Source organism: Brevundimonas sp. (assembly GCF_003248455.1).
Lineage (GTDB): Bacteria > Pseudomonadota > Alphaproteobacteria > Caulobacterales > Caulobacteraceae > Brevundimonas.
In genome coordinates, this window is the sequence record NZ_QFNM01000002.1 from 54579 (window position 1) to 110645 (window position 56067).

At 68.9% G+C, this 56067-nt stretch carries 54 protein-coding genes and 1 pseudogene (2 of these 55 running past the window's edge); 16 read left to right on the forward strand and 39 right to left on the reverse strand.

The genetic code is table 11. From position 1 onward, the window contains the following. The 8 genes from typA to DI624_RS00930 form a co-directional block, all read right to left on the reverse strand. Positions 1-517, reverse strand: the beginning of a protein-coding gene (typA, locus tag DI624_RS00895; RefSeq protein ID WP_291535483.1) for a translational GTPase TypA. The gene continues 1316 nt to the left of window position 1, outside the view; the window shows 517 of its 1833 coding nt (coding positions 1-517); its start codon is at positions 515-517; its stop codon lies off the left edge, out of view. A 144-nt stretch (positions 518-661) separates the two neighbouring features. Next, on the reverse strand, positions 662-1210 hold the full coding sequence (locus DI624_RS00900; protein WP_291535484.1) for a GNAT family N-acetyltransferase: 549 nt from the start codon (positions 1208-1210) through the stop codon (positions 662-664). After that, positions 1153-1632: a DUF6265 family protein gene (locus tag DI624_RS00905; RefSeq protein WP_291535485.1), complete on the reverse strand. Its 480-nt coding sequence runs from the start codon at positions 1630-1632 to the stop codon at positions 1153-1155. Before DI624_RS00905 ends, DI624_RS00900 begins: the two co-directional genes overlap by 58 nt. 30 nt (positions 1633-1662) lie before the next feature. Continuing rightward, positions 1663-2484, reverse strand: a complete 822-nt coding sequence (locus DI624_RS00910) for a helix-turn-helix domain-containing protein (protein WP_291535486.1) — start codon at positions 2482-2484, stop codon at positions 1663-1665. 1 nt (position 2485) lies between these two features. Beyond that, positions 2486-2926, reverse strand: coding sequence for a DUF1178 family protein (locus tag DI624_RS00915; RefSeq protein ID WP_291535487.1), 441 nt, complete (start codon positions 2924-2926; stop codon positions 2486-2488). 6 nt (positions 2927-2932) lie between these two features. Further along, positions 2933-3772, reverse strand: a complete 840-nt coding sequence (locus tag DI624_RS00920) for a carbon-nitrogen hydrolase family protein (protein ID WP_291535545.1) — start codon at positions 3770-3772, stop codon at positions 2933-2935. Positions 3773-3777: 5 nt separating this feature from the next. Continuing rightward, complete coding sequence (gene grxC, locus DI624_RS00925; protein WP_291535488.1) at positions 3778-4035, reverse strand: glutaredoxin 3; 258 nt, start codon at positions 4033-4035, stop codon at positions 3778-3780. Positions 4036-4106: 71 nt separating this feature from the next. After that, on the reverse strand, positions 4107-4913 hold the full coding sequence (locus tag DI624_RS00930; RefSeq protein ID WP_291535490.1) for a ComF family protein: 807 nt from the start codon (positions 4911-4913) through the stop codon (positions 4107-4109). Between DI624_RS00930 and DI624_RS00935 the strand changes: the two genes are divergently transcribed. After that, positions 4912-5814, forward strand: coding sequence for a methyltransferase domain-containing protein (locus DI624_RS00935; RefSeq protein ID WP_291535491.1), 903 nt, complete (start codon positions 4912-4914; stop codon positions 5812-5814). The two genes, DI624_RS00930 and DI624_RS00935, sit on opposite strands and share 2 nt — an antisense overlap. Here the strand turns inward: DI624_RS00935 and DI624_RS00940 are convergent. Genes DI624_RS00940 through DI624_RS00955 form a run of 4 tightly spaced genes read right to left on the reverse strand, consistent with a single transcriptional unit; the run spans position 5811 to position 8730 of the window. Further along, a complete protein-coding gene (locus DI624_RS00940; protein ID WP_291535493.1) occupies positions 5811-6002 on the reverse strand; it encodes a Flp family type IVb pilin in 192 nt (63 codons plus the stop codon). The genes DI624_RS00935 and DI624_RS00940 overlap by 4 nt on opposite strands. 25 nt (positions 6003-6027) lie before the next feature. After that, complete coding sequence (locus tag DI624_RS00945; protein ID WP_291535546.1) at positions 6028-6426, reverse strand: (deoxy)nucleoside triphosphate pyrophosphohydrolase; 399 nt, start codon at positions 6424-6426, stop codon at positions 6028-6030. Positions 6427-6437: 11 nt separating this feature from the next. Next, entirely contained in the window at positions 6438-7847 is a 1410-nt protein-coding gene (gene argJ, locus DI624_RS00950; protein ID WP_291535494.1) for a bifunctional glutamate N-acetyltransferase/amino-acid acetyltransferase ArgJ, read from the reverse strand. Between the two features lies 1 nt (position 7848). Next, positions 7849-8730, reverse strand: coding sequence for a peptidylprolyl isomerase (locus DI624_RS00955; protein WP_291535547.1), 882 nt, complete (start codon positions 8728-8730; stop codon positions 7849-7851). 286 nt (positions 8731-9016) lie between these two features. Here DI624_RS00955 and secA point away from each other — a divergent pair, with 286 nt between their 5' ends. Continuing rightward, positions 9017-11866, forward strand: a complete 2850-nt coding sequence (secA, locus tag DI624_RS00960) for a preprotein translocase subunit SecA (protein ID WP_291535495.1) — start codon at positions 9017-9019, stop codon at positions 11864-11866. Positions 11867-11939: 73 nt separating this feature from the next. After that, entirely contained in the window at positions 11940-13100 is a 1161-nt protein-coding gene (locus DI624_RS00965; RefSeq protein WP_291535496.1) for an aminotransferase class V-fold PLP-dependent enzyme, read from the forward strand. Here the strand turns inward: DI624_RS00965 and DI624_RS00970 are convergent, their stop codons facing one another. Next, entirely contained in the window at positions 13101-13997 is an 897-nt protein-coding gene (locus DI624_RS00970) for a hypothetical protein (protein WP_291535497.1), read from the reverse strand. It abuts the gene before it with no gap. 448 nt (positions 13998-14445) lie between these two features. On the opposite strand from DI624_RS00970, the gene DI624_RS00975 reads away from it, so the two are divergent. Both DI624_RS00975 and DI624_RS00980 read left to right on the forward strand, forming a co-directional pair. Continuing rightward, positions 14446-19305, forward strand: coding sequence for an NAD-glutamate dehydrogenase (locus tag DI624_RS00975; protein ID WP_291535498.1), 4860 nt, complete (start codon positions 14446-14448; stop codon positions 19303-19305). 82 nt (positions 19306-19387) lie between these two features. Then, positions 19388-19855 (forward strand): universal stress protein, encoded by a 468-nt coding sequence (locus DI624_RS00980; protein ID WP_291535499.1) that lies wholly within the window; start codon positions 19388-19390, stop codon positions 19853-19855. Positions 19856-19879: 24 nt separating this feature from the next. Here DI624_RS00980 and DI624_RS00985 read toward each other — a convergent pair whose 3' ends face one another. Further along, entirely contained in the window at positions 19880-21013 is a 1134-nt protein-coding gene (locus DI624_RS00985) for an MltA domain-containing protein (protein WP_291535500.1), read from the reverse strand. Then, complete coding sequence (gene timA, locus DI624_RS00990; protein WP_291535548.1) at positions 21013-21651, reverse strand: TIM44-related membrane protein TimA; 639 nt, start codon at positions 21649-21651, stop codon at positions 21013-21015. Before timA ends, DI624_RS00985 begins: the two co-directional genes overlap by 1 nt. Positions 21652-21844: 193 nt before the next feature. Between timA and secB the strand changes: the two genes are divergently transcribed. Together secB and DI624_RS01000 are read left to right on the forward strand one after the other, a co-directional pair. Further along, on the forward strand, positions 21845-22357 hold the full coding sequence (gene secB, locus DI624_RS00995; RefSeq protein WP_291535501.1) for a protein-export chaperone SecB: 513 nt from the start codon (positions 21845-21847) through the stop codon (positions 22355-22357). Positions 22358-22415: 58 nt separating this feature from the next. Continuing rightward, positions 22416-23369, forward strand: a complete 954-nt coding sequence (locus DI624_RS01000) for a DMT family transporter (RefSeq protein ID WP_291535502.1) — start codon at positions 22416-22418, stop codon at positions 23367-23369. A gap of 2 nt (positions 23370-23371) precedes the next feature. Here the strand turns inward: DI624_RS01000 and dut are convergent, their stop codons facing one another. Together dut and coaBC are read right to left on the reverse strand one after the other, a co-directional pair. Then, positions 23372-23827: a dUTP diphosphatase gene (gene dut / locus DI624_RS01005; RefSeq protein WP_291535503.1), complete on the reverse strand. Its 456-nt coding sequence runs from the start codon at positions 23825-23827 to the stop codon at positions 23372-23374. Further along, positions 23824-25053: a bifunctional phosphopantothenoylcysteine decarboxylase/phosphopantothenate--cysteine ligase CoaBC gene (gene coaBC / locus DI624_RS01010; protein WP_291535504.1), complete on the reverse strand. Its 1230-nt coding sequence runs from the start codon at positions 25051-25053 to the stop codon at positions 23824-23826. The genes dut and coaBC overlap by 4 nt, the downstream gene beginning before the upstream one ends. A gap of 122 nt (positions 25054-25175) precedes the next feature. Here coaBC and DI624_RS01015 point away from each other — a divergent pair, with 122 nt between their 5' ends. Further along, positions 25176-25682: an S-type pyocin family protein gene (locus tag DI624_RS01015; RefSeq protein WP_291535505.1), complete on the forward strand. Its 507-nt coding sequence runs from the start codon at positions 25176-25178 to the stop codon at positions 25680-25682. A gap of 38 nt (positions 25683-25720) precedes the next feature. After that, entirely contained in the window at positions 25721-26584 is an 864-nt protein-coding gene (locus DI624_RS01020; RefSeq protein ID WP_291535506.1) for a haloacid dehalogenase-like hydrolase, read from the forward strand. A 16-nt stretch (positions 26585-26600) separates the two neighbouring features. Here the strand turns inward: DI624_RS01020 and DI624_RS01025 are convergent, their stop codons facing one another. From DI624_RS01025 to sdhC, 7 genes are read right to left on the reverse strand one after another with little or no spacing between them, the layout of a single operon-like run. Further along, the gene (locus tag DI624_RS01025) at positions 26601-26948 is read right to left on the reverse strand and encodes a PilZ domain-containing protein (protein WP_291535507.1); all 348 of its coding nucleotides are present in this window, start codon (positions 26946-26948) and stop codon (positions 26601-26603) included. Then, the gene (locus DI624_RS01030) at positions 26945-27760 is read right to left on the reverse strand and encodes a kinase (RefSeq protein ID WP_291535508.1); all 816 of its coding nucleotides are present in this window, start codon (positions 27758-27760) and stop codon (positions 26945-26947) included. The genes DI624_RS01025 and DI624_RS01030 overlap by 4 nt, the downstream gene beginning before the upstream one ends. Position 27761: 1 nt before the next feature. Continuing rightward, positions 27762-28082: a 2Fe-2S iron-sulfur cluster-binding protein gene (locus DI624_RS01035; RefSeq protein WP_008259676.1), complete on the reverse strand. Its 321-nt coding sequence runs from the start codon at positions 28080-28082 to the stop codon at positions 27762-27764. Between the two features lie 54 nt (positions 28083-28136). Beyond that, complete coding sequence (locus DI624_RS01040) at positions 28137-28931, reverse strand: succinate dehydrogenase iron-sulfur subunit (RefSeq protein ID WP_291535509.1); 795 nt, start codon at positions 28929-28931, stop codon at positions 28137-28139. 1 nt (position 28932) lies between these two features. Continuing rightward, entirely contained in the window at positions 28933-30717 is a 1785-nt protein-coding gene (sdhA, locus tag DI624_RS01045; protein ID WP_291535510.1) for a succinate dehydrogenase flavoprotein subunit, read from the reverse strand. Between the two features lie 7 nt (positions 30718-30724). After that, positions 30725-31129 (reverse strand): succinate dehydrogenase, hydrophobic membrane anchor protein, encoded by a 405-nt coding sequence (gene sdhD / locus DI624_RS01050; protein WP_291535511.1) that lies wholly within the window; start codon positions 31127-31129, stop codon positions 30725-30727. Beyond that, positions 31126-31590: a succinate dehydrogenase, cytochrome b556 subunit gene (gene sdhC, locus DI624_RS01055; protein WP_291535512.1), complete on the reverse strand. Its 465-nt coding sequence runs from the start codon at positions 31588-31590 to the stop codon at positions 31126-31128. Before sdhC ends, sdhD begins: the two co-directional genes overlap by 4 nt. A gap of 206 nt (positions 31591-31796) precedes the next feature. Between sdhC and DI624_RS01060 the strand changes: the two genes are divergently transcribed. The 3 genes from DI624_RS01060 (at position 31797) to alaS (ending at position 36275) form a co-directional block, all read left to right on the forward strand. Beyond that, positions 31797-32414, forward strand: a complete 618-nt coding sequence (locus tag DI624_RS01060; protein WP_291535513.1) for a hypothetical protein — start codon at positions 31797-31799, stop codon at positions 32412-32414. A 53-nt stretch (positions 32415-32467) separates the two neighbouring features. Continuing rightward, positions 32468-33334, forward strand: coding sequence for a pirin family protein (locus DI624_RS01065; protein WP_291535514.1), 867 nt, complete (start codon positions 32468-32470; stop codon positions 33332-33334). Between the two features lie 268 nt (positions 33335-33602). Further along, entirely contained in the window at positions 33603-36275 is a 2673-nt protein-coding gene (alaS, locus tag DI624_RS01070) for an alanine--tRNA ligase (RefSeq protein WP_291535515.1), read from the forward strand. Positions 36276-36423: 148 nt separating this feature from the next. Here alaS and DI624_RS01075 read toward each other — a convergent pair whose 3' ends face one another. From DI624_RS01075 to DI624_RS01085, 3 genes are all read right to left on the reverse strand, one after another. After that, positions 36424-36978, reverse strand: a complete 555-nt coding sequence (locus DI624_RS01075; RefSeq protein ID WP_291535516.1) for a DUF2939 domain-containing protein — start codon at positions 36976-36978, stop codon at positions 36424-36426. Between the two features lie 34 nt (positions 36979-37012). Beyond that, on the reverse strand, positions 37013-37585 hold the full coding sequence (locus tag DI624_RS01080) for a DUF2939 domain-containing protein (protein ID WP_291535517.1): 573 nt from the start codon (positions 37583-37585) through the stop codon (positions 37013-37015). A gap of 170 nt (positions 37586-37755) precedes the next feature. Beyond that, on the reverse strand, positions 37756-38976 hold the full coding sequence (locus tag DI624_RS01085) for an NADP-dependent isocitrate dehydrogenase (RefSeq protein WP_291535518.1): 1221 nt from the start codon (positions 38974-38976) through the stop codon (positions 37756-37758). A gap of 178 nt (positions 38977-39154) precedes the next feature. On the opposite strand from DI624_RS01085, the gene DI624_RS01090 reads away from it, so the two are divergent. The 3 genes from DI624_RS01090 to DI624_RS01100 are packed head-to-tail and all read left to right on the forward strand — an operon-like array spanning position 39155 to position 41552. After that, on the forward strand, positions 39155-39493 hold the full coding sequence (locus DI624_RS01090) for a DUF2945 domain-containing protein (RefSeq protein ID WP_291535519.1): 339 nt from the start codon (positions 39155-39157) through the stop codon (positions 39491-39493). Continuing rightward, complete coding sequence (locus DI624_RS01095; RefSeq protein ID WP_291535520.1) at positions 39490-40647, forward strand: DUF1176 domain-containing protein; 1158 nt, start codon at positions 39490-39492, stop codon at positions 40645-40647. Before DI624_RS01090 ends, DI624_RS01095 begins: the two co-directional genes overlap by 4 nt. Next, entirely contained in the window at positions 40644-41552 is a 909-nt protein-coding gene (locus DI624_RS01100) for an NAD(P)/FAD-dependent oxidoreductase (RefSeq protein ID WP_291535521.1), read from the forward strand. Before DI624_RS01095 ends, DI624_RS01100 begins: the two co-directional genes overlap by 4 nt. Before the next feature lie 24 nt (positions 41553-41576). Here the strand turns inward: DI624_RS01100 and DI624_RS01105 are convergent, their stop codons facing one another. The 9 genes and pseudogenes from DI624_RS01105 to DI624_RS01150 form a co-directional block, all read right to left on the reverse strand. Continuing rightward, complete coding sequence (locus DI624_RS01105) at positions 41577-43400, reverse strand: DUF885 family protein (RefSeq protein WP_291535522.1); 1824 nt, start codon at positions 43398-43400, stop codon at positions 41577-41579. Between the two features lie 146 nt (positions 43401-43546). After that, complete coding sequence (gene pnp, locus DI624_RS01110; protein WP_291535523.1) at positions 43547-45781, reverse strand: polyribonucleotide nucleotidyltransferase; 2235 nt, start codon at positions 45779-45781, stop codon at positions 43547-43549. A 257-nt stretch (positions 45782-46038) separates the two neighbouring features. Then, positions 46039-46275, reverse strand: a complete 237-nt coding sequence (gene rpsO, locus DI624_RS01115; protein ID WP_291535524.1) for a 30S ribosomal protein S15 — start codon at positions 46273-46275, stop codon at positions 46039-46041. An 80-nt stretch (positions 46276-46355) separates the two neighbouring features. Continuing rightward, positions 46356-47285 (reverse strand): tRNA pseudouridine(55) synthase TruB, encoded by a 930-nt coding sequence (gene truB / locus DI624_RS01120; RefSeq protein WP_291535525.1) that lies wholly within the window; start codon positions 47283-47285, stop codon positions 46356-46358. A 145-nt stretch (positions 47286-47430) separates the two neighbouring features. Next, positions 47431-47883, reverse strand: coding sequence for a 30S ribosome-binding factor RbfA (gene rbfA, locus DI624_RS01125; protein WP_291535526.1), 453 nt, complete (start codon positions 47881-47883; stop codon positions 47431-47433). A gap of 65 nt (positions 47884-47948) precedes the next feature. Beyond that, complete coding sequence (locus DI624_RS01130; RefSeq protein WP_291535527.1) at positions 47949-48632, reverse strand: DUF2459 domain-containing protein; 684 nt, start codon at positions 48630-48632, stop codon at positions 47949-47951. Then, positions 48629-49204 carry a hypothetical protein gene (locus DI624_RS01135; RefSeq protein ID WP_291535528.1) on the reverse strand — a complete coding sequence of 192 codons (576 nt, stop codon included), beginning with the start codon at positions 49202-49204 and terminating at the stop codon, positions 48629-48631. Before DI624_RS01135 ends, DI624_RS01130 begins: the two co-directional genes overlap by 4 nt. A 56-nt stretch (positions 49205-49260) precedes the next feature. After that, the gene (locus DI624_RS01140) at positions 49261-49938 is read right to left on the reverse strand and encodes an outer membrane lipoprotein carrier protein LolA (RefSeq protein ID WP_291535529.1); all 678 of its coding nucleotides are present in this window, start codon (positions 49936-49938) and stop codon (positions 49261-49263) included. A 212-nt stretch (positions 49939-50150) separates the two neighbouring features. Beyond that, positions 50151-52539 (reverse strand): annotated as a pseudogene (locus DI624_RS01150) (DNA translocase FtsK 4TM domain-containing protein). 141 nt (positions 52540-52680) lie between these two features. Here DI624_RS01150 and DI624_RS01155 point away from each other — a divergent pair. After that, entirely contained in the window at positions 52681-53937 is a 1257-nt protein-coding gene (locus tag DI624_RS01155) for a UbiH/UbiF/VisC/COQ6 family ubiquinone biosynthesis hydroxylase (protein WP_291535530.1), read from the forward strand. A 36-nt stretch (positions 53938-53973) separates the two neighbouring features. On the opposite strand, the gene DI624_RS01160 is transcribed toward DI624_RS01155, so the two are convergent. The 3 genes in view from DI624_RS01160 to rsmI are tightly spaced (at most 9 nt apart) and all read right to left on the reverse strand, a layout consistent with a single transcriptional unit that may run on beyond the window. Next, positions 53974-54789 carry a transglutaminase family protein gene (locus tag DI624_RS01160; protein ID WP_291535531.1) on the reverse strand — a complete coding sequence of 272 codons (816 nt, stop codon included), beginning with the start codon at positions 54787-54789 and terminating at the stop codon, positions 53974-53976. Positions 54790-54798: 9 nt separating this feature from the next. Next, entirely contained in the window at positions 54799-55212 is a 414-nt protein-coding gene (locus DI624_RS01165) for a YraN family protein (protein WP_291535532.1), read from the reverse strand. Beyond that, positions 55209-56067, reverse strand: the 3' portion of a protein-coding gene (gene rsmI, locus DI624_RS01170) for a 16S rRNA (cytidine(1402)-2'-O)-methyltransferase (RefSeq protein ID WP_291535533.1). Its footprint extends 14 nt past the window's final position; the window shows 859 of its 873 coding nt (coding positions 15-873); its start codon lies beyond the right edge, outside the window; it ends in the stop codon at positions 55209-55211. Before rsmI ends, DI624_RS01165 begins: the two co-directional genes overlap by 4 nt.

A 56067-nucleotide genomic window follows, 5' to 3' on the forward strand; every position in this document is an offset into this window, starting at 1 on the left:
AGCCGTTGCGGCCCGAGGCGTAGATGTGTGGGAAGTCCAGCTGTTCGTCGGTCGCGCCGATGGCGGCGAACAGGTCGAAGGTCTCGTTGTGGACGCGGTCCGGGTCGGCGTGGGCGCGGTCGACCTTGTTGATGCACAGGATCGGACGCAGGCCCATCTTCAGGGCCTTGGTCAGCACGAACTTGGTCTGGGGCATGACGCCCTCTTCGGCGTCGACCAGGATGACGCAGCCGTCCACCATGCCCAGGATACGCTCGACCTCGCCGCCGAAGTCGGCGTGGCCGGGGGTGTCGATGATGTTGATGCGGGTCTCGCCCGCCTTTCCGTTCCAGAGCACCGAGGTGCACTTGGCCAGGATGGTGATGCCGCGCTCCTTCTCCTGGTCGTTGGAGTCCATGGCGCGCTCGGTCGTCGCCTCATTGGCTCGGAACACGCCGGACTGGGCGAGCAGTTGATCCACCAGGGTCGTCTTGCCGTGGTCGACGTGGGCGATGATGGCGACGTTGCGCAGGTTCATGAAGGGCTCGGGCGGACTGTGTTCGGTCGCGGAGAATCCGCGCCGCTGCAAGGGATGCAGGCATTGGGGGGAGAAAGTTTCGCGCGCCTCTTACAGGCAAGAGCGGCGAAACGCCAGAGCAGGCGGCCAAGACCCGTTCAGGCGTCAGCCCAGGTCGCGGGTCATGTAGCGCGCATCGGCGCCGTAGCTGGCCAGCTTGGCCGCCATGCCCGGGACCGTCTTCTCGGCGAACCCCTGGCGCGACCAGAAGCCGACGGCGTCGTTGACCGCCACCAGGGCGATGACCGGCCAGCCGTCCTTGGCCGCCTGCTCGGCCAGCCGTTCCACGATCGCGCCGGTCGCGCCTGCGCCCCGCGCTTCGGGATGCAGAGCCAGGTCGTGCAGATAGATCAGGCTGGGGTCGGCCGGCAGGCCCTCGATCACCGTGTTCAGCGGCGGCGCGCTGTCGGCCTTCCACGGATAGGCGATCAGATAGCCCCTGGCCGGGGCGTCGCCGTCGGCCAGGACGAAACAGCCGCGCGGATAAAGCGCCAGCCGGTTCTCGAAACAGGCCTGGTCCTCGAAATGATCGGGAAAGGACAGCCGCGCCACTCCGACCACCGCCGCGATGTCGCCCGGCCGCATGGGCCGCCAGCTCAACCCGCCGTCGGCGCGGGGCAGCGTGCGTTCAGTTCCGCCTTCTGGAAGCGCCATCGAATGGTCCTTTCCCGCCCGTCGACCACGCCTTCGATCCGCGCGTTCAGGGCCTCGCCATCGCGTTCATAGACGACGCGCTTGGGAAAGTCGTCGGCGGCCGCCTGTTCGAACACGACATGGCCGGGGCCGGAGGCGACGACGGCGAACACCGTGACCGGCGCTCCTCCCGGCTGGGCGAAGTAGGCGTAGGGCGCGTCAGAGGCCGGGCCGGTCGGCGCGATGCGCGACTGTTCGAAGCCTATGCGGTCGCCCCGGATCGTCACATTGACGCCCAGCATCAGCGACAGGCGCGGATCGGTCCAGATTTCCGAAACCTCGCGTCCCGGCTCGCACGAAAGCCAGGCGCCGGCCATCCAGCCCAGGTCGGGTCGCAGGTTCGGGGTTTGCAAGGCGACGGCCATGGTCAGCGCGATCAGCATGATGGGATATCCCTCTCTCCGACACCGACCCTAGTCGGCGTGAGGCGGACCCGGCTTGTAGGTTTTCGACGCTATGGCGCGGGCCAGTTCGTGCTGCTCTCGCGCCCATTCGGTGGCGGTGCAGCCTAGAAATCGACGAAAGTCGCGCGCCATCTGGGGCTGGTCGAAATATCCCGCGACCAGCCCCGCCTCCAGCCAGCTGGCGTCGGCGCTGGGCGTTGCAGCGTGATCGAACACGCGCCGGAAGCGAAAGATCGAGCGCAGCATGCGCGGCGAGACGCCGACGCGATCCGCGAACCGGCGTTGCAGGGCGCGGCGGTCGCCGGGCGAGCGGCAGGATATGGGCTTGTCTTCGGCGGCGGCCTCGATCTCGGCCCGGATGACCGGGTCGATCGCCCAGTCCCCGCGCCGTCTCAGGTCGTCAAGCCAGGCGACGAAGGCGGCGGCCTGTCCTTTGGGATCGCCGGGCGGCGGGACGAAACCGGCCAGGCGCGCCGTCATGTCCAGCCGCCGGTCCGTCGCCGTCGCCAGGGTCAGGCCCAGAAAGTCCCTGGCTCCGTCGGGTTCGAAGCGGATGGCGACCAGTTCGGTCGGGCCGGTCGGCCGCATCACCAGGGGACGGGTCATCTGGCCGGCGAACAGGGCGGACGGTTGCAGGTGGAAGGTCCCGTCCGGGCCCTGCTCCGCATAGGGCGCGCCCAGGTCGAAGATCAGTTCGGGGCAGCCGTCCGGCGCGATCCGCTGGATCGTCATGCTGGGGTCGGGGGCGGCGTAGGTCCAGATGACGCGGACGAAGGGCCGCAGCGCTGCGGGCGGCTCGAACTCCCGGTAGCGGTCCTCCCCCGAGGCCACCTCAGTTCACCTTCGACGGGTCCGGCGGCGCCTCCGGCAGGGCGGATACCGGGACGCCGTCCGCCTTCAGCTTTTTGACGTCGGCGGGCGTGGCCTCGCCATAGATCTCGCGTCTTTCGGACCGGCCCTCATGGATCGCGCGCGCCTCGCGGGCGAAGGCGTCCCCGACATAGTCGAAATTGGCCTCGACATGGGCGCGCACCTCGCGGGCGGCCTCCATCATCATGGTCTGCATCGTCTTCACGGCCTCGAGCGCGGCGGCGGGGGGCGAGCGTTTCGCGCCGCTGACGGAGGGCGACATCACCGCCTTTTCGACCTCGCTGGAGCCGCAAAACGGGCATTCCACCAGGCCGCGCGCCGCCTGGTCGTCATAGTCGGAAGACGAACCGAACCAGGCTTCGAAACCGTGGTCGTGGTCGCATTTCAGGGCGTAGCGGATCATCGGCGGTCAGGAGGCAGGCAGGAAGTCGCGGTCATGGGTCAGGGCCGGCACCGCGGCGCGGGCGCGTCGCACCGCCTCCATGTCCAGTTTCGCCGTCACGATGCAAGGCTCGTCGTGATCGGCCTTGGCGATGATCTCGCCCCAGGGCCCGACGACGGTGGAGCGGCCCCAGGTGCGCCGGCCGTCTTCGTGCAGACCGCCCTGCGCCGGCGCCAGGACGAAGGCTCCGGTCTCGATGGCGCGGGCGCGCAGCAGGGTCTCCCAGTGGGCCTCGCCAGTCGGGGCGGTGAAGGCGGCGGGAATCGCGATCATCGAGGCGCCCGCCTTGGCCAGCTGGCGATACAGGTGGGGAAAGCGGATGTCGTAGCAGACGGTCAGACCCAGGCGTCCCCAAGGCGTATCGGCCGCGACCGCCCTGTCGCCCGGCCGCACCGTGGCGCTCTCGCGATAGCGTTCTCCGTTCGGCAGGTCGACATCGAAGACATGCAGCTTATCATACCGCGCCGTGATCGCGCCCGACGAGTCGACCAGAAGCGAGCGATTGGCCGCCCGCCCCTCCCCGACGCGCCCCGACCGCACGATGGCCGAGCCGATAAGCAGCCAGACGTCTAGTTCGGCCGCCAGGCGACGCAGGCCGAGAACCGCCACATCCTGATCCTCGTCGATGACGGCGGCGTCGCGACGCTCGCCGCGCTGCTCCAGGACATTGGTCCCCTCCGGCGTCAGGATGAACCGCGCCCCGGTCGAGGCCGCCTGGCGGATCAGCGGCTCGACATGAGCCAGCGCGTCCCGCGCCGTCGCCGGCGTACGGGTCTGGATCAGGGCGATGTCGATCCCGCCGCTCATCGACATCAGGCGGCCAGCAGGGCGTCCAGCTTGCCGTCGCGGTCCAGCGCGTGGATGTCGTCGGACCCGCCGATGTGCCGGCCGTCGATGAAAATCTGCGGGAAGGTCACTCGGCCGCCGGACTTCTCGACCATTTCGGCCTTCTTGTCGGCGTCGTTGGAGGCCACGATCTCGGTATAGTCCACGCCCTTCTTCTTCAGCAGCGACATGGCGCTGAAGCAGTAGGGGCAACCGGGCTTGGTGTAGATGACGACGTCGGCCAAAGGGATTCTCCACTCAAAAATTTCACGCCCTCAAGTCGAGCATCGCCATGCAGCGGGCGGCGGGGCGCATTCTACATAGTCAGTTCACGGGCGTTTCGCACCCGTGCGATCACGGCCAGGTCCACCGCCCGCGCGCCCGCCTCGATCAGAGCGCGCGCGCAGGCCTCGCCGGTCGCGCCCGTGGTCAACACGTCGTCGATCAGAAGGATGCGCCGTCCCCGAATGCGCCGCCGCCCCGCCTCGGTGACGACGAAGGCCTTTTTCACGTTCAGCCGCCGCCCCCGTCGGCTCTTTCCGCCCTGGCTTGCGGTGTGGGACGTGCGGATCAGGGCGTCGGGCAGATAGTCGCGCGCCGCGCTGCGGGCCAGGGGGCGGGCGATCTCGGCCGCCTGGTTGAACCGGCGCGACAACAGGCGAAACGGATGCAGAGGCACCGGGACCACGGCGTCCGCCGCTTCGACCAGTTCGGCCGCGGCCCGCCCGATCCAGCGCGCGAACAGGGGGGCGAGCTGCTGCTGGTCCCCATGCTTGAACCGCAGGATCAGGCCGCGCGACGCCTCGTCGTACAGGCATGCCGCCCGCGCCCGTTCGAAGACGTAGGGCTGGGCGACGCAGGCCGCGCAACGGGCTTCGGCGAAGGCGCCGCCGTCGTATTCGAACGCGGCGCCGCAGCCGTCGCAGACCGGCGCCTCCAGAAACCGAATGCGGCTCCAGGCGTCGGGCGTCAGGCCGGCCGCTGCCGTCGCCTCGCGGCTGTCATGAGCCGTCGGGGGCAGGATCAGATCGGCCAGTCCGCGGCCCCAACCGGCGCCGCCCGACCGCAACCGCCGCGCCGCCCCTTCCCAGGCGCGCCGCCAGCCCCCATCCTGTGCGTCCATGACCGTCTCCCCCGTCCCTTCCGAAGGCCCCCCGCGCATCTTCGACGCCGCCCGCCGCCAGGCTCGCCTGGCGCGATCGGCCCGCCGCTTCCATCAGGCCGATTTCCTCCACGTCCGCGCCGCCGAAAACGCCGCCGAGAGCCTGGAGGCGATAGTGCGCGATTTTCCCGTCGTGGTCGATCTTTCCGCCCATTCCGGCGTGTTTGATCGTGCAGTACGCGCCAGCGACGCCGCGCCCCGCGTCGGCGCCGTCTCCGCGCCCCTCGGCCTGGACCGGCGGGCCGCGCCGGGCACCCAGGCCCTGCCCCTCTCCGACGCATCGACCGACCTGATCGTTTCGCTTCTGACGCTGCACTGGGCCAACGACCTGCCCGGCGCCCTGGCGCAGATCCGCCGGGCGCTGAAACCGGACGGCCTGTTCATCGGGACCCTGTTCGGCGCGCGAACCCTGAAAGAGCTGCGTGCGGTGTTGACCGAGGCCGAACTGGCCGAGCGCGGCGGCGCCCAGGCGCGGGTGTCGCCTTTCGCCGACGGCTATGACGGGGCGGCCCTTCTGCAACGGGCCGGCTTCGCCCTGCCGGTCTCGGACGTGGATCGGTTCACGGTGCGATACCCCGACCTGTTCGCCCTGATCGGCGACCTTCGGGCGATGGGCGAGACCAATGGGCTGCACGGCCCCGTGCGGCCGTTGAACCGTCGCATCGTCGCGCGCGCCGCCGCCCTTTACGCCGAACGCCACGGCCTGGAGGACGGCCGCATCCCCGCGACCTTCGAGATCATCCACCTGGCCGGCTGGAAGCCGCACGACAGCCAGCAGAAACCTCTGCCGCGCGGTTCGGCCAAGACCCGTCTGGCCGATGCGCTGGGCGTCCGGGAAATGACGGGCGAGGAACCGGACTAGCCGCTTATGGCGGCCTTCATGGCCGTAGTCAGCTTTTCGACGGTCACGGCCAGGCCGCCGTTCTGGGCGTTCGCGAAGGCGTTGATGGAGCCCACTATGGCCAGGAAGATCAGGGCGCAGATCAGGCCGTATTCGATGGCGGTCGCGCCGCCCTCGTCGTGCAGGAATCGGCCGATAAGACGTCGCATGACCGGCCTCCCTGGTCGGCGGTGGTTACAGCAGGTCGCGCAGCCAGGCGACCAGGGGTTCGTCCGCCGGCGGCATGGGATAGTCCGAAAGCTTCTCCGGCTTCACCCAGGCCAGGCCGTCGTGCTCACGCGCCGTGACCACGCCGTCCCAGCGCCGGCACAGATACAATGGCATCAACAGGTGAAATGAATCGTAAGCATGGCTGGCGAAAACGAACGGCGACAGGCAGTTTTCGCTGACGTCGATCCCTAGCTCTTCCTTCAGCTCGCGGATCAGGGCCTGTTCAGGCCGTTCGCCCGGCTCCACCTTGCCGCCGGGAAATTCCCAAAGCCCGGCCAATGTCTTGCCCTGCGGCCGTTTGGCGATCAGCACCCGCCCGTCCACATCGATCAGGGCGACGGCGACGACCAGGACGGTGGGGATCGGCGCTTCGTTCACGAGCGATAATCGCCGTTGATCTCGATGTAGCCCTTGGTCAGGTCGCAGGTCCAGACGGTGGCGGACGCCCGGCCGGAACCGACATCGACGGTGATGTCGATCTCGGGATTCTTCATATAGGCCGTCATCTTGGCCTCGTCATAGGTCGAGGCCGGGGCGCCGTCGATGGCGGCCTGGTGCGGACCGAACCGGATGGCCAGGCGGTCGCGGTCGACCGGCTCCTCGGTCTTGCCCACGGCCATGACCACCCGGCCCCAGTTGGCGTCCTGACCGGCGATGGCGGTCTTGACCAGCGGGCTGTCGGCGATGGACTTGGCCAGCTTCCGCGCCGAGGCGGGGCTGGCCGCGCCGTCCACCGTCACCTTTACGAACTTGGTCGCGCCCTCGCCGTCGCGCACCAGCTGGTGCGCCAGGTCCAGCATCACCTTGTCCAGGGCGGCGGAAAAGCTCTTCAGCCGCCGGTCGCCGACCCGGCCGATGCGCGGCGCGCCCGAGGTTCCTGTGGCGAACAGAAGCGCCGTGTCGTTGGTCGAGGTGTCGCCGTCCACCGTCACCGAGTTGAAGGTGGTGCGGACATGCAGGCCCAGCAGCGCCTGCAGCACGTTCGGATGGATGTCGGCGTCGGTGACGATGAAGGCCAGCATGGTCGCCATGTCCGGCGCGATCATGCCCGACCCCTTGGCGATCCCGGCGATGCGGACCTTGTAGCCCTCGATCTCGGCCTCGGCGTAGGAGCCCTTGGGGAAGGTGTCGGTGGTCATGATGCCGCGCCCGGCCCTGGCCCATTGATCGGATGGATGGGCGGCCTCCAGCCCGTTCTCGATCTCGGGCAGTTTGGCGACGATCTTCCTGTCGTCCAGCACCACGCCGATCACCCCGGTCGAGGCCAGCATGACGTCGCGCTGGCGGCAGCCGAACCGTTTGGCGACCTCCGAGGCGGTGCGTCTGGCGGCGTCGGCCCCGGCCTTGCCGGTGAAGGCGTTGGCGCACCCGGCGTTGACCACCAGGGCCCGCACATCCTTGCCGCCTTCCGCGCCGCCCAGATGCTTCTTGCACCAATCGACGGGCGCCGATCCGATCTTGTGGCGGGTGAAGACGCCGGCGCAGCTGGTCCCGCGGGCGAAGCGGAACACCACCAGGTCGTCGCGCTCGTGCTTGTAGAAGCCCGCCCGGGCGGTGGCGATCTCGACCCCGCCGATGGGCGGAATGGCGGGAAAGGGCGTGGCCAGGGGCGAGATCGCCAGGCCAGGCTTGCCGGCGGGGGCCGGTGCTGGCGCGGCGGCGGCGGCCGAAGGCTCCGTTCCGGCGACCCGGGTCGCGCGCTTCAAGGCCGTGGCGAAGGGGTCCAGCGCCTTTTCGAACACCTGTTCGATCTTCTGGCCGGTCGTGGAGGGGGGCTTGGTCATGTCAGGCGGCCGGTTCGGAGGGCTGGGCGGGCGCGGCGGGGGGCGTATTGGCGGGCGGCTTCGGCGGGGCGGGCAGGCGGATATCGACCTTGGCCTTGCCCCGAAGCTGCTCCAGCAACTGGCGCACGCCCTCATACGTCAGATAGCGCACGATCTGCGGCCGGGCCTGCTCCAGGGTGGGCGGCGTCTCCTTTCGCCGGTCCTCTACCCGCAGCACGGCCCAACCGCCTTCCGTCTGAAAAGGCCCGACGACGGCGCCTGCCGGCTTGTCGCGCAGGGCGTCGGCATAGGCCTGGGGCATGACGTCCAGCGTCGAATAGCCCAGGTCCCCGCCCGAGAATCGCGTCGCCTCGTCGATGGACCGCTCCATCGCCACCGCCTCGAACCCGGCGCCCTGGCCCAATATTCCGATCACCGCGTCGGCCTCGGGCCGGGTGCGCGACAGGATCAGCCGCACGCGGATTTCCTCGGCGTTCTTCGCCAGCCGCAGCTGCTCGTTATAAAGCGTCTGCACCGCTTGGTCCGACACGGCCTTGTCGACCACGCTCTCCACCAGCATGTCGCCCAAGATGCGCTCGCGCGTCGCCTCGAGGCGACGCTGGGCCAGGGCCGAGGAATCCAGGCGACGGCGCTGGGCCTCTCCGGCCAGGAGCTTCTGGTCGATCACCTCGTCCAGCACCCGGCGGAACAGGTCCGACGTCGCGTCCAGCGGCTCGCCCTCGCCGATCAACCCTTGCGCAACGGCCTCGCGCCGCACGTCGGAGGCCCAGATGGTGCGATCCTGCACCGTGGCCACGGCCTGGTCGCCCGGCTCCGGCGGCCGGTCGCCCCCGTCGCGCGAGCAGGCCGCCGTCGTCAGTCCGGCGGCCAGAAGCGCGGCCAGGACCGCCGTTTTTCGCCAGGTCGAGGGTCGCCGGAATGGGATCAAGGAGGCGCTCCGTCGAAGGCGGCCGAAAGCCCCTCGCGTTGACAGGGGTTAGGCCGGTGCTTAAGTCCGCCCTGCGCCCAAGTCGAGGGGTTTTGATCGTCTGCGCGGCCCTTCGCGCGCGCCTGGTTCCGGCGCGCCGCGGCCGCCGTCGGTTCGGGCCTCTCTCGCGGCGTCCCTATCGCCGCCCTCACGGGATTTCAGAGCCGCTCCTCGTTGACGCTCGACCTTTACCGGATCTGACATGCTCGGCTTCGCCAAGAAATTTTTCGGTTCTTCCAACGACCGCAAGGTCAAGGCTTTTCAGGACCAGGCTCAGCGGATCAATGCGCTGGAGCCCAGGTTTGCGGCCTTGTCCAACGACGAACTGCGGATGATGACCGACGCCTTCAAGGACCGACTGGCGAACGGCGAGACCCTGGACAAGATCCTGCCCGAGGCCTTCGCCGTCGTGCGCGAGGCGTCCAAGCGGGTGCTGGGCCAGCGTCAGTACGACGTCCAGCTGGCCGGGGGCATGATCCTGCACGAAGGCGGCATCGCCGAGATGCGGACCGGCGAGGGCAAGACCCTGGTGGCCGTGGCCCCCGTCTATCTGAACGCCCTGGCCGGCAAGGGCGTGCACGTCATCACCGTCAACGACTATCTGGCCCGCCGCGACGCCGAGACGATGGGCAAGGTCTATCGCTTCCTGGGTCTCGAGGTCGGGGTCATCGTCAACGGCCTGTCCCAAGGCCAGCGCCAGGCCGCCTACGCCGCCGACGTCACCTATGGCACCAACAACGAGTTCGGCTTCGACTATCTGCGCGACAACCTGGTCTATGACCGGCGCGAGATGGTGCAGCGTCCGCACAACTTCGCCATCGTCGATGAGGTCGATTCCATCCTGATCGACGAGGCGCGCACGCCCTTGATCATCTCGGGTCCGACCGAGGACCGTTCGGACCTCTACAAGGTGCTGGACGCCCTGATCAAAGACCTGATCAAGGACAAGGACACCTATGAGCTGGACGAAAAGCAGAAACAGGTCCTGCTGACCGAACTGGGTTCGGAGCGGATGGAAGAGGCGCTGGAAGCCGGCGGCCACTTCGCCGCCGACACCACGGGCCTGTACGACGCGGCCAACATCAGCCTGGTCCACCACGCCAACCAGGCCCTGCGCGCCAACACTCTGTATCAGCGCGACAAGGACTACATCATCAAGGGCGGCGAGATCGTCCTGATCGACGAATTCACCGGCCGCATGATGACCGGCCGTCGTCTGTCCGAGGGCCTGCACCAGGCCATCGAGGCCAAGGAGGACGTCAAGATCCAGCCCGAGAACCAGACCCTGGCCTCGGTGACGATCCAAAACTACTTCCGCCTCTATGAAAAGCTGTCGGGCATGACCGGCACCGCCGCGACCGAGGCCCAAGAGTTCGGCGACATCTACAAGATGGATGTCTTGGAGGTGCCGACCAACCGGCCGATCCAGCGCAAGGACTACGACGACGAGGTCTATCGGACCCACGAAGAGAAGAACCAGGCGATCGCCAGGCAGATCGCCGAATGCCACCTGGCCGGCCAGCCGATCCTTGTCGGCACCGTCTCGATCGAGCGTTCGGAGCAGCTGTCGGACCTGCTGAGCCGCTATGAGCACAAGGTGGAGGTGTCGCGCACGCTGAAGCCGGAGTATGCTGGCCGGGCCAAGGAGGCCGAGAAGATCGGCGACGCCGCCTATGACATCGTCTACGAGACCAAGCTGCGGGGCATTCCGCACAACGTCCTGAACGCGCGCCAGCACGAGCAGGAGGCCTATATCGTCGCCGACGCGGGCCTGCCCGGCGCCGTCACCATCGCCACCAACATGGCTGGCCGCGGCACCGACATCCAGCTTGGGGGCAACCTCGAGATGAAGATGCAGAAGTGGCTACTGGAACAGCGCAACATGGCTGTCGAAGTCACTCCCGAGATGGAGGCGGCCAAGGAGGCCGAGTTCAAGGCCGAGATCGCCGTCCAGCGGGAAATCGCGCTCGCCGCCGGCGGCCTGTTCGTCCTGGGCACCGAACGTCACGAAAGCCGTCGCATCGACAACCAGCTGCGCGGCCGCACCGGCCGCCAGGGCGACCCAGGCGTGTCGAAATTCTACCTGTCCTGCGAGGACGACCTGCTGCGCATCTTCGCCGGCGACCGTCTGGACTCGATCATGAAGACCTTCGGCGTGGCGCAGGGCGAGGCCATCACCCACCCCTGGCTGAACCGCGCCATCGAAACCGCCCAGAAGCGCGTCGAGACCCGCAACTACGACATCCGCAAGAACCTGCTGAAATACGACGATGTCGTGAACGACCAGCGCAAGGCCGTCTTCGAGCAGCGCCAGGAATTCATGGACTCCGAGGACCTGTCCGAACTGGTCGGCGATTTCCGCCGCGACGTGGTTTCCGACCTGGTCGAACGCTATATGCCGCCCAAGGCCTATGCCGAACAGTGGGACATCGACGGCCTGGACGAGAAGGTCCGCACGACCCTGGGCCTGGAGCTGCCGCTGCACGACTGGGCCGCCGAGGAAGGCGTCTCCAACGAGGAGATCGAGGAACGCCTGCTGGCCGCCGCCGACGCCCGCGCCGCCGAACGGCTGGAACTGATCGGCGCCGAACAGACGCGCGGTCTGGAAAAGCAGTTCATGCTGCAGATGATCGACATGCAGTGGCGCGAGCATCTGGTCCACCTGGACCATCTGCGCGGCGTCATCGGCCTGCGCGGCTATGGCCAGCGCGACCCGTTGCAAGAGTACAAGACCGAAGCCTTCTCTCTGTTCGAAAGCCTGCTCTACGATCTGCGCCACAATGTCACCCGCTGGCTGATGACCGTGGAGTTCCGTTTCCAGCCCCCGCCCGAACTGCCCGAGTTCCAGGAAATCCACCTGAACCCCGGCACCGGCGAGAACGAGATGACGAATCCGTCGGCTCAGAACCCGGAACAGGCCCTGATCGGCGACGACCGCTCCAAATTGCCGGTCGAGGCCCTGCCGCCGGGTTGGGAAATGACCGGCCGCAACGCTCCCTGCCCCTGCGGCTCCGGCCGCAAGTTCAAACACTGCCACGGCGCTCTGGCTTGAGAGGCGCGCCGTGCGCGGCGGCTTGTCGCCTGAGCGCTTGGTGAGACGTTCGTTCGACGGCTAAGGAAGAGGGATGACCTACAAGTCCCTCTTCTCCCGCGCCCTGGCGGCGGCGCCGGATCGGCTGCATTTCGCGGCGCATAGCCATCATCTGTGGCCCGACGCCGGTTTCGAGGGCCAGCAGCAGGCCTGGCTCGACGCCAATCGGCACGCCGATCACAAGTGGGACCTTGTGTTCGGCCAGGTGATCCCCGAGGCTCAGGCCCATGTCGCCGCCGAGCTGAACCTGGCGTCGCCAGACAGCCTGGTCTTTTCCTCCAACACCCATGATTTCCTGCTGCGCCTGTTCTCGGGATTGGAGCGGTCGCCGGCCCGCATCCTGTCGACCGACGGAGAGTTCCATTCTTTCCGGCGTCAGGCGGATCGGTGGGAGGAGGTCGGCGCGGCGGCGGTGACGCGCGTGCCCCTGGCGCCCTTCGACTCCTTCGCGGATCGCTTCGTCGAAGAGGCGAAGAGCGGGGGTTACGACTGGATCGTCGTCAGCCAGGTCTTCTTCCGCACGGGCGGCCTCTTCGACCGTATGGAAGACTTGGCCGCCCTGGCCCGGCCGGAAGGGCCGTGGGTCCTGATCGACGGCTATCACGGGTTCATGGCGACCCCGACCGATCTGTCGGCGGTGGCCGACCGGGTCTTCTACGTCGCCGGCGGCTATAAATACGCCATGGCGGGCGAGGGGGCCTGTTTCCTGCACGCTCCGCCCGACTTCTGCGCCCGACCCGTCGTCACCGGCTGGTTCGCAGAGTTCGGCGACCTGTCCGGGCCGCCCGGCGGGGTCCGGTATCGCAGCGACGGCGGCCGCTTCTGGGGCGCGACCTTCGACTGTTCGGCGCTTTATCGGTTCAATGCGGCGCGGCGGATGCTGGCCGAGCAGGGCCTGGACACCGCAGCCGTCGCCGCCCATGCCCGCGGCTTGGCGGCCCGGTTCCAGGCGGCGCTCGCGTCTGGCGAAGCGGGCGCGCCGGCCCGGGCGGAGGTGCTCAATCCGGTGCAGGGCGAGGCGCCCCGGGCGCGCTTTCTGGCGCTGCGCCATCCCGACGCCCCCGCCTGGCGCGCCGCGCTGAGGCAGGCGGGCGTCGTCGCCGACGTTCGCGACGATGTCATCCGCTTCGGCTTCGGCCTTTATCAGGACGCCGAGGACGTGGAACGTCTGATCGCCGCCTCGGCCGCCCTCTGATCAATAGAAGGTCGTGTCTTCCTGCTGGCTGGCGGCCGGTGCGGCCCGGCGAGGGGGCTGCGGACGCGCGGACGACGCGGCGGGCCGCGCGTCTCCCTGGTCCTGGCCCTGCGGACCCAGCGGGGCGGGGCCGGACGGGGAGTCGATCGGCGGTATCGCCGACAGATCGGGATAGGGCATGGCCGCCGTCCCGTCCGGCGCGCTCGGCTCCTCTTCGGACGGCGACAGAGCCTGGTCGGGGTCCCCCAGCCTGTCCGGCGCCCCGACGTCGTCGCGGATGAAGGCCCAGGCGCGGCTGTCGGCGCAGCCGCAAGCCTTCAGGAAGCCGTCCCGGTCGCGCCACAGGATCAGGGGATAGCTGATCCGCACCCCGGAATCGCGCAGCAGCCGGCCCAGCTGGTCGTCGAACCGCCGCCCGGCCTCCACCACGGCGGTCCGCGCCAGATCGTTGTCCGCCTGGGGCAGGCCGGCCGCCGTCCAGCTGTTCGCGGGCGTCGCCATCCAGCGTTGGTAGAGCGGCCAGTCGCGGCTCAGCCACAGCTCCGCGACCGTGGCCCGCTCTGCCGCCGTCGATCGCGGCGTTCCCTCCGCATCGGCGCGTGCGAACACGATGAAGCGGGTCTCGACCCCCGCCGCCTTCAGCTTGGCGACCTCGTCGCGCAGATAGCGATGGCTGGCGGCGCTGTCGCGATAGGTGACGATATAGAGCGGCTGGCCCCCGCCGCCGTCCGAGACCCACGACGCCTCGTTCAGCAATCGCTGCACCTCGCCTGCATTGCGGCTGATCGTGACCGGCTGGAACCGGGAATAGAAGTTCCAATAGGCCCAGTAACCCCCGCCCGCGAGCAGCAGGCCGATCACGGCCGCGACGACCGAACCCATGAAAAAGCGACGCATGTCGACCCTGGCGCTCCAGCTTCACCTTTGGAAGTCCTCAACGCTTAGCATCGAAATCCGTTGTCCGCGCCCCGGTCCCCGGCGATGCCGGTGCGGCGGCCTGACAAAATGTCGCGAAAATTCGTTTGCGCGGGTTCTTGAACCCGGCGACGCCATCCCCATCTCCCGTTCCGACGCTGCGGAACACCCCCTCCGAACCGCAGCGAAGCGAGACCGGCGCCCTCCCCTCCCCCTCCAGGCGCCGCTCGCGCAGGCCGCCGGACTCCCCCAGTCCGGCGGCTTTCTGCTTTGTGGCGCTGCACAATAATTCCAAGCTTATCGTCGATCACCAGAATGATCGGTCGCGGGGGGCTTCCCGCGCGACCGGACCTGGCCTAGTCAGCAGGCGTGGCGCCACGTCGCGCCGCGCATCTAGCGGCCGCGCCGCGTTGTTCGAGACTGCTCGTCCATGACCGCCCCCGATCTGCGCCACCCCGTCCAGCCTATAACGGAAGCCGCGCTGGAGGCGGCCTTCGCCCGGCTCGTGGGAACCGAGCCCGGCGCGGCGGAAAAGGTCTATCTGACCCAGGCGTACGAGGACTACGCCGCCGACGAGACCCCGGAACTGGACGGCGAGGACCTGGCCGCCCTTCTGGCCGCCTCCTGGACGGCGGCGAAGACCTATCCGCACGACGCCGCGCCGCCGGCTATCACCGTCGGCCCCTTGCAGGGCGCGGACGGCAAGGCGTTGGATTACGACCTTGTCCGCATCGTCCAGGCCGACGCCCCCTTCCTGGTCGACAGCGTCATGGGCGCCCTGGCCGAGGCCGGCGTCTCCGTGCGCGCCCTGTTCCACCCGGTGGTGGATCTGGACGGCCGTCGCCTGTCGATCATCATGCTGGTCATCGACGGCGTGCCCCAGGAGCGGCGCGACGCCTTGGGCGAGGGCCTGGCGCAGAGCCTGGCTGATGTCCACGCCGCCGTCGCCGACCACGAGGCCATGACCGCCCTGATGCGCCAGGCGGTCCAGCGGCTGGAGGCGACCCCGCCCGCAGTCGATCCGGCGGTCCTGGCCGAGAACATCGCCTTCCTGAAATGGCTCAAGAGCGATCATTTCGTCTTCTTGGGCGCGCGCGACTACGACTATCCGCTGAACGCCGCCGGAGAATACGAGGCCGAGGCGCCGCTGGGTCAGTCGGGCCACGGCCTGGGCATACTGGCCGACCCCGAACGCGCCGTGCTGCGCCGCGCCTCCGAACCCGCGGTCCTGACGGCCCAGATGCGCCGCCAGCTGGACCTGTCCGAGCCAGTCACGGTGGCCAAGGCCAACGCCCGATCTCGGGTTCATCGCCGCGCCTACATGGACTACGTCGGGGTCAAGCGTTACGGCGCGGACGGCAAGGCGACGGGCGAGACCCGCTTCGTCGGCCTGTTCACCTTCGAAGCCTATGATCAGCTGGCGACCGAGGTTCCGCTGGTGCGCCGCAAGGTGGCCAACGCCCTGGCCCGCGCCGACAAGGCGCCGGGCAGCCACAACGAGAAACGCCTGAAGAACATCCTGGAGAACTACCCCCGGGACGAGCTTTTCCAGATCAGCGAGGACGAACTCCTGTCCATCGCCCTGGGCATTCTGCACCTGTACGATCGGCCGCGCATCCGCCTGTTCTCGCGCCAGGACCCGTTCGACCGCTTCGTCTCGGTCCTGTGCTTCATCCCGCGCGAGAAGTTCGACGCGGCGGTGCGCGAACGCATCGGCCAGATCGTGGCGCGCGCCTGGGGCGGTCGCATCTCCGCCTGGTATCCGCAACTGTCCGACGCGCCCCTGGTGCGCGTCCACTACATCATCGGCGTCAAGCCGGGCGACCATCCGATCCCCGATCCGGTCCAGTTGGAGGCCGATGTCGCCGAGGCCGGTCGCGGCTGGGTCGACCGCTTCGAGGCGGGGCTGCGACGTTCGGGCGTGGAGGAGGTCTCGGTCGGACCGCTCAGCGCCAAATGGGCGCGGGCCTTCGGCGCCGGCTATCGCGACCGCTACGACGCGGACGAGGCTGCGGTCGATCTGCAGTTCATGACCCGGCTGAACGACAGCGGCGCGCCGGGGGAGGGGGAGCCGGTCGCCGTACGCGCCTTCCGCACCCCGGACGACAGCCGCCTGCAGTTCCGCTTCAAACTGTATCGCCGCGGCTCGGCCGTGCCCCTGTCCGACGTCCTGCCGATCCTGGCGGCCATGGGCCTGAAGACGCTGGAGGAATACGGCAACGCCATCCGTCCGCTGGGCGACGCCGAAATCCACATCCACGAATTCCTGATGGAGGATCCGCGCGGCGAGGCGCTGATCTTCAACGACGTGAAGGGGCCGTTCGAGGAGGCCTTCGCCGCCGTCTGGACCGGCCGCAACGAAAGCGACGGCTTCAACCGCCTGGTGATCGAACTGGGCGTCGACTGGCGCGAGGCGGCCCTGATCCGCACCCTGGCCCATTACCGCCAGCAGACCGGCCTCGATCCGTCCCAGACCGTCCAGGAAGAAGCGCTGCGCGAATACCCCGACGTGGCCCGCGCCCTTCTGTCGCTGTTCAAAGCCAAGTTCGAACCGGCGGCCGGCGGGTCGGCCGACGACCGCGGCGCCGCCGTGGCCGAGCTTGAGGGCAGGATCACCGCCCTGCTCCAAGACGTGAAGAGCCTGGATCACGACCGGGCGCTGCGCCGCATCGCCGCCCTGATCGGCGCCATCAAGCGCACCAACTATTTCCAGCGCGACGCCGAGGGCGCCCCCAAGCCGCACATCTCCATCAAGATCGCCTCGCGCGAGCTGGACGACCTGCCGCTGCCCAAACCCTATCGCGAAATCTTCGTCTGGGCGCCGCATGTGGAGGGGGTGCATCTGCGCTTTGGTCCCGTCGCGCGCGGCGGCCTGCGCTGGTCGGATCGCCGTGACGATTTCCGCACCGAGGTTCTGGGTCTTGTCAAGGCGCAGCAGGTCAAGAACGCCGTCATCGTGCCGGTCGGCTCCAAGGGCGGCTTCTATCCCAAGCAGCTGCCCCGCACCTCGGATCGCGAGGCCATTCAAGGCGAGGCCATCCGCGCCTATCGCACCTTCCTGTCGGGCCTTCTGGACATCACCGACAACATCGCCGCCGACGGTTCGGTGGTCCATCCGGCGGACGTGATCGCCTGGGAAGGGGACGACCCCTATCTGGTCGTCGCGGCCGACAAGGGCACGGCGACCTTCTCCGACATCGCCAACGGCGTCTCGGCCTCCTACGGCTTCTGGCTGGGCGACGCCTTCGCCTCGGGCGGCTCGGTCGGTTACGACCACAAGGCCATGGGCATCACCGCGCGCGGCGCCTGGGAGGCGGTCAAGCGCCACTTCCGCGAGATGGGCAAGGATATCCAGACCGAGCCCTTCACCATGGTCGGCGTGGGCGACATGTCCGGCGACGTGTTCGGCAACGGCGCCCTGTTGTCCAAGGCCACGCGCCTGGTCGCCGCCTTCGATCATCGCGACATCTTCATCGATCCGAACCCGGATCATGTCGCCGGCTGGACCGAAAGGAAGCGTCTGTTCGACCTGCCGCGCTCGTCCTGGCAGGACTATGACAAGCGTTTGATCTCCGAGGGCGGCGGCGTTTTCTCGCGCTCGGCCAAGGCGATCCAGCTGACGCCCCAGATCAAGGCGGCGCTGGACGTCGCCGACGACGTGCTGGACCCCGTCGGGCTGATCCGCGCCATCCTGAAAGCGCCGGTCGAACTGCTCTATCTGGGCGGGATCGGGACCTATGTGAAATCGGCCGCCGAGACCGACGCCCAGGTCGGCGACAAGGGCACCGACGCCCTGCGCATCAATGGCGACGAACTGCGCGTCAAGGTCGTGGGCGAGGGCGCCAACCTGGGCTTCACCCAGGCGGGCCGCATCGCCTTCGCCCATAACGGCGGCCGCATCAACACCGACGCCATCGACAACTCCGCCGGGGTCGACACCTCCGACCACGAGGTCAACATCAAGATTCTGGTCGGCTCGGCCGTGACCAACGGCGTCCTGCCGACGGACCAGCGCGCCCCGCTTCTGGCCTCCATGACCGACGAGGTGGGCCAGAAGGTTCTGGCCCACAACTACGACCAGACCCTGGCCCTGACGCTGCAACAGGCCGAAGGCGTCGGCGCCCTGGACGCCCAGCAGCGGTTCATGCAGAGCCTGTCGGCGCGTGGAAAGCTGGACCGCAAGGTCGAGGGCCTGCCCAACGACGCCCGCGTCAAGGAACTGATGACAGCGGGCATCCCGCTGGCCCGGCCGGAGCTGGCCGTCCTGATGGCCTACGCCAAGCTGGAGCTGTCGGACGACATCGTCGCCTCGCAGGCGCCCGAGGATCCCTTCTTCGAACAGATCCTGGTCCGCTACTTCCCCGAGGCCCTGGCCCGGTTCGAACCGGAGATGAAGAGCCACCGTCTGCGGCGCGAGATCATCGCCACCGTCATGGCCAACGAAGTCGTCAACATGTGCGGCCCGACCTTCCCCGACCGCCTGCGCGGCTCGGCGGAATGCGACACCACCGCACTGATCATCGCCTTCGAGGCCGCGCGCCGCGTCTTCCGCCTGGACGAAGCCTGGGACGCCGTGTCGGCTCTGGACCTGAAGATCTCGGCCGAGGCGCAGATCGCCCTGTATCAGGAGATCGCCGTCGTCCTGCGTCGTCAGACCTTCTGGCTGGCCCGTCGCGCCAAGGGCGGTCTGTCGGTTCAGGCCCTGATCGACCGCTATCGTCCGATCGCCGACGCCTTGCAGGCCGAGGGCGCGCCGGTCCTGTCGCGCTTCGAACAGGGGCGCCTAGATGCGCGCGTCAAACGCTTCGCCGACCACGGTGCGCCCGAGGATCTGACCCGCAGCATCGCCATCATGCGCCCCCTCGTCGCCGCCTCCGATATCGGGGACCTGGCGCAGGAGGCGAACTGGCCGGTCGGGGCCATGGCGCGCCTGTATCACCAGGTCGGGGCCGCTTTCGACTTCGACCGTCTGCGTGCCGCCGCCGGCTCCATTCCGTCTGCGGATCATTTCGATCGTCTCGCCGTCCGTCGTCTGATCGAGGATCTGATGAACGAGCAGGCGGCCCTGACCCGCGCCGTCGCCCGCGCCTCCGATCCGTCTGTCGGTGTCAGCGAGGACGCGGCCGAGGCCGCCGTCGACGCCTGGATCGGCTCCAAACAGGCGACGGTTCAGGGCGTGCGCGCCTCGGTGGACGAGATCGAACAGTCCGGCTCGGGCTGGACCTTCGCCAAACTGACCATCGCCAACGCCACCATCCGCGACCTGGCTTCGGCCGCCACGCGGGGCTGAGGCGGGCTCGAGGCTCAGGCCGCTTGACGGGGCGGCCGTCTGGCGGCCTCTTCTCGTCCGACATCAGGCTGGGGAGGCCGCAATGCCGAGAAAGTTCCTCGTCGTCGTCGACGACAGCCCCGAGTTCGACGCGGCCCTGCGCTTCGCCTCGCGCCGGGCCAGATCGACGGGCGGGCGCGTGGTGATGCTGCGCGTCCTGCCGTCCGACAGCGACGCCCACTGGTCCGGCGCCCGCGAGGAGATCGCCCGCCAGCAACGCCAGGAGGCCGAGGTCCTGCTGACTCGTCTGGGCGAGGAGGCCATGGCCCGCTCGGGCGCGGCGCCGGTCTTCTTGATCGAGACCGGCGACGCCCAGGGGGCCATCAAGAAGGTCGTCGCCGCAGACCCCGACATCAAGATCCTGGTCCTGGCGGCTGGAACCGGCTCGCGCGGGCCTGGGCCGCTCGTCTCGGCGATCATCAAGCACGGCGCCCAGATCGGCGGCCGAAAACTGCCCGTCACCATCGTTCCGGGCGAGCTGACCGAGGAAGAGATCGAAGACCTGGCCTGAGGGCTTGGGCGGTGGAGCGGGCGTCTATCCCTTCGGGACCAGCCGCCACATGCGCAACGGATGACGCACGGTCCCCGCCTCGGCGCCGGCCGCATCGCCCCGGCCCATGTAGAGGTCCGCCCGCACCGGCCCGCGAATGGCCGAGCCGGTGTCCAGCGCCATCGCCAGGCCGCGATAGCTGGCGCTGGCCCCGCGCAGGTCGCCGCCGTCCGCCTCCAGCCAGACCAATTCGCCATAGCGCCAGTGCGCCGGATCGACCGCGATGGCCCGCCGCTCGGTCAGGGGCACGCCCGCGGCCCCCGCCGGATGGCCGTCATCGTCCGGGTCCAGGCGGAAGAAGATGTAGCGGGGGTTCAACGCCATCACGGCCTGCGCCTGATCGCCCCGATGGTCCGCCAGCCAGGCCCGGATCGCGTCGCCCGACGTGCCGTTCTGGGCGAGCAGCCCCTGCTGGACCATCGGTCGGGCGATGCCGACGAAGGGTCTGCCGTTGTCGGCGGCGTAGGCGGCGCGTTCCCGCGTCCCGTCCTCGAAGGTCAGATAGCCCGACCCCTGGATCTGCAGAAAGAACAGATCCTCGGCCCGCATCCACGCCAGGGCCTGGTCGGGCCTGGCGGAGTATTCGATAGAGGCCCGGTCGCCCGCCGCGCGCGGATCGGCGGGCTTGGGCAGGACGGGGGCGGAGAACTCTGCGTCCCGCCGTCGACGCGCGGGATATTCCGGCGCGAAGTACGAGGTCAGCAGTCCGGGCCGTCCGTCGGCGGTCGCGGCTGGCGCGGCGCTGAAACTGGCCTCGAAGAAGGCCCGGGCGTCCGACGGGGTGACGATCATGGTCGTCGCCATGGCCTTGGCCCGTGCGCAGACCGCGCGCGCGGCGGGGGCGCGCGCCGCGTCGCATCCGTCGACATAGGCTCGGAAAGCGGCCAGGTGGTCCTCGTCGTTCCAGCCCGGCAGGACGGCGGGGCTCAGCGCGCCTGACGGCGTCGACGGCGGGCCTCCCGGCGTCGGCGAGGGCGTATAGGGGATGGGGCCGCCCGGAACCCCGCCGGCCGGCGGGGTCTGTTCTTGGGGCCGCGTCGGACCGGACGAACAGGCGGCCAGGACCATCAGGGCGACCAGGCCCAGCGCCCCCGACGCCGGCCGGCTGACGCCCCGCATCAGGCGTTGGCCGGCTCGACGCGCGCCAGAACCCAATTGGGATCGGCCGCGCCCAGGGTTCGTTCGAAGGTCCAGTGCTCGGCCGTGCGGCGCTCCTCGACCAGCGGCTCGCCGGTTTCGGAATCCGCCGTCTCGCCCGAGGCCTTGGTCACGCGGCTGCGCAGTTCGGCCAGGAAGCGCACCTTGGCCACGGCCTTGTCGCCCTCGGCGACGGCGCCTTCTAGATCGGCGCGCGGCGGGAACAGGAACTCCACCGTTTCCGTCTCGCCGCGCGTCTCGCGCGCCGCGATCCCGGCCTCGAACGAGGCCATGACATTGGGCTTCAGCAAGGGTTTCAGCGCCGCCCGGTCGCCGGCGGCGTAGCCCCGTACGATGGTCTCATAGGCCTGGCGCGCCCCGTCCAGGAACCGAGCCGGATCGAAGGCCGGATCGCGCGCCTTCAGCGAGGCGATCGAGGCTAGGGTGGCCGGGTCGATGGCGGGCGCCGCAGGCCTGTCGTTCGCCGCAGGGCTGGGCACGGCCGCCTTGGCGTCTTCCTGCGGCTGGCGTCCCACCCGCTTGCCCAGCACATTGTAAAGCTGGAACAGGACGATGGCCGCGATCACGGCGAAGACGACGATCTGGAACTGGACCGGCAGGTTCAAGGCGGGATTCCTGTAGCGACGGGCGCGCCAAACGGCTGTCTGGCGTGATTAGGGTGTCATATAGGGCGAGGCAAGGCGAACCGCGCCCCCAATCACGCGCTCGACATTGCGGCCAAGCGTCCCGGCATGGTAGTCGCGGCGCCTCATAACGGCCTCATCGGCCTCAAATCGCTCAGAAGACCGCCTCATGACCGACGCCGCTCCTCCCGCCGAACAGCCCCAGCAGGGCGACGCTCCGCAGGGTCAGCCCGCCGGCCCCGGTTTCCGCATCCTGGCCCAGTATGTCCGCGACTTCTCGTTCGAGAACCCGCGTGCGCCGGAATCCCTGCGCATCGACGGCAAGCCGGCCATCGACCTGGGCGTCGAAATGGCAGCCCAGGGCCGGCCGGACGGCCTGTTCGAGCTGGACCTGAAGCTGTCGATCAAGGCGACCCACGAGAACCAGCCCGTGTTCCATGTGGAACTGGTCTATGGCGGTCTGTTCCAGCTGGCCAATGTGCAGGAACAGGACATCGAGCCGCTGCTGCTGATCGAATGCCCGCGTTATCTGTTCCCCTTCGCGCGCGAGATCATTTCGGGCGCCACGTCCGACGGCGGTTTCTATCCGCCGTTCCAGCTGGACCCCATCGACTTCGCCGCCATCTATATCGCCCGCCAGCAGCAGATCGCCCAGCAACCGGTCGAAATGGGGCAGGCCTAAAGGGTCGCAGGTCCTGCGGCCGGGGCCTTGGGCGTCTCGGCTGCGGCGAGAGGCGCGGATGTCCAAGGACGTGCAGGCGACGGGGGGACGCGGCGACGACATCGCCGGCGGCATCGCCCTGCGCATCGCGGCGGCGGGTTGTTTTTCGGTCATGGCGGCGGTGCTGAAACTGGCGTCGCTGGACGGCGTCGTCGCGCCCGAGATGCTGTTCTACCGCGCCTTCTTCGGCCTGCCGGTGGTGCTGGCCTGGGTTCTGACCCAGCCGGGCGGCCTTGCGGGTCTGACCACGCGCCGTCCCCTGGCCCATGTCGGCCGCAGCGCCCTGGGCATCGCTTCCATCCTGTGCGTTTTCCAGGCCCTGACCCTGCTGCCGCTGGCCGACGCCACGACCCTCAGCTTCACCGCTCCGATCTTCGCCACCCTGCTGTCCTTCTTTATCCTGAAGGAAGCGGTCGGGCCGCGCCGCTGGGCCGCCGTCGCCATGGGCTTCGTCGGCGTGGTCTTGGTGATGCGGCCTGCGCCCGGCGCCCTGGGGGCGGCCCATAACGCCTTGCCATTGGAGGGGATCGCCTTCGGCCTGGTCGCGGCCCTGCTTACGGCGGGCGTGACCATCACCCTGCGCCAGTTGCGCGACACCGAGCATGTCGCCGCAATCGTCTTCTGGTTCTTCGTCGGCTCTTCGGCCGTGGGGGCGATCCTGCTGCCTTTCGTCGGCCATTGGCGTTCGCCTCAGACCTTGGCCTTGCTGGTAGGATCGGGAATCGCCGGCGGCCTGGCCCAGTTGTTCATGACCGCCTCGCTGCAGAAGGCGCCGGTCGCCGTCGTCGCGCCCTTCGACTATCTCCAGATCGTCGGCGCCCTCGTCTTCGGCTGGTGGCTCATGTCCACGACCCCGACTCTCGGCACCCTGGCCGGCGCCGCCCTGATCGCCTCCAGCGGCCTCTACACCGCCTGGCGCGAACACGTTCGTCGCAAGGGCAGCCTGATCCAGCCGACCGCGCCGCCGGTTTAGGATCACCGCCCCGTCGAACCGAAGCCGCCGGTCCCGCGCGCCGTTTCGTCCAGCGTCTCCACCTCGATCCAGTCCGCGCGTTCGTGCCGGGCGATCACCAGCTGGGCGATGCGTTCGCCCCGGCGGATGACGAAAGGCTCGGCGCCGATATTGGCCAGGATCACGCCGCATTCGCCGCGATAGTCGCTGTCGATGGTGCCCGGCGCATTGGGGCAGACGATCCCGTGTTTCAGCGCCAGGCCCGAGCGCGCCCGCACCTGGGCCTCGTAACCCGGCGGCAGGGCGATCTTCAGGCCCGTGGGCGCCAGGACGCGCTGGCCCGGGGCCAGGACGATGGGCTGGTCCTCGGGCACCGCCGCTCGCAGGTCCATGCCCGCCGATCCCGCCGTCTCATAGGTCGGCAGGGGCAGGCCCTCGGCATGGGGCAGACGCAGGATCTGGATCTGGGTTTCGGTCATTCCGCGTCCTTGAACTGATCGGCGATGCGGGCGGCGACGGCCCGGGCGATGGCGGTCTTCGACTGGCGCGGCCAGGCTTCGGTCCGGTCGGCCGTGACCAGCAGCACGGCGTTGCCGTCCGAACCGAACACGTCGTCGGAGACGTCATTGCCGATGATCCAGTCGCAGCCCTTGCGCGACAGCTTGGCGCGGGCGTTGGCTTCCAGGTCCGCGGTCTCGGCCGCGAAGCCGATCACCAGTTTGGGCCGATTCGGCCCGGGGGCCGCGATCCCGGCCAGGATGTCGGGGTTCTCGATCAGGGCCAGGGTCGGCGGGCCGCCCGGCCCCTTCTTGATCTTGCCGCCGGCGATGGTGTCCACGCGCCAGTCGGCCACGGCGGCGGACAGAACGGCGATGTCGGCCGGCAGCGCGCCCTGCGTCGCCGCCTGCATCTCCAGCGCGCTCTCCACGTCGATCCGCGTCACTCCCGTCGGCGCCCCCAGGGCGGTAGGGCCGGACACCAGCGTCACCTCGGCGCCCAGTTCGGCCAGGGCCGCCGCGATGGCGTAGCCCTGTTTGCCGCTGGAGCGATTGGTCAGGCCCCGCACTGGGTCGATGGGTTCGAACGTCGGCCCGGCGGTGACCACGGCCTTGCGACCGGCCAGCGGCCGCCCGCCCCCAGCGGCCAGCAGTCCTTCGATGGCCTCCAGGATCGCCGCCGGTTCGGCCATCCGACCGAAGCCATATTCGCCGCAGGCCATCTCGCCCGCGTCCGGCCCGACCACGGCCGCGCCGTGGAAGCCGGGAAAGGCCTTCAACCGTTCCATATTGGCCTGGAGCGCCGGATGTTCCCACATCCGCACGTTCATCGCCGGCGCCAGCAGCACCCGCTTGTCCGTGGCGATTAGGGTGGTGGAGGCCAAGTCGTCCGCCAGACCGTTCGCCGCCTTGGCGATCAGTCCCGCCGTCGCCGGCGCCACGACCACCAGGTCGGCCCAGCGCGACAGTTCGATATGGCCCATCGAGGTCTCGTCATCGGGGTGGAACAGACCCGACCGCACCGGATGGCCGCTCAGCGCCGCCAGCGACAGCGGGGTGACGAACTCGGCCCCGGATTCCGTCAGGATCACCCGCGTTTCGCCGCCCGCCTTGGCCATCAGCCGCACCAGCTCCAGCGCCTTGTAGGCCGCGACGCCGCCGCCGACGATCAGCAGGATCTTGCGATGGGTGAGGGGGCGGCTGTCCATGGCTCATGATCTAGCGATCCCGCATGACGCCGTCGAGACGCTGCTCAGGAACATTGCGCGAACAATCAAGTTGTGCTTTCGTCGCGTCACACGGGTATTGGAGAGGGCTGGCGATGAACAGGATGAAGACGGCCGCGGCGCTGTTGGCGTTGGCGGGCTTTTTGGCCTTGGGCGGCTGCGACCGATCCTCGGCAGTCGAGACGCGCGACCGCGCGAGCGATGCCCAGCCCCTGGCTTTGGCGCAAACCGGCGATACGGCCGAGATCACGACGACCGCGCCCGAGGCCAAGCCTGTCCTGACCGCCAATAGGCGCGAGACGGTCGACGCCAAGATCACCCGTCTCTACGACCGCAACGGCGCCGACTTCGGCGCCCGCTCGCCCGAGGACTATCTGGCCAAGGTCACGGCCTTCGCCACCAAGCCGCCGCGCGACGCCGAAACGGTCAAGCGGCCGAACGGCGACACCCTGATCTATCAGGCTTCGACCAACACATTCGCCGTGGTGGCCAGAAACGGCACGCCGCGCACCATGTTCAAGCCGACCACCGGCGCAGCCTATTGGGACGAGCAGAAGACCTCGGCCCCCACCTTCGGCCAGCGGCGCCAATCGACGGGGGCGGCCGGCTGATATAGAGGGCGGGTTCGCTGACGCACCGGATCCCGCCCATGCCCGACAAGGCTCCCAAAGCCCCGCTGAAAACCGCCTTGATCTATGATTTCGACGGCACCCTGGCCCGCGGGAACATGCAGGAGGTCAGCTTCATCCCCTCGGTGGGCGTGGATATCGGCGCCTTCTGGAGCGAGGCGGAAGCCCTAACCAAGGCGGCCGACGGCGACGGAATCCTGATGTACATGCAACTGATGCTGCATCACGCGCGCCAGAACGGGGCCCCCGTCACGCGCGAGACCTTGCGCGATCATGGCCGCGCGGTCGCCCTGTTCGAGGGGCTGAAGGACCTCAGCTGGTTCGACCGCATAAACGCCTTCGGCGCCCGATACGGGCTGGAGATCGAGCACTACATCATATCCGCCGGCCTGGAGGAGATGATCGACGGCACGCCGATTCGCCCCGCCCTGACTCACGTCTTCGCCTCCCACTACGTCTATGACGACAAGGGCGAGGCGGCCTGGCCGGCCGTGGGCGTCAACTACACCACCAAGACCCAGTATCTGTTCCGTATCAACAAGGGGGTGAAGAACCACTGGGAGCACGAGCGGATCAACCACTTCATCCCCGACGACGAACGCCCGGTTCCTTTCGACCGGATGATCTTCATCGGCGACGGCGACACCGACGTGCCGACCATGAAGATGATGCACACCAAGGGCGGCTTCTCCATCGCCGTCTATGATCCGCGCTCGAACGAGAAGGACCAGAAGAAGGTCTATTCCCTGATCTCGGAGGACCGGGTCAACTTCGTCGCGGCCGCCGACTATCGCGAGGGTTCGGCCCTGGACCTGATCGTCAAGGGCCTGGTCGGGCGCATCGCCATCAACGCCGGATCCATGCCTGCCGGTCTCGGCGCCTAGGCCTTAAGGGCCAGATTCAACGCCCGCCGGCCCTCAGCCAGGCGTCGCGCGCCGGAACCAGTCGCGCCGGGGCAAGGCCGCGCAGGGACTTGGCGCCGGTCTGGCGCAGTCCCGCCTCCTGCCCCCGCTGCCAGACGACCGATGCCGGATAGGCCACCGCCTCGGCGACATCGACCACCACCACCTCGCGCGGCAGGGCGGCGGCGCGATCCAGCCGCACCCGCATCCCGGCGTCCGACAGGTCCACGATCAGACAGGCGGTCTCTACGTCGGCGCCGCAGACGACGCCCCGCGCATTGCGCGGACGCCGGGGCTGGGCGCGCCGGTCGTCGCCGGGCGCGGTTCTGGGCTTGAACAGGCTCATGCGGTCTCAACGCCTGGACGCACCGCAACGATCCGGCGATCCGCATCCAGGTCCACGGTCAGGTCCGGCGCGATCCCGCCCGCCAGCATATGGCGGGTCAATCGCTCGTAATGCTGGATGAACCGCGCCAGCCGGTCGCGCCGCTCTGACGACAGGGCGGCGCCTGTCAGCGCCGCCTCCTGTTGGCCGCGCCAGTCCAGAACCCCATCGAACCCGGGCGCCTGAAGGAAGATCAGCGCGTCCAGCCGCCGGGTCACGCCGACATAGTCCTCGGCCAGGGCGGCGTTGACCCTGCGACGCCAAACGCCTTGGGCGTCCTCCCGCCGCTCCAGCGCATTGACGGGCGCGGTCAATGCGGCCTGGGTCTGAGGCGCGGCGCCTAGGCACCAGCCTTCCAGCACGATGGCGCGGGGGCGCCCCTCGATCACCGGCCATGTCGAGACATCGGCGCGGTCGTCCGCAAGCTTGTCGAAACGGGGCAGGGGGGTCGTGTCGCCCGGTCCGGCCATCCTCAAACGATCCAGAACCCGGTGCAGCAGGTTCAGATCGTGCGTGCCCGGCGGACCGCGCGTGACGAACAGGGGGTGGACCTGGCGCACCATCGTCGCCCGTTCGGCCCTGGTCAGATAGACATCGTCCAGCGACAGGACGGCGGCCCCAAACCGTTCGGCCAGGTCGCGCGCCAAGGTCGATTTGCCCGAGCCTTGCGCGCCCGACACGCCGATGATGGGCGGCAAGTCCTCGAGGGCCGTTCCCCCGATCCTCTGGTCGACCCAGCCGCCGATCGCATCGACCAGGGCGGCCCCCGTCATCTCAGTGCTGGTTTTCCGGCAGGCGCACGACCAGGCCGTCCAGGGCGTCCGAAACCCGGATCTGGCACGACAGCCGGCTGTTCGGCTCGACCTCTTCGGCGAAGTCCAGCATGGACTCCTCCATGGCGCTGGGTTTGCCCGTCGCCTCGCGCCAGGCTTCGTCGACATAGACGTGGCAGGTGGCGCAGGCGCAGGCGCCGCCGCAGTCCGCGTCGATGCCCGGCACATTGTTGCGGATCGCGCCTTCCATGACGGAAAGCCCCGGCTTCACGTCCACGACGTGTTCGGTCCCGTCATGTTCGATATAGGTGATGCTGGCCATGGGCCGCTCCTAACCCGGGGATCGCCGGAGACAAAGCCTCCGGCGTCCGAACGATCAGGCCGCCTTCTTGCGGCTGGGGGCGACCATCAGCTTCTTGGTCTCGGCGATGGCCTTGGCCGGGTTCAGACCCTTGGGACAGACCTGGGCGCAGTTCATGATCGTGTGGCAGCGATACAGTTTGAACGGGTCTTCCAGATCGTCCAGACGCTTCTGGGTCGCGTCGTCGCGGCTGTCGGAAATCCAGCGATAGGATTGCAGCAGCGCCGCCGGGCCGAGGTACTCTTCCTGGTTCCACCAGTAGCTGGGGCAGGAGGTCGAGCAGCAGGCGCACAGGATGCACTCGTACAGGCCGTCCAGCTTCTCGCGCTCGGCCGGGGTCTGCAGACGTTCCTTCTCGGGATCCGGCTCGTCGGACTGCAGATACGGCTGGATCGAGTCGTACTGGGCGTAAAACAGGCTCAGGTCCGTCACCAGATCTTTGACCACCGGCTGGTGGGGCAGGGGGGCGATGGTGATGTTGGACGACTGGCACTCGTCCCAGCCCTTGGTGCAGGCCAGGGTGTTGCGCCCGTCGATGTTCATCGAGCAGGAGCCGCAAATGCCCTCGCGGCACGACCGTCGGAACGACAGGGTCGGGTCGATGGTGTTCTTGATGTGGATCAGGGCGTCCAGCAGCATCGGGCCGTGGTCGCCGGCTGGCACCTCATAGACGTCCCAGCGCGGATCGGCGTCCACCTCGGGATCGTAGCGATAGACCTTGTAGGTCTTGACGTCCTTCGAACCCGGCGCGGCCTTATGGACCTTGCCTGTCGTCGGCTTGGAGCCCTTGGGGAGAGTGAGCTGGACCATTTTAGTAAACCCGCGCCTTCGGCTCGATATAGGCGATGTCGTCCGACATGGTGTAGTTGTGGACGGGACGGTAGTCGATCTGGACCCCTTCGCCCGGACGCCTCCACGCCAGGGTGTGCTTCATCCAGTTGACGTCGTCGCGGTTCGGATAATCCTCGCGAGCGTGAGCGCCGCGCGACTCCGTGCGGTTCAACCCGCCCTCGATGGTGACAAGGGCCTGGGCGATCAGATTGTCGTACTCCAGGGTCTCCATCAGGTCCGTGTTCCAGATCAGGCCGCGATCCGTCGTCTTGATGTCGGCGCCGGCCGCGTCGATGGCGCGCAGCTTCTGGACGCCCTCTTCCAGCGTCTTGCCGGTGCGGAACACCGCCGCATCGGCCTGCATGGCCTGCTGCATCGACAGGCGCAGTTCGGCGGTCGGGGTCGAGCCGTCGGCGTAGCGGAAGCGATCCAGCCGGGCCATGTGGGCGTCGATCTGGGCCTTGGGCGCGGTAGGAACGGCCGCGGTCTTGTCCACCACCTCGCCGCAGCGCAGGCCGACGGCGCGGCCGAACACCACCAGGTCGGTCAGGGAGTTGGAGCCCAGGCGGTTGGCGCCGTGCACCGAGACGCAGGCCGCCTCGCCCACGGCCATCAGGCCCGGAACCACGCTGTCCGGGTCGCCGTCGCGCAGCGTCAGCACCTCTCCGTGATAGTTCGTGGGGATGCCGCCCATATTGTAGTGGACGGTCGGCAGAACCGGGATCGGCTCCTTGGTCACGTCGACGCCGGCGAAGATCTTGGCGCTTTCCGAAATGCCTGGCAGGCGTTGGTGCAGAATCTTCGGATCCAGGTGGTCCAGGTGCAGGAAGATGTGGTCCTTCTTCGGACCCACGCCGCGGCCTTCGCGGATCTCGATGGTCATGGAGCGGCTGACCATGTCGCGCGGGGCCAGGTCCTTCACGGTCGGCGCATAGCGCTCCATGAACCGCTCGCCTTCCGAGTTGGTCAGATAGCCGCCTTCACCGCGGGCGCCCTCGGTGATCAGGCAGCCCGCGCCGTAGATGCCGGTGGGGTGGAACTGCACGAACTCCATGTCCTGCAACGGCAGGCCGGCGCGCAGCACCATGGCGTTGCCGTCCCCGGTGCAGGTGTGGGCCGAGGTGGCGCTGAAATAGGCGCGGCCGTATCCGCCGGTCGCCAGAACCACCATCTTGGCGCGGAACTGGTGAAGCTGACCGTTGTCCAGTTGCAGGGCCGTCACGCCAGTGCAGGCGCCGTCCTGCATGATCAGGTCCAGCGCGAAATATTCGACGAAGAACTTCACCTCGCGGCGCACCGACTGGCCGTACAGGGTGTGCAGGATGGCGTGGCCGGTGCGGTCGGCGGCGGCGCAGGTGCGCTGCACCGGGCCTTCGCCGAAGTTGCGGGTCATGCCGCCGAAGGCGCGCTGGTAGATCTTGCCTTCCTCGGTGCGCGAGAAGGGCACGCCCCAGTGTTCCAGCTCGTAGACGGCCTTGGGCGCGTTGCGGACCAGATATTCGATCGAGTCCTGGTCGCCCAGCCAGTCCGACCCCTTGACGGTGTCGTACATGTGCCATTGCCAGCTGTCCTCGCCCATATTGCCGAGCGAGGCGGAGATGCCGCCTTGCGCCGCCACAGTGTGCGAGCGGGTCGGGAAGACCTTGGTGACGCAGGCGACCTTCAGGCCCTGCTGGGCGGCGCCGAGGGCGGCGCGCAGACCGGATCCGCCGGCGCCGACGACGACGACGTCGTATTCATGATCGATCAGTTCGTATGCAGCCATCAGTAAATCAGGCTCCGAAGCCGGCGGGCAGCGGCGCCGAGCCCAGCGCCAGCCGCACGATGAAGAAGACGCTGGCGGCGGCCAGCACGACGAAGACGAGGTTCAGCAGGGCGACCAACAGGCCGCGCGTCCCCGCATTCGGCGCATAGTCCTCCAGGATCACCTTCCAGGACAGGCTGAGGTAGCCGAAGAAGACCACCGCCGTGATCGCCATCAAGGCGGCGTTCAACGGATTGGCGAACCAGGCCATGACGGCGTCATAGCCCGCCCCCGCCAGGGTGAAGCTGGTGGATGCGACCCACAGGCCCAGCGGCAGAAGGGCGACCAGCAGCACCCGCTCGGTCAACCATTCGCCCGCGCCGTGACGCTCGGAAACCTTGACGTTGTTCTTGAACTTTGCGGCGCCGCTCACAGCGAAACCCTCCCGGCGGCGAACAGGACGATCCAGAACAACACGGCCAGCGGGACCGGCGCCCAGACCGCGATGCTGGACAGCATGTTGGCCGACTTCACCGTCAGGCCGTTTCCGGTGTCGTTATAGGTGTGACGCGCGCCGTTCAGGATGAAGGAGAACAGCACCGCCGTCAGGCCGAAGCCGACGAACAGGCCCAGCGGCGATCCGGCCAGCCGCAGGAAGCCGTCGTAGCGCTCGGGTCCGAACGCCAGGGCGGCCAGCCAGCCGACCACGAACAGAACGCCCACGGTCGCGGCGATGATCGTGGCGCGGAACAGGATGGAGGCGGCCATGGTCACGTGCCAGCGCCAGACCTGCATGTGCGGAGAAAGCGGAGTGAAATGACCGTTCGGTTGGGTGACGAAACGACCCGTTCGGTCGTTTGTTGCGCCACCCGGCTTCGGGCTGGGCTGGGTCATGCGAATGGTTCTCAAAAGCGAATGAATTCAATCGCCGTGTGCGGTTGCGAAGGCTTTTGTGACCCGGAGGGGCCGGTGTCAACGCACGGCGGGTCAGATCGGGCGATTGTTACGCTTGTCGCCCTCGCCCCGCATTCGAATCACGTTTTCGCGCGGAGACGTCCGACCTCTAGGCGAGCCGGCGTGTGATTTGGCAGGTTAGACGCATGATCCTGTTCGCTTTCCTCGCGGCCGTGTCCCTGGCGTCCATGCCCCAGGCCGGGTTGCAGGTTCCCCTTCAGGCGGCCGGCCTGGACGCCACGCCCGAGACCTACCAGGCCCCCACGGTCCGTCCGTTCGAGCCGCCCTCCGACTTTGGTCGAGAGGCAGAGGCCGAGGGCGACGCCGGAGGCGACCGGCGCCGCGGCCCTCTGATCCGGCCAGTCGCCGTCGACGCCTATGTCGGCGATTATGAGGTCACGCCCAGCGACGGCGAGGCCGCCTACGACCAGGGCGTGGCCCAGGCCGAGATCGACGCCGACCACCGCGCCGGACCGCTGGACGGTCGCTGGCGCGTTGCGGCGCCGGACGGCCGGCCGCTTCTCTCCCTGGCCCTGACAGACCGGGGCGAGGGGCGGCGCGTCGAGGGCGCCTGGCGCCGGCTGGACGAGCGGGCGGCCCCGGTCCCGGGCGGTCCCGCGGGTCCAGCCGCTGTCGTGGGCGCGACCACGGTCCTGCCCCTGGCGGGCGGCGAACTGCACCTTCGCGCGGCCGCTCAGGGCTGGAGCGGCGAGCTGGTCCAGAACGGCCGCGCCCGCCCGGTCGCGGTCTCGCGTCCCGGCTGACTATGCGGCGGCCTGAACTGGTCAGCGCGTATCCGCCACCCTATATGTGACGAATGACCGAGATCACGCCCCGTCCCGTCCTTCGTCTGCATCCCGCCCATCGCGACGACATCGGCGACCTGATCACGCGCCGACCCGTGCCGGGTCCCGGTCTGGACCAGATCGATCCCTTCCTGTTCCTGAACCATCACGGGCCCCAGACCTATGCGCCGGGCAACGCCGGCCTGCCCTTCGGTCCCCATCCGCACCGGGGATTCGAGACCGTCACCTTCATCCTGGAGGGCGAACTTGCCCACAACGATTCCGGCGGCGGCGAGAGCGTCATCGAGGCGGGCGGCGTCCAGTGGATGACCGCCGGCTCGGGCCTGATCCACGCCGAACTATCGCCGGTCGATTTCAAGCGTGACGGCGGGCCGATCGAGATCCTGCAGCTGTGGGTCAATCTGCCGTCTCGGTTGAAGATGACCCGGCCCAACTACATCGGCCTGCAGAAGGCCGACATCCCGACCTTCACCACCGCCGACGGCGTCACGGTGGAGCCGGTCTCCGGCGACTGGCTGGGGGTCAAGGCGCCGATCCAGTCCCTGATCGACGTCCATCTGGCCATCGTCCGCCTGCCCGCCGGCGCGACGTTCGAGACCCCTGTCGCCCCCGGCCGCAACGTCTTCCTGTATGTCGTCAAAGGCGAGATTGCGGTCGCCGGGAGCACCGTGCCGCAATGGAACCTCGCCGGCCTGTCCGACGGCGACGCGGTGCAGATCACGGCGAGCACGGACGCCGTCGTCCTGCTCGGCCACGCCGAACCCATCGGCGAGCCGGTCTTCAGCCACGGTCCCTTCGTCATGAACACCCGCGACGAGATCATCCAGGCGATCCAGGACTACCAATCCGGCAAGTTCGGCCCGCCGCCGAGGGTGTGAAGTCATCCTCCCCCGCCCAGCGGGGGAGGGGGACCGCGAAGCGGTGGAGGGGGCGACCGCATCGTCGATGTCGAATGTCTCTTTCCAGCATCGTGCGATTTTCGCCTCCTCCACCACGTTACGCGCGGTCCCCCTCCCCCTTTCCGCTGCGCTCCTTGGGGGAGGATCTTGTGGCGCCCAAACCCCCATCCCGCGCAGGTGATGCGCTCCCCGCCAAAACCCTATATGACGCCGTTCCTAGCGACCGCCCCAGCCGAAGACACGCCGAATGCCCAGCCTGAACGAGATCCGCGCCACCTACCTCGACTTCTTCGCGGCCGACGGTCACGAGAAGGTGCACTCGGCCCCGCTGGTGCCTCAGAACGATCCGTCCCTGCTGTTCGTCAACGCCGGCATGGTGCCGTTCAAGGACTATTTCACCGGCGCCGCCAAGCCGCCCTATCCGCGCGCCACCTCCTCGCAGAAATGCGTCCGCGCCGGGGGCAAGCACAACGACCTGGACAATGTCGGCTACACCGCCCGCCACCTGACCTTCTTCGAAATGCTGGGGAACTTCTCCTTCGGCGACTATTTCAAGGAACACGCCATCGACCGGGCGTGGACGCTGGTCACGCGGGACTTCGGCCTAGACCCCAAACGCCTGCTCGTCACCGTCTATATCGATGACGACGAGGCCGCCGCCATCTGGAAGAAGGTCACGGGCTTTTCCGACGACAAGATCATCCGCATCGCCGGCGCCGACAACTTCTGGGCCATGGGCGACAGCGGCCCCTGCGGCCCCTGCACCGAAATCTTCTGGGACCACGGGGACAAGATCCCCGGCGGCCCTCCCGGCAGCCCGGACGAAGACGGCGACCGCTACGTGGAGATCTGGAACAACGTCTTCATGCAGTATGAGAAGGAGAACGATCAGATCGTTCGCAACCTTCCCAAGCCCAGCGTCGACACCGGCATGGGGCTGGAGCGGATGACTACCGTGCTTCAAGGCGTGCATTCGGTCTTCGAAACCGACCTGTTCAAGACCCTGATCGCGGCGTCCGAAGACCTCACCTCGACCAAGTCGGACGGCGATCAGGCCGCCAGCCACCGGGTCATCGCCGACCACCTGCGGTCTTCGTCCTTCCTGATCGCCGACGGCGTGACGCCCTCGAACGAGGGTCGGGGCTATGTGCTGCGGCGCATCATGCGCCGCGCCATGCGCCACGCTCACCTGTTGGGCGCTTCGGACCCCCTGATGCACCGTCTGGTCCCGACCCTGGTCGCCCAGATGGGCGACGCCTATCCGGAACTGGCCCGCGCCCAGCCCTTCATCGAGGACACGCTGAAGCAGGAAGAGATTCGCTTTCGCACCACGCTCGGCCGCGGCATGGCCCTGTTCGACACGGCGGTTCAGGGCTTCCGTCCTGGCGACATGCTGGACGGCCAGACGGCCTTCACCCTGTCCGACACCTACGGCTTCCCGCTGGACCTGACCCAGGACGAGGCGCGTCGTCGCGGCTTCTCGGTCAATGTCGACGGCTTCGAGGCCGCCATGGCGGAGCAGCGCCAGCGTTCGCGCGAGAACTGGAAGGGCTCGGGCCAGACCGCCAACGCCGGCGAATGGCTGGCCGTGCGCGACCGGATGGGACCGACCGTCTTCACCGGCTACGACGCGGTCGAGGGTTCGGGCGAGGTCCTGGCCATCATGAATGGCGGCGCGCCGGTCGAGGCGGCCGAGGCCGGCGACATCGTCGAGGTGCTGTTCGACACGACCCCTTTCTACGCCGAGAGCGGCGGCCAGACCGGCGACCAGGGAACCCTGGAATGGCCGGGCGGTGAAGCTGAGGTGCTGGACGTCAAGAAACACGCCGGCGATTTGCATGTCCTGTCGGTCCAGATCACGGCCGGCAAGCTCGAGATCGGCGCCCGCGTCGCCCAGTTCGTCGACGCCGACAAGCGCGCTACGACCCGCGCCAACCACTCGGCCGCCCACCTGCTGCACACGGCGCTGAAGAACGTCCTGGGCCCGCAGGTCGCCCAGAAGGGCCAACTGGTGGATTCCGAACGGGCCCGCTTCGACTTTAGCCATTCGGCTCCCGTCACCGAGGACGAGCTGGCCGCCATCGAGGCCGAGGTCAACGCCGTGATCCGCCAGAACGTCCCGGCCGAGACCAAGCTGATGACCCCCGCCGACGCCATCGAGGCCGGCGCCATCGCCCTGTTCGGCGAGAAATACGGCGACGAGGTCCGCGTCCTGACGCTCGGCCGTTCGCTGGTCCCAGAAGCGGCTCTTGGCAACGCCCCCTATTCGGTCGAGCTGTGCGGCGGCACCCACGTCGCCCGCACCGGCGATATCGGCCTGTTCAAGGTGATCCAGGAAACCGGCGTCGCCGCCGGCGTCCGTCGCATCGAGGCTCTGACCGGCGAGGCCGCCCGCCTCTATCTGGAATCCCAGGCCAAGGTCGCCCGCAATCTGGCCCGCGACTTCAAGATCCAGCCGCTGGACGTGCCGGCCCGCGTCGAGGCTCTGCAAGGCTCGGTCAAGACGCTGGAGAAACAGGTCGCCGAGCTGAAGAAGCAGCTGGCGCTGGGCGGCGGCTCGGGCGCGTCTTCGGCGCCGGAAGAGATCAACGGCGTCAAGCTGATCGCCCGCGTTCTGGACGGGGTGGACGGCAAGGGTCTGCGCGGCGTCGCCGAGGACTTCAGAAAACAGGTCGGTTCGGGCGTCGTCGCCCTGATCGGCGTGACCGAGGGCAAGGCCGCCGTCACCGTCGCCGTCACCTCGGACCTGGCCGGCCAAGGCGAAGGCTGGGTCAACGCCGCCGACCTGGCCCGCGCCGCCGTCCTCGCCATGGGCGGCCAGGGCGCGGGCGGCAAGCCCGACTTCGCCCAGGGCGGCGCCCCGGACGGCTCCAAGGCCGAGGACGGTCTGGCCGCCGTACGAGCGGCTCTGAACGGCTGACATGTCCGCCCTTTCTTCCAGGGAGAAGGGTCGGATGAGGGCCGGTAGGCAGGTCGGGTCGCGCGAGACGCACCCGACTTTTAGTCGGTTCGAAATCGCGCTTCTTGCACATCGCACTGTTTTCGAAGTTGCAGTGCGGTTTCGCGGCTTACATCATCGGATCGGGCGTCAGGTCCACGCCGGCGAGTTTCCAGTTGAACGGTCCTCGACGTTCCAGGATTAGAACCAGTTCGTCATCGGGCTTGTCATCGCGCGTCACGGTCACGGCGAAGCGGTTCAGTCCGCGATAGGCCCAGGACTGGCGCACCTTGTCCTTGGGCGCCGCCGGGGTGTCGTCGGCGGGCACGGGGCGTTCGGGCTGCGGCGTCTCGCCCGAACGGACCAAGGCGGCGACGCCCTGGGGCGTGACGAAGTTGTCGACCGCGCCTTCGACCAGCGGCGGCGCCAGCAGCATCCCCAGCGCCGCCAGTCCCCGGTCGCCCTTGGCCCGATCACGGATTTCCAGCCCCGCCCGCGCGTTCAGCTCGCTCTTCAGGCTGGCGCGGAAGGCGGGAAAGTCCACCTGCCGCTCCAGCGCCGCCGCATCGCCGGCCCGCGCCGCCCGCACGATTGCCTGCGCCGTCAGGAAGGGCGAGACGAAGAGGGCGACCGCCAGACCCACGACGGCGGCGATCAGGGCGCCGGTGACGATCTTGCGGGTCATGACCCCTCCTTCGCAAAACGGACGGCGCGGCGGCTCACGGACGAACCGCCGGCGCGGACGGCGACGTGTCCCCGGGCAGGCCGATATGGACCAGCTTCCATTCGAACGGCCCTCGCCGTTCGAAGGTGAACAGGGTTCGCGACCCGCCCTGGTCGGCCACCGCCATCCGCACCCGGTTGACGCTCCAATAGGCCGGGCGCGGCCAGGGCTTGCGGGCTGCGGTTCCCGTCGTCGCCGCGGCCTGCGTCTGCTGGTTGGCGTATCGTCCCTCGCCCCGCAGCAGGGCCGACAGGGCCGCCGGCGTCAGGTAGGCGTTCACGTCGGGCTGCCGCTGCAACGGGTTCTGCTGGTCCAATTGGCGACGGAAGGCGCCGATGGGGTCTTCCAGGAAGGAGGGCGCTGGGGCCAGGGCCTCGGGCCGCCCGGCCAGTTGCGGCCTCAGCGACTGCCGCACGGCGCCGAAGTCGATCAGCCGAGAAAGCCCGGCGACATCGTTCGCCTCGGCCGCCGAACGGATGGCGAAAAACCCCACCGCCGGCGCGGCGAAGAAGGCCAGCACCGCCAAGGCGAGCGCCGCCAGCACCAGGTTTCCGAACAGCCGCTTCACGAACGCTCCTTCATTATCGCCGATCATGCACGCCCCGGGCCTTCGCACAACGAAAAGCCCCGCCGGATCGCTCCGGCGGGGCTCATTCTTGTTTATCCTACCGCGCTTCGCGCTGCTTGAGGACGTTTGGGCGTCCTGCCGGCAATGCTGTGCGGAGGGGCCTGCGCGCCTCAGCCAACGTCCGGCAGGGCGGACTTCAGGTTTTCGGCGACCTTGTCGAGGAAGCCCTCGGTGGTCAGCCAGCCCTGCTGGTCGCCGACCAGAAGGGCCAGGTCCTTGGTCATGAAGCCGGCCTCGACGGTGTCGACGACGACCTTCTCCAGGGTGTCGGCGAATTGGTCCAGGGCGGCGTTGCCGTCCAGCTTGGCGCGGTGCTTGAAACCGCGCGTCCAGGCGAAGATCGAGGCGATCGAGTTGGTCGAGGTGGCCTCGCCCTTCTGGTGCTGGCGATAGTGGCGGGTCACGGTGCCGTGGGCGGCTTCCGTCTCCAGCACCTTGCCGTCCGGCGTCATCAGGACCGAGGTCATCAGGCCCAGCGAGCCGAAGCCTTGCGCCACCACGTCCGACTGCACGTCGCCGTCGTAGTTCTTGCACGCCCAGACGAAGCCGCCCGACCACTTCATCGCGGCCGCGACCATGTCGTCGATCAGGCGGTGCTCATAGGTCAGGCCCCGCGCCTTGAACTCGGCGGCGTAGTGTTCGTCGAACACTTCCTGGAACAGGTCCTTGAAGCGGCCGTCATAGGCTTTCAGGATCGTGTTCTTGGTCGACAGATAGACCGGGTAGTTGCGCTGCAGGCCATAGGCGAAGCTGGCGTGGGCGAACTCGCGGATCGAGGCGTCCTGATTGTACATGGCCATGGCCACGCCGGCGCCGGGGGCCTTGTAGACCTCGTGCTCGATCACTTCGCCGTCCTCGCCGACGAACTTGATCGTCAGGGTGCCGGGGCCCGGCATCAGGAAGTCGGTGGCCTTGTACTGGTCGCCGAAGGCGTGACGACCGACGACGATCGGCTGGGTCCAGCCCGGAACCAGGCGCGGCACGTTCGAACAGATGATCGGCTCGCGGAAGACCACGCCGCCGAGGATGTTGCGGATGGTGCCGTTCGGCGACTTCCACATCTTCTTCAGGCCGAATTCCTTCACCCGCGCCTCGTCCGGGGTGATGGTGGCGCACTTCACGCCGACGCCGTGCTTCTGGATCGCGTGGGCGGCGTCGATCGTCACCTGGTCGTCGGTGGCGTCGCGGTGCTCCATGCCCAGGTCGTAATAGTCCAGCTCGAGATCCAGGAACGGGAAGACCAGCTTGTCCTTGATCATCTGCCAGATGATGCGGGTCATTTCGTCGCCGTCGATGTCGACGATGGGGTTTTCGACCTTGATCTTGGCCATGCGTGCGGTCCGCCTGTGACTGAGGGAAGGAATATCGTGGCGGCGGTATAGCGGGGCGGCGCGCCGGCGCAAACCCCGGCCTCCGTTAACCCTGCCCGGAAAAGGCCTCGGGCCGGCGTCTGAACTGTTCCGGCCGCCAGGGTTTGTGTCGGTCCGATCAATGGCGACGGACGACAGGATGACGGATGAGGAGCGGGCGCTGGTGGAGCGATGGATCCTGGCCTTCTGCGAGGCCCCGCCGGTGGTGGATGCGGAACTGATGCGGCGTCTGATCGCTGAACACGAAAGCTTGGAGGGGACCGAGATGGCGGAAAAGCGTTTCAAGGCGGGCGACCGCGTCGGATGGGACCACAGCCAGGGCGCGACGACCGGCCGGGTGATCAGGAAGGTCGTCTCCGAAACCTGTATCGAGGGCCATAGGGTCGCCGCCTCCATCGACAATCCCGAATATGTCGTCGAGAGCGACAGGACCGGCGCCCGCGCCGCCCACAAGCCTTCGGCGCTGAGGAAAAGATGACGGCCGCCTTCCGCCTTGGCCCCGCTTCGCCAGCGTCCGTCCTGGCCGCGTCTGCGCTGGCCCTGAGCGCCTGCGGCGATCGACAGGCCGCCCGCTCGCCCGCCCCTTCCGCGCCTGCCGCGCCGTCCGGGGCGGCTCCGGCCGAACCCCCGCCCGTGCTTCGAACCCGCGCCGAGACGCGCCAGTTCCGGGACTGGAGCGCGACCTGCGGCAACGACGGAACCTGCTGGGCGTTCGGTTTCGCGCCCGAGTTCGCGGCTGGCTGGGTGCGGATCGCACTGGCGGCGGGACCAGAGGCGCAGCCCGACATCCGCTTCGGTTACTGGCCCGACGCCGAGGCGGGCGCGGCGAAAACCGTCGCCTTGGTGATCGACGGCCGCAGCTATCCGGCGACGTTGGACGCCGCGTCCGAGGCGGAGGCCCCCATCGGCTTGGCCGCAGGCGATCCCCGCCCGCTGATCGACGCCATGATCCAGGGCAAGGCCATGACCATTCGCGCCGCCTCGACCCAAGTCGTCTCCTTGAACGGCGCCGCCGCCGCCCTGTTGTGGATCGACGAGAAGCAGGGCCGGTTGAACACCCCGACCGCCCTGATCCGCCGCGGCGGCCGCCCCGCCTCGGCCGTGCCCGCCGCGTCGTCCCCGCCCGTCGTCACGCCGGCGCCGGCGGTCGATCAGTCCGGCTTCGGAGATACGGGCCAAAGCCTGCCTGCCGCCCTGCGCATGCGAACCGAGGTCGGAAACTGTCTGAAGCAATCGTCCATGCCGGCCGTCAGGGACATGGTCATGTCCGCCCGTCTGGACGCCCGGACCGAGCTGTGGGCCGCGCCATGCGGGGCCGGGGCCTACAACGTCACCCATGTCTGGTATGTGACCGGACCGGGCGGCAGCGATCCCCGCCCCGCCGTCCTGGCGGGAACCTCGGGGCCGGGCGCCGACCCCGAACGGCCGGACAACAGCACCGTCAACGGCGAATATGATCCCAGGACCCGCACCCTGTCCGCCTTCGCCAAGGGACGAGGCCTGGGCGACTGCGGCGCGCTTCAGACCTGGACCTGGACTGGAAACCGTTTCGTCCTCAGCCGCGAGAGCGTCATGGGCGAATGCGCCGGCGTCCCCGCCGACCTCTGGCCCGTCGCCTGGCGCACCCGATGACCGACCCCGAGGTCCTGGTGATCGGGGCAGGTCCGGCCGGCCTGACGGCGGCGACCTATTTGGGCCGTTTCAGGCGCGACACCCTGGTCGTGGACGGCGGAGAGCCGCGCGCCAGCTGGATACCCGTCAGCCACAACATGCCCGGCTTTCCGGCGGGCATTTCGGGCGCCGATATCCTGAAGCGGATGCGTGAACAGGCCCGGGAATACGGCGCCGTCGTCACGGCCGATCGCGTTGCGGAACTGGCCAAGGAGGGGCAGGGTTTCGTCGCCCGCATCGACGGGCGGTCGGTGCGCGCCCGCGCCGTCCTTCTGGCGACCGGCGTGGTCGACCGCCATCCCGACCTGAAGGGCGTCGAGCGCGCCGTCCAGCGGTCGCTGGTCCGCATCTGTCCGATCTGCGACGGCTACGAGGCGACGGACAAGGCCGTCGCCGTGATCGGCCACAGCGACAAGGGCGCGCGCGAGGCGGCCTTCATGCGCACCTATTCCGACCGGGTTGCGCTGATTCACATCGGCCCGCCCGAGGCCCTGACGCGCCAGGCGGCGCTTCAGCGGCTGGGCGTGGAGGTCATCTTGGCGCCCCTCGACGCCGTGGTGCTGGAAAAGGACCGGGTGACGGCCCTGACCTGGGGCGGCCAAACGCGCGCGTTCGACCTGGTCTATTCCGCCCTGGGCGCATCGCCCAACGCCGAACTGGCCCGCGGGCTGGGCGCGCGCCTCAGCGACGACGGCCGGCTGGAGGTCGATCTGCATCAGGCGACCAGCGTGCCGGGCCTCTACGCCGCCGGAGACGTCGTGCGCGGGCTCAATCAGATCGCGGTGGCGACGGCGGAGGCCGCCGTGGCCGCCACCGACATCCACAACCGCCTGCGTCGCATGGACGGCCAAACCCTTCCCGACTGAAGACCCTGCGCTGCGGCCCGCGCCTCAGGCCTGGGCTTGAACCCAGGCCGCGACGATCCGGTCCAGCACCGACAAGGGCACGCCGCCGGCGGCCAGGGCTGTGTCGTGGAAGCCCTTGATGTCGAACCGCGGCCCCAGGGTCGTCTTGGCCTGTTCGCGCAGGCGCACCCATTCGTTGTGCCCGACCTTGTAGGCGCAGGCCTGGCCCGGCCAGCCGCAATAGCGTTCGACCTCGGACGTCGCCGCCCCTTCCTGATCGCCATAGGCCTCCATCATGTAGCGGATGCCCTGTTCGCGGCTCCAGCCCTTGGCGTGGATGCCGGTGTCCACCACCAGGCGCGCGGCGCGGAACATCAGCGACTGCAGATAGCCGATCTGGCCCGCCGGATCGTTCTCATAGGCGCCCAGTTCGTCCGCCAGCTGTTCGGCGTACAGGCCCCAGCCCTCGACATAGGAGGAGAAGCCCAGAAGGTTCATCAGCAGCGGGGCGGATTCGCTCTCCTGCTGCAGGCTGATCTGCAGGTGGTGGCCCGGCGTCGCCTCGTGATAGGTCAGGGTCGGCAAGGACCAGGACGGCCACTCCGCCGTGTCCTTCAAATTGATCCAATAGATGCCGGGCCGCGTCCCATCCAGGCTGGGCGAGTTGTAATAGCCCATCGGCGCCCCGGCCTCGATCTCGGGCGGAACCCGCTTGATCTCGACCTTGGCCTTGGGCAGGCGGCCGAAGGCATCGGGCAGGCGTCCCTGCATGTCCGCCATCTGGGCGTTCAGCTTGGCGATCAGTTCGGCCTTGCCGGCGTCGGTGTTCGGATAGACGTATTTGGGGTCGTCCCCCATGGCCTTGATCCGCTCGGCGACCGAGCCCTGGGTCAACCCTTGCGCCTTCAGCAGGCCGTCGGCGCGCGCGGTCAGTTCGGCCATCTGTTCGACGCCGGTGCGATGGATTTCGTCGGCGGTCAGTTGGGTGGTGGTGATGTAGCGCAGGCTGTTGGCGTAATATTGCTCGCCCTGCGGCAGGCGCCGCACCGAGGCCTCGTGCGTCGCATTCGGCTGGGCCGCCTTCAGCACGGCGGCCTGTGCGGCCAGGGCCGGATAAACCCGCGTCTCGATCAGCCGCTGGACCTGGGCGCCCCAGTCGCCGGTCAGTCCCTTGGCCTGGGTGCGCTCCACGACCGACTGGGTCAGGGGCGAGGTCGCCGCGGGCGTCGCCAGGAAACCCTCCTGCTGTCGGATCGCCTTGGCCAGGATGAAGTCGGGAGGCACGACGCCCAGGGCGTAGTCTTCCTTCAGCCTGTCGGTCTCGGCCGCCAGGACGTCGGCGAAGGCGTCGACACGCGCCACATAGGCGTCGGCGTCCGCCGCCGTCTCGATGGTGTGCTGGTTGGCCAGGAAGTCCGGCGTGGACTGATAGGCGCCGCCCTGCTGGCTGACGCGATACGGGTTGGGCCAGCCGCCCTGGCCATAGGGGATGGCGTAGGTGGCGATGACCCCGTCCAGATTGTCCTTGATGCTGTCGTAATAGTTCAGGTCGCGCGGCGACAGGGCGCCCCGGTCGATGCGGCCGAGGTCGGCGGCCTGGCGGAGAACGAAGGCGCGCTGGGCTTCCTCCTCGGCGCGGGTCGGCACGGTCAGCCGCGACTTGGCGCCGGCCCGCGGCCCCTTGTCCAGGCCGAACATGGTCACGACCTCGGGCGACCGGTCCAGCGTCTCCTCGAACGCCTTGTCCATGAAGGCCTTGAGGGCGTCGTCCGCCGAACCCCCTTCTGGCCGGGCGAAGGCGGCGCCTCCGACGGCGGCGAGGCCCGCGCCCAGGGCGGCGGATTGAAGAAGGCGGCGGCGATCCAGCATGACGTTTTCCCCACGGATGAGCTGATAATGGAAACCGCGTGGACGGGCGCGGCAAGCGAAATCGCTCCGGGGTGCGCGCGACGAAGAAAAAAGCCCGGCGGATCGCTCCGCCGGGCCTTCCTTCGCATCAGGCTTGAGGTCGTCGCTTAGTCGCGACGACGACGGCCGCGGTCGCCGCCGCGATCGCCGCCCTCGCGCTTGGGACGACCGCCGGTATCGTCCGACAGCGGGGCTTCGCCGCGCTCGGCGCGCTCGGCGTTGATCTTGTCGGTGATGTCCTCGCCGGTCTCCTGATCGACGACCTTCATCGACAGCTTGGTCTTGCCGCGATCGTCGAAGCCCAGGAACTTGACCTTGACCTCCTGGCCTTCGGACAGGACGTCGGCCGGGTTGGCGACGCGCTCCAGGGCGATCTGGGACACGTGGACCAGGCCGTCCTTGGCGCCGAAGAAGTTCACGAAGGCGCCGAAATCCACGACCTTCACGACCTTGCCGGTGTAGATGGTCCCGACTTCCGGTTCGGAGGCGATGGACTGGATCCAGGCCTTGGCGGCGTCGATCTTCTCCTGGTCGTTGGCGGCGATCTTGATGGCGCCGTCGTCGCCGATGTCGATCTTGGCGCCGGTCTTTTCCACGATTTCGCGGATGACCTTGCCGCCCGAACCGATCACTTCGCGGATCTTGTCCACCGCGATCTTGATGGATTCGATCTTGGGCGCGAACTCGCCCAGCTCGGCGCGCGGCGCCTCCATGGCCTTGTCCATCTCGTCCAGGATGTGCAGGCGGCCGGCCGAGGCCTGGGCGATGGCCTGTCTCATGATCTCCTCGGTGATGCCGGGGACCTTGATGTCCATCTGCAGCGAGGTGATGCCTTCGCGGGTGCCTGCGACCTTGAAGTCCATGTCGCCCAGGTGATCTTCGTCACCCAGGATGTCGGACAGGATGGCGAACTCGCCCGACGGCTCCAGGATCAGGCCCATGGCGATGCCCGAGACCGGACGGACCAGCGGCACGCCGGCGTCCATCAGGGCCAGCGACGAGCCGCAGACCGTGGCCATCGAGGACGAGCCGTTCGACTCGGTGATCTCCGACACCAGGCGGATGGTGTAGGGGAAGTCCTCCCTGGACGGCAGCATCGGACGGATCGCGCGCCAGGCCAGCTTGCCGTGGCCGATTTCGCGGCGGCCGGGCGAACCCATGCGGCCCGCTTCACCCACCGAATAGGGGGGGAAGTTGTAGTGCAGCAGGAAGGATTCCTTGTAGGTGCCGGTCAGGCTGTCGATGTACTGCTCGTCCTCGCCGGTGCCCAGGGTGGCGACGACCAGGGCCTGGGTTTCCCCGCGCGTGAACAGGGCCGAGCCGTGGGTGCGCGGCAGGACGCCGACTTCCGACACGATGGCGCGGACCTTGTCCAGGGCGCGGCCGTCGACGCGGTGGCCGTTCTCGATGATGTCGCGACGCAGGACCTCGGCCTCGCATTCCTTGAAGGCGGCCGAGAACTTGGAGCCGTCGACGCCGTCCGGGTTCTCGTCGGTCTTCACCAGGGCGGCGGCGGCGGTCTTCTTGGCCGCATCGACGCCCGAGCGGCGCTCATACTTGCCGGGGTGGGTGTAGGCGGCCTTGATGTCCTCGCCGACCAGCGACTTGATCGAGGCGACGACGTCGGAATGGTCTTCGGCCTGGAAGTCGAACGGCTCCTTGGCGGCGTGCTCGGCCAGTTCGATGATGGCGTCGATCACCGGCTGCATGCCCGCATGCGCGAACATGAGGGCCTCAAGCATCTTCTCTTCCGACAGCTCCTTGGCTTCGGATTCGACCATCATCAGGGCGTCTTGCGTGCCGGCGACCACCAGGTCCAGGTCCGAGGACGGGATCAGGTCGATGGCGGGGTTCAGCACCAGCTCGCCGTCGATCAGGCCGACGCGCGCGGCGCCGATGGGCCCCATGAAGGGCACGCCCGAGATGGTCAGGGCGGCCGAGGCGGCGACCATGCCCAGGACGTCCGGGTCGTTCTCCATGTCGTGCTGCAGCACGGTGACGACGACCTGGGTCTCGTTCTTGAAGCCCTTGACGAACAGCGGGCGGATCGGGCGGTCGATCAGGCGCGAGACCAGAGTCTCCTTCTCCGACGGACGGCCTTCACGCTTGAAGTAGCCGCCCGGAATCTTGCCGGCGGCGAAGGTCTTTTCCTGGTAGTTGACGGTCAGGGGGAAGAAGTCCAGGCCGGGCTTGGGCGCGCGGCCATAGACGACGGTGGCCAGGACCACGGTCTCGCCATAGGTCGCCAGCACGGCGCCGTCGGCCTGACGGGCGATGCGGCCCGTCTCCAGGGTCAGCGGGCGTCCGGCCCACTCGATGGTCTTGCGTTTGATGTCGAACATATCTCGTCTTTCGTATCCCAGGCGGCGTATTCCGCCCAGGTTTCCCCAGAATTGGGGTCCCATCATTGGGTGGAGCGCGGGGCGTGCAGTCCCGAGGTCCGTGGATCGCCGCGCCATCGCGAACAACCCGGTTGAGGACCGCTCGGCCCTCGCGTCTGCGCCTTAAGTCCGAGGCGCGCGGCAGTCCTTAGGTACACAACGAGGCGCGGACGTGACCGCCCGCGCCTCGAAAGCGATATTCAAATTCGTCCGGCGCCTTAGCGACGCAGGCCCAGCTTGGCGATGAGCGCCTGATAGCGACCGGCGTCGACCTTGTTCAGGTGGTCGAGCAGGCGGCGACGTTGCGACACCATCTTCAGAAGGCCACGACGCGAGTGGTTGTCCTTCTTGTGGGTCTTGAAGTGTTCGGTGAGGTTGGCGATGCGTTCCGACAGGATCGCGACCTGAACCTCGGCCGAGCCGGTGTCGCCGGCGCGTTCAGCAGTAACCGACATCGAAAGAGTCCTTTCTTGGCCTATCGCGCTTCGCGCTACTTGAGGCCGTGGGGTCTCGGCCCTTGCCGGATGGCGCGGGCCTAGAGGTTGAAAACGCGGTCGGGTTCTAGCCGGCCGGCCCGCAACTGACACAGCGCGACGAGGGTCTGGCCCTGAAAGGCTGAAACCGTCCGCGCGCCGTCGGAAAGACGGGCCTTTAGGGTTTCCACCTGACGGGGGAGCAGAACGATCGGGCGTCCCTGCCGAAGCGAGAAGGCGTCCTGGTCCGACACGGCCAGCTCCGGGATGTCGTCCAGGGCGGTCGCGACGGCAAGCAAGCCTTCCGAGGCGGCGCCCCTATGCACCATTTCCTCCAGAGAATCCAGAGTGACGGCGTTTTGCGCGCTGAACGGCCCGACCTGCTCGCGGCGCAGGGCCGACACATGGCCTTCCGCGCCCAGCGTTAGGGCCAGGTCACGGGCCAGCGAACGGACATAGACGCCCTTGCCGGTCAGGATGCGGATCTCGACATGGTCGGCGTCCGGCGCATCCGTCACCTCGGCCGAATGGATGGTCACGCGGCGGGCCTGCAGTTCGAAATCGATCCCGTCGCGCGCCAGATCATAGGCGCGGGCGCCGTCCACCTTGACGGCTGAAAAGCGCGGCGGCGTCTGGTCGATCTCGCCGACGAAGGCGGGCAGGGCGGCCTTCACCTGATCGACCGTAGGACGCACGTCGGAGCGGCCGATGATCTCGCCCTCGCGGTCCACACTGTCGGTCGAGACGCCCCAGTTGATGGTGAAGCGATAAACCTTCTGCGCCTCCATCATCATCGGCACGGTCTTGGTGGCTTCTCCAAGAGCAATGGGCAGGATGCCGCTGGCCAGCGGGTCCAGCGTCCCCGCGTGCCCGGCCTTCTGGGCGTTGAACAGGCGGCGGATGCGGCTGACGGCCTCGGTTGATCCCATCTCGAACGGCTTGTCCAGGCAGACCCAGCCGTCGACGATGTCGCCCTTCTTCTTGCGGGCCATACTCAGATTTTCCCCTGCGAAGCGGGGGAGGGGGACCACGAAGTGGTGGAGGGGGCGGACGCAAGGCCGGTGTCTGGGGTCGCCCCCTCCACCACGCTGCGCGCGGTCCCCCTCCCCCGTGAAGGACGGGGGAGGATCGCCAGCATCAGTCTTCGCCCTCGTCGTCGCGACGCTCCAGGTCCGCGCGGACGCGGGGGTCGTCGAACAGGCGGTCGATGTGGCTGGCGGCGTCGAAGCTTTCGTCGTGGCGGAAGCGCAGGTCGGGGGTGAACTTCATGTCCAGCCGGCGGCCAAGCTGGCCGCGCAGGAATTTGGCGTGGGCGTTCAGCGCCTTGATGATTTCGCCCTCGTGGCCGCTGGTCGCAGCCGCTTCGACCCCGGCGCCCAGGGGTTCGACGAAACAGGTGGCGTGCTTCAGGTCGGGCGACAGCCTGACTTCGGTCACGGTGACGGACACGCCGGCCAGAGCCGCGTCGTGAATGTCCTCTTCGCGCAGGATGTCGACCAGGGCGTGACGGATCAGTTCGCCCGCGCGCAGCTGGCGCTGGCTGGGGCCGGACGGGCCGGATGCGTTGCGGGTATGTTGCTTGTGGGCCATGGGCCGCTCCTTCTTGTTCGCCCGCCGGGGCTCGGACCCGGCTGGGTAGGCGAAAGTCGGGCGGTCTAGGCGCGCGGCGCGCTCATGTCCAGTTTTCGGTCCCGGACCGCCGCCGCCCGCACGGACCGCACCACCTCCGCCGAGGCGATCGACCGCACCGGACGGACCGGCACGCCCGCCGCGTTCAACACCCCGGCCGTCCAGTGATTGCACAGGTGCAGAATGGAAAAGGTCTCGCGGCTGGCGAAGAAGCGGGCGTCGTCGCCGGGACGGGCCGCCACGATGCGGGGCCTGCCGTCGGTCAGGGCCAGGGACTGTTCGATCCGGTCCGCCAGCCCATCGAACTGCGCCCGCGTCAGGGTCAGGCGCGCGACATCGCCGGCATGGGCCGCGCCCGGATCGCTGCGCGGGTCCAGCATGACGACCGAAGCGTTGCCGGGTCGGAAGAAGGCGCGGGCGCCGTCAGGCAACCGATCCGAGATCGGGCTCTGGTCCACATAGAAACGCGCGTCGCCCCAGCCGATCAAAATCCAGTCGCCGGGCGCCAGGCCTGCCGTCGCCTGGGCCAGCGGCCCGCCGCGTCGCATCAGTGCGGCGCGCGGCACGGCCAAATCGGTGTGGAAGCCGTTGTCCAGCACCTGAATCGCCACGGCGTCGGCGGTGTGCGTCGCGGGGGCGCCCGGCCGGGTCCAGGTCAGAAGCGCGGTCGCAGCCCCGATTATGGCCGCCAGGATCAGGGTTCTCATCATCGGCTGAAGTCCCTGGCGGCGCAGAGACGCTCGTCGTTCGTCAGCGCGCCCGGCGGCGGCCCCTGGCGCACCGGCATCAGGACGAAGCCGTCGCGTCGCACCGCCAGGCCCAGCCAGCCGACGGCCTGGCCGCCGCAAAGCCGGCTGTCCCGGTCGTCCGTGACCCTTCGGATTTCGATCTGGGCGGCGGCCGGGGTCCCCATCACCCGGGCGAAGGTCCGGGCGTCGCTGGCCTTGTCGCCGGCCCTCACCAGCCGATGCGGCGCCGTGGTCAATGCCCCCGCGCCCTCCACCGTCAGGACGCCGCCCTCGGCGTGGATCGCCAGGGGCGCCTGCGTCTCCGACCCGGCCGACGCATAGCGGCCGGCGACGACAGGCTCGCCCGTGACGACCTGCCCCTGACCCTGGACCTGACCCTGGGCTCGGATCGGCGCATCGCCGGGCGTGATCGCTCTGTGCAGGGCCGGCTCGACCACCACGGCGCCCAGCAGGAACAGGCTGAAGGCGCCCGCCCCCGCGCCCGCGGTCCATTTCAGCGATGGGGCGCCGGACGGCGGGGCGGTCGCGCTCATGGCGTACATATTAGCGGGACAGGGGTTGAGGAATGATCACCCGCCCCCCTTCCTGGTCAGTTCCGACCGGGGCGGCGCGTCGGATCGCTGAGCTGGAACAGGCGGGCCGACAGATTCGACGCCGGTTGAAGCGAGGTCAGCTGGGTCCGCGTGCGCGCCCCCTGCGGGTCGGTGATGGTCCATTCGTGCAGCCGCATCGGATTTCCGGCGAAGGCCAGCACGACCTGGCCGTCATTCGGGCGGCGGGCGTCGCGCGCGGTGATCGCGAAGGCGCCGGACGCCATGCGCGTCACCCGCTCGATGCTGACGCCCTGGTCCAGGCGTACATTGCGCGCCAGGAAGGTGGACAGGGGCGTGCGGCCCAGCGGGACCTGCTGGAAGTTGTTCAGGCGCGGATCGTAGCGTTTGACGTTATAGCCGTCAGAGACGACCAGAAGCCCGGCCGGGTCGGTATATTCGAACCGCATCTTGCCTGGGCGCTGCAGATAGAACCGGCCCCGGCGCGTCTGGCCGTTCGGGCCGGTTTCGGTGAAGGTTCCCTGCGCCGAGGTCAGGGCCTGCAGATACCCTTGCGCCTGTTGAACCACGGCCCGGTCGTCGGCCGACAGATTCGACTGGGCCTGGGCGGCGTCGAAGGCGCCCATTGCGATCAGGCCGGTCGTCAGGCCGGCTCCCAACAGCAGGCTGCGGCGGTCCAGGTCGGGCGTGGCCAGGGTCTTGGTGCGCGAGGTCATAAAGTCCGTCTCCCGTTCGGGATGGTTGTCGATCCCGCCGTCTTGCCCGGTCGGCTTGGCGTCGGAATGACGCGAGCCTGACCATATTCCGGCGCTGCGATGAAGCCTTGTTCATCGAAATGCTGAAGCTTGGACCGGCGGCGGGGAGAGAAACGGGCGCGGGGACGGCCTGTTCCTTCCGAGGTGGCGGGAAGCTTCCTTTCTCTCCCTCGTCACGCCATCGGCGGCGGACCGGCCAGGACGTCGCGCTTGCCGGCGTGGTTGGCGGGGCTGACCACGCCTTCCTGCTCCATCCGCTCGATCAGGGAGGCGGCGCGGTTGTAGCCGATCTGGAGCCACAGCGCGGTCGTAGAGGTCGTCGCCCCCACTCCCGTTTTGGCCCCCGCCGCCGCCCTCGTCATAGGCGTTGTCGCCGTCGCCGTCCGGCTCGTCGGTGATCAGGTCCAGATAATCCGGCTCGGCCTGGGCCTTCAGGTGCTTGCAGACATCCTCGACTTCCTTGTCGTCGACGAAGGGGCCGTGCAGGCGGGTGATGCGGCCGCCGCCGGCCATATAGAGCATGTCGCCCTGGCCCAGCAACTGCTCGCCGCCCTGTTCGCCCAGGATGGTGCGGCTGTCGATCTTGGACGTGACCTGGAAGGAGATGCGGGTCGGGAAGTTGGCCTTGATGGTGCCGGTGATGACGTCCACCGACGGGCGTTGCGTGGCCATGATCAGGTGGATGCCGGCGGCGCGGGCCATCTGGGCCAGACGCTGGACGGCGCCCTCCACGTCCTTGCCCGCCACCAGCATCAGGTCGGCCATCTCGTCCATGACCACGACCAGGAAGGGCAGGGGCTCGGGCCGGATCTTCTCGGATTCGTAGACCGGACGACCCTGGTCGTCGAAGCCGGTCTGCACGGTGCGCTCGAAATGCTCGCCTTTTGCCTGCGCTTCCTTGGCGCGCTCGTTGTAGCTGGCGATGTTGCGCACCCCCAGCTTGGACATTCGGCGATAGCGATCCTCCATCTCGCGGACCGTCCATTTCAGGGCGACGACGGCTTTCTTCGGATCGGTCACGACCGGGGCCAGCAGGTGCGGAATGCCGTCATAGACCGACAGCTCCAGCATCTTGGGGTCGATCATGATGAAGCGGCATTCGGCCGGCGAATGGCGATAGAGGATCGAAAGGATCATGGCGTTGACCCCGACCGACTTGCCCGAGCCGGTGGTGCCCGCGATCAGCAGGTGAGGCATCCGCGCCAGGTCGGCGACATAGGGCTCGCCGCCGATGGTCTCGCCGAGCGCCAGGGGCAGCAGATGGCCCTTCTTGTCGTATTCGGCGCTGGCCAAGAGGTCGCGCAGATAGACGGTCTCACGCTTGGCGTTGGGCAGTTCGATGCCGATCGCGTTGCGCCCCTGGACCACGCTGATGCGACAGGCGCGAGCGGACATGGAGCGGGCGATGTCGTCGGCCAAGGCGACCACGCGGCCATGCTTCACGCCCGGCGCGGGCACCAGTTCGTACAGGGTGACGACAGGGCCGGGGCGTATCTGGTCGATCACGCCGCGCACGCCGAACTCCTGCAGCACTCCTTCCAGCATCTTGGCGTTCTGTTTCAGCGAATCCTCGTCCACCGAACCGACGCGCTGGGCCGGCTTGGTCAGGATGCCGAGCGGCGGCAGGTCGAAATCGCCCTCGGGTCGGGTGAAGTCGAAGGCCTGCTGGTCCAGGTCGTCTTTTCGGGCCTTGGGCGCCTTGACCGCCGCGACGCGCGGTTCGATCGGGCGGGCGCCTGCGGCGCGCGCGGCGCTGGGCGGCGGGGACGCGGCCTCGTCCTCCCACGGCGGCAGGTCGTCATAGGCGGTGCGAGGGCCAAGGTCGGCGGGCGTCTCCGCCGCGATGGGCGACGGGGCGTCCTGGGCCGGGGCGGCGCGCGGAGGCCGCGCCCTGGGCGGGGCCTTGTCACGGGCAGGCTTGGCGGGCGCGCGCGGCGCGGGCGCCTTCAGCGACCGTCCCCAGTGCAGGGCGTCCAGGAAGTCCATGGCCCTCAGGCCGATGGCGAAGCCGACCAGCCAAAGGCCGGCGACCAGGAAGATCAGGCCGGCGACGATGCGCGCGCCGGGAACATGCAGGGTCCCGATGGCCCGGGCTGTCAGCCCGGTCAGGCCGTCGCCCCACAGGCCGCCCAATCCCGCCGCCAGGGGCCAGGCCGCCGGCGCCGCCAGCGCCGCCAGGGCGCCCGAAAGGGCCAGGGTTCCCCCGGTCGCGGCCAGGGCCTTCAGCGGCGTCGGCTTCAGCCGTTGCTGGATGGCGTCGCCCACGGCGCGCGCCAGGCCGAAGGCGGTCAGCAGCAGCGCGGCCGGCCAGGCGGCCAGTCCCAGCGACTGCATGAACAGGTCTGCGAACAGCGCCCCGTCGCCGCCTAGCCAGTTGGTCGTCGGCAGGCTGGAGGCCGCGTTCAGGCTGGGGTCCGCCGGGTTCCACGACGCCAAGGCGATCAGCAGCAGGGTCGCCAGAAGGGCCTGCACCACCCCCCTGAACCGCACGACGAAGGGCGCATCCCAAAGGATGCGGGCGCTGATCCAGGCCTGACGGCCGACGGCGAGGGCGGTGGACATGAAGGGCGAGCCTTCCGGGCGGCTGAGGTTCGACCGCCCTTGTCGCACCTGCAAGGTTAAAGGGCTGTTTACCAGCTTGGCCGGGCGAAGCGAAGACGACTTCCTCTGGACCTTTCGCGCGCCGGGCGCGACAAGCCTGTCATGGCTGAGATCGAACGCTACGACATCGTCATCGCCGGCGCCGGCCTGACCGGGGCGGCCTTCGCCCTGGCGGCGGCGCAGGGCGGGCTGAAGGCGGTCATGATCGACCCCCAGCCGTTCGACGCCCAACTGGCCCCGACCTTCGACGGGCGCTCGACCGCCATCGCCTTTTCGACCTTCCGCATGCTGGACGCCTTGGGGCTGGGAGAAGCGCTGCGGCCCCACGCCTGCCGGATGGATCATATTCTGGTGACGGACGGCCGCCGTCCGGGCGCCGCCAGCCGGTCCGCCTCGCCCGCCTTTCTGCGCTTCGACGCCGAGGAGATCGGCGGCCGCACCGGCGGCGAGCCGCTGGGCTATATGGTCGAGAACCGCCGCATCCGCGCCGCCCTGGCCGCGGCGGTGACGAGGGCCGGGATCGACGTTCGGGCGCCGGCGTCCGTCGCCCGCGTCGCCGCCGAGGCGGGCAGGGCGACCGTGATCCTGGCTGACGGATCGGTCCTGACCGCGCCCCTGGTGGTCGGCGCGGAAGGGCGCGGCTCCATCGTGCGGCGGGCCGCTGGCATCGACACTATCGGCTGGGGCTATGGCCAGAGCGGCGTGGTGGCCACGGTGCGGCTGGGCCGCGACCACGGCGATGTCGCCCACGAATATTTCCTGCCCGGCGGCCCCTTCGCCATCCTGCCTCTGACCGACCAGCGCGCCAGCCTGGTCTGGACCGAGACGACGCGGCGGGCCGAGGCCCTGCGCACGGCCTCGGACGCCGCGTTCCAGTCCCATCTGATGCGCCGGTTCGGAGATTTCCTGGACGGGGCGACGGTCGAGGGGCCGCGCTTCGTCTATCCCTTGTCGCTCAGCCTGGCCGAAAGGCTTGTCGCGCCGCGCATCGCCCTGATCGGAGACGCCGCCCACGGGGTGCATCCGGTCGCGGGCCAAGGGCTGAACATGGGGCTGAAGGACGCCGCCGCCCTGGCCGAGGTGCTGGCCGAGGCCGCCCGCCTGGGCGAAGACATCGGGGCCGAGACGGTGCTGGAGCGTTACGCCCGCTGGCGCCGGTTCGACAATGCGGCCCTGGCGGCCGGGTTCGACGCCTTCGTGCGGCTGTTCTCGAACGACATCGCCCCGATCCGGCTGGCGCGCGACCTTGGGCTCGCTGCGGTCAATCGCATCGGTCCCCTGCGCCGCGCCTTCATGCAGGAAGCCGGCGGGGCGACAGGCGATCTGCCGCGGCTGCTGCGCGGCGAGGCGGTGGTCTAGGCGTTCTCACTTCCCGATCGGGGAGGACGCTTGTGTTCAGTTCAGTTGCAGCCGGACCCGTTCGAACGTCGTGAACCGCCTGGCCTCCTCCGCGCCGTCCAGGCCGTGGGCGCGCGACAGGGCCTGGAGCGAGCCGGCCAGGGCGCCCTGCTTCTCGCGCGCGGCCGCGACGTCCAGCCAGGGGCGGTGGTCCTCGGGGTCCAGCAGGGCGCGGCGCAGCGCCGAGCGTTCGGCCGCCTCATAGTCCCGATCCCGGATGGCGCGGCTGAACAGCACGTTCTGCAGCCGGATCAGCGACTGCCGGTCCGTCACCGGCGCCATCAGGATATCCAGCCGATCCGCCACATGCGGCGTCAGCCCGGCGCGAAGGGCGCGGCGGGTCAGTTCGCTGGGCAGGATCAGCCGTCCCTGGCTGAAGGGGTCCAGCGCCACCGGCCCCTCGGCCGTCTCGACGCGGACCATGAAATGGCCGGGGAAGTCCACCCCCGCCGCCGCGACCCCCGCATGGCGCGCCGCGTGCAGATAGAAGACCGCCAGGGCGGCGGACAGGCCGCGCCGCCGCTCGGCCACCTGGATGATGTCGGTGTTGGCGGGGTGGTCGTAGTTGATCAGATCGCCGTTCAGCCTGAGGTCCGCGCACAGGGTTTCGGACAGGGCGTCGTCAGGGCTTTCGCCGCCCAACCGCTCTTTCAACCGTTCGCAGGCGTTTCGCGCCAGGGCGCGGGCCGGCTCGGGATCGCGCAAAGGATGATCGTGGATGGCGCAGGCGATCGCGGCCTCCAGCAGGGGGAAGGCCTCGTCGTCGGCCTGGCCGGCCGCCGTCAGGATGCGCTCGGCCTCCTCGCGCGTCATGCCCTTCTTTCAACCGCCTCGTTCGACGCCGCGAAGATGACGCGGAAACCGCCAGGGGGCCAGCGCCACCATATCAATTCTCAAGTCCAGCCGTTGCAGGGCCGGTCGATTGCGCCGGATCGCCTGGCCCGCTGCGACCAGCCGATCGAACTGGGCGGGCTTCAGGGCGACCAGGGCCGCCTCGATCGTCGCGCGCCGTTTCACCTCGACGACCGCCAGCACCGCGCCCCGACAGGCCAGCAGGTCGATCTCGCCCGCTCGGCTCCCCAGGCGAAACCCCAGAATTCGATAGCCGCGCGACATCAGCCAGAAGGCGGCGACCCATTCCGCCGCGTGGCCCGCCTTGAACGCCGCCCCGCCCTTCGCCTGCCGCCACGCCGCCTTGGGGCGGGGGACGGGCGCGAGGCGCGGCAGGCGTTTCACTTGCCCTTCAGCGCTAGCGCGCGGCGATACAGCGTCTTGCGGTTCAGCCCCAGGGCTTTGGCGACCTCGGAGGCCGCGTCGCCGGTCGACAACGTACGTAGGGCGTCGATCAGGGCGGCGTCCGCATCCGCCTCGGTCGCCTGTTCGACTTCGCCCGGTCCCACGACCACCACGATCTCGCCCTTGGGCGCATCCAGGCGGGGATCGGCCGCCAACTCGTCCAGCGGCCCGCGCACGCATTCCTCGTAAAGTTTGGTCAGTTCGCGCGCCACGGCGGCGGGTCGTGGTCCCAGGACGGCGGCCATGTCGGTCAGGCTGTCCCTCAGGCGTGGTCCGCTTTCGAAAAAGACCAGGGTCTGGCGCTGGGTCTTCAGTTCTTCCAGGGCGGCGGTGCGTCCGGCCGTCCTGGGCGGCAGGAAGCCGGCGAACAGCACCCGGTCGGCGGGCAGGCCGGCGATGCACAGGGCGGCCAGCAGGCTGGAGGCGCCGGGGATAGGATGGACTGGCAGGCCTTCGGCGATCACCGCACGGGCCACCACGAAGCCGGGATCGCTGACCAGCGGCGTGCCCGCGTCGGACACCAAGGCCACCACCTGGCCTTCCCGCAGGCGTTCGACGGCCAGTTCGGCGGCGCGCCCCGACGCATGGTCGTCGCAGCGTTCCAGCTTGGCTTTCAGCCCATAGGCCGACAGCAGCTTGGCCGTGACGCGGGTGTCCTCGGCCAGCACCAGGTCGGCGGCGGCCAATACGTCCAGCGCCCTCAGCGTCATGTCGCGCAGGTTCCCGATGGGGGTGGCGACCAGATAGAGGCCCGGCTCCACCCGCCTGGGCGGGGGGGCGGCGGGTGGAAAGGGC

What these genes read in the sequence shown, in the direction of transcription:
- DI624_RS00900 (WP_291535484.1), bottom strand. Translation starts at nt 1,210, where the DNA reads ATGGCGCTTCCAGAAGGCGGAACTGAACGCACGCTGCCCCGCGCCGAC.
- DI624_RS00905 (WP_291535485.1), bottom strand. Translation starts at nt 1,632, where the DNA reads ATGCTGATCGCGCTGACCATGGCCGTCGCCTTGCAAACCCCGAACCTG.
- DI624_RS00915 (WP_291535487.1), bottom strand. Translation starts at nt 2,926, where the DNA reads ATGATCCGCTACGCCCTGAAATGCGACCACGACCACGGTTTCGAAGCC.
- DI624_RS00920 (WP_291535545.1), bottom strand. Translation starts at nt 3,772, where the DNA reads ATGAGCGGCGGGATCGACATCGCCCTGATCCAGACCCGTACGCCGGCG.
- DI624_RS00935 (WP_291535491.1), top strand. Translation starts at nt 4,912, where the DNA reads ATGACCGTCTCCCCCGTCCCTTCCGAAGGCCCCCCGCGCATCTTCGAC.
- DI624_RS00930 (WP_291535490.1), bottom strand. Translation starts at nt 4,913, where the DNA reads ATGGACGCACAGGATGGGGGCTGGCGGCGCGCCTGGGAAGGGGCGGCG.
- DI624_RS00940 (WP_291535493.1), bottom strand. Translation starts at nt 6,002, where the DNA reads ATGCGACGTCTTATCGGCCGATTCCTGCACGACGAGGGCGGCGCGACC.
- argJ (WP_291535494.1), bottom strand. Translation starts at nt 7,847, where the DNA reads ATGACCAAGCCCCCCTCCACGACCGGCCAGAAGATCGAACAGGTGTTC.
- secA (WP_291535495.1), top strand. Translation starts at nt 9,017, where the DNA reads ATGCTCGGCTTCGCCAAGAAATTTTTCGGTTCTTCCAACGACCGCAAG.
- DI624_RS00965 (WP_291535496.1), top strand. Translation starts at nt 11,940, where the DNA reads ATGACCTACAAGTCCCTCTTCTCCCGCGCCCTGGCGGCGGCGCCGGAT.
- DI624_RS00970 (WP_291535497.1), bottom strand. Translation starts at nt 13,997, where the DNA reads ATGCGTCGCTTTTTCATGGGTTCGGTCGTCGCGGCCGTGATCGGCCTG.
- DI624_RS00975 (WP_291535498.1), top strand. Translation starts at nt 14,446, where the DNA reads ATGACCGCCCCCGATCTGCGCCACCCCGTCCAGCCTATAACGGAAGCC.
- DI624_RS00980 (WP_291535499.1), top strand. Translation starts at nt 19,388, where the DNA reads ATGCCGAGAAAGTTCCTCGTCGTCGTCGACGACAGCCCCGAGTTCGAC.
- DI624_RS00985 (WP_291535500.1), bottom strand. Translation starts at nt 21,013, where the DNA reads ATGCGGGGCGTCAGCCGGCCGGCGTCGGGGGCGCTGGGCCTGGTCGCC.
- secB (WP_291535501.1), top strand. Translation starts at nt 21,845, where the DNA reads ATGACCGACGCCGCTCCTCCCGCCGAACAGCCCCAGCAGGGCGACGCT.
- DI624_RS01000 (WP_291535502.1), top strand. Translation starts at nt 22,416, where the DNA reads ATGTCCAAGGACGTGCAGGCGACGGGGGGACGCGGCGACGACATCGCC.
- dut (WP_291535503.1), bottom strand. Translation starts at nt 23,827, where the DNA reads ATGACCGAAACCCAGATCCAGATCCTGCGTCTGCCCCATGCCGAGGGC.
- coaBC (WP_291535504.1), bottom strand. Translation starts at nt 25,053, where the DNA reads ATGGACAGCCGCCCCCTCACCCATCGCAAGATCCTGCTGATCGTCGGC.
- DI624_RS01015 (WP_291535505.1), top strand. Translation starts at nt 25,176, where the DNA reads ATGAAGACGGCCGCGGCGCTGTTGGCGTTGGCGGGCTTTTTGGCCTTG.
- DI624_RS01020 (WP_291535506.1), top strand. Translation starts at nt 25,721, where the DNA reads ATGCCCGACAAGGCTCCCAAAGCCCCGCTGAAAACCGCCTTGATCTAT.
- DI624_RS01025 (WP_291535507.1), bottom strand. Translation starts at nt 26,948, where the DNA reads ATGAGCCTGTTCAAGCCCAGAACCGCGCCCGGCGACGACCGGCGCGCC.
- DI624_RS01030 (WP_291535508.1), bottom strand. Translation starts at nt 27,760, where the DNA reads ATGACGGGGGCCGCCCTGGTCGATGCGATCGGCGGCTGGGTCGACCAG.
- DI624_RS01035 (WP_008259676.1), bottom strand. Translation starts at nt 28,082, where the DNA reads ATGGCCAGCATCACCTATATCGAACATGACGGGACCGAACACGTCGTG.
- DI624_RS01040 (WP_291535509.1), bottom strand. Translation starts at nt 28,931, where the DNA reads ATGGTCCAGCTCACTCTCCCCAAGGGCTCCAAGCCGACGACAGGCAAG.
- sdhA (WP_291535510.1), bottom strand. Translation starts at nt 30,717, where the DNA reads ATGGCTGCATACGAACTGATCGATCATGAATACGACGTCGTCGTCGTC.
- sdhC (WP_291535512.1), bottom strand. Translation starts at nt 31,590, where the DNA reads ATGACCCAGCCCAGCCCGAAGCCGGGTGGCGCAACAAACGACCGAACG.
- DI624_RS01060 (WP_291535513.1), top strand. Translation starts at nt 31,797, where the DNA reads ATGATCCTGTTCGCTTTCCTCGCGGCCGTGTCCCTGGCGTCCATGCCC.
- DI624_RS01065 (WP_291535514.1), top strand. Translation starts at nt 32,468, where the DNA reads ATGACCGAGATCACGCCCCGTCCCGTCCTTCGTCTGCATCCCGCCCAT.
- alaS (WP_291535515.1), top strand. Translation starts at nt 33,603, where the DNA reads ATGCCCAGCCTGAACGAGATCCGCGCCACCTACCTCGACTTCTTCGCG.
- DI624_RS01075 (WP_291535516.1), bottom strand. Translation starts at nt 36,978, where the DNA reads ATGACCCGCAAGATCGTCACCGGCGCCCTGATCGCCGCCGTCGTGGGT.
- DI624_RS01085 (WP_291535518.1), bottom strand. Translation starts at nt 38,976, where the DNA reads ATGGCCAAGATCAAGGTCGAAAACCCCATCGTCGACATCGACGGCGAC.
- DI624_RS01090 (WP_291535519.1), top strand. Translation starts at nt 39,155, where the DNA reads ATGACGGATGAGGAGCGGGCGCTGGTGGAGCGATGGATCCTGGCCTTC.
- DI624_RS01095 (WP_291535520.1), top strand. Translation starts at nt 39,490, where the DNA reads ATGACGGCCGCCTTCCGCCTTGGCCCCGCTTCGCCAGCGTCCGTCCTG.
- DI624_RS01100 (WP_291535521.1), top strand. Translation starts at nt 40,644, where the DNA reads ATGACCGACCCCGAGGTCCTGGTGATCGGGGCAGGTCCGGCCGGCCTG.
- DI624_RS01105 (WP_291535522.1), bottom strand. Translation starts at nt 43,400, where the DNA reads ATGCTGGATCGCCGCCGCCTTCTTCAATCCGCCGCCCTGGGCGCGGGC.
- pnp (WP_291535523.1), bottom strand. Translation starts at nt 45,781, where the DNA reads ATGTTCGACATCAAACGCAAGACCATCGAGTGGGCCGGACGCCCGCTG.
- rpsO (WP_291535524.1), bottom strand. Translation starts at nt 46,275, where the DNA reads ATGTCGGTTACTGCTGAACGCGCCGGCGACACCGGCTCGGCCGAGGTT.
- truB (WP_291535525.1), bottom strand. Translation starts at nt 47,285, where the DNA reads ATGGCCCGCAAGAAGAAGGGCGACATCGTCGACGGCTGGGTCTGCCTG.
- rbfA (WP_291535526.1), bottom strand. Translation starts at nt 47,883, where the DNA reads ATGGCCCACAAGCAACATACCCGCAACGCATCCGGCCCGTCCGGCCCC.
- DI624_RS01130 (WP_291535527.1), bottom strand. Translation starts at nt 48,632, where the DNA reads ATGATGAGAACCCTGATCCTGGCGGCCATAATCGGGGCTGCGACCGCG.
- DI624_RS01135 (WP_291535528.1), bottom strand. Translation starts at nt 49,204, where the DNA reads ATGAGCGCGACCGCCCCGCCGTCCGGCGCCCCATCGCTGAAATGGACC.
- DI624_RS01140 (WP_291535529.1), bottom strand. Translation starts at nt 49,938, where the DNA reads ATGACCTCGCGCACCAAGACCCTGGCCACGCCCGACCTGGACCGCCGC.
- DI624_RS01155 (WP_291535530.1), top strand. Translation starts at nt 52,681, where the DNA reads ATGGCTGAGATCGAACGCTACGACATCGTCATCGCCGGCGCCGGCCTG.
- DI624_RS01160 (WP_291535531.1), bottom strand. Translation starts at nt 54,789, where the DNA reads ATGACGCGCGAGGAGGCCGAGCGCATCCTGACGGCGGCCGGCCAGGCC.